This window comes from Methylobacterium tarhaniae (assembly GCF_001043955.1).
GTDB classification, from domain to species: Bacteria; Pseudomonadota; Alphaproteobacteria; order Rhizobiales; family Beijerinckiaceae; genus Methylobacterium; species Methylobacterium tarhaniae.
Genome location: NZ_LABZ01000056.1, coordinates 1 through 40844 on the forward strand (window position 1 = coordinate 1; position 40844 = coordinate 40844).

Consider the following 40844-nt stretch of genomic DNA (forward strand, 5'->3'; position numbering starts at 1 on the left):
CGCCCAGGCCGCCACCGCCTCCGCCGCGAGGCCGGCGGCGGCGGCTGCCGAGGCCGCCTGGCCGGCGAGCACGGCGAGGTTCTGCTGCACGGCCTGGAACTGGCCGATGGCGCGGCCGAACTGCCGGCGCTCGTTGGCATAACCCACCGTCATGGTGCTGACGGCGCCGAGCGCGCCCGCCATCATCAGGGCGCGGGTTGCGGCGCCTGCCGCCCGCAATTCGGCCGCACCGAAGGGAGCCGGAGCGCTTTCCGCCGCGACGGCCTCGAAGCGCACGGCATCGCTCGGATCGCCGGCGATGTCGGTGCCGGGCTCGACCGTGAGGGCGGCCTGCGGCAGCGCGACCAGGACCGGCCCGCCGGGACCGTCCGCCAGGACCACGACCGCCCGGACGTGCCGGCCCCACGGCACGCCCCAGGCGTGGCCGGTCGCGCGGCCGGCATTGTCGAGCCTGACGTCCGACCCTTGCGCGACGGCGAGCGGCCCGGCCGGAACCTGGATCCCGGCGCGCGCCAGAATGAGGCCGGCCAGCATCGTGTCGGCCAGTGGCAGCGGCAGGGCGTGGCTTCCCGCGACCGTCAGGAGCGCCAGGGCGTCGGCGACCGGCACCCCGAAGCCGCCGGCCTCCTCCGGCAGGATGGCGGCCGGCAGGCCGACCTCGTCGAGGGCCGCCCACACGTCGTCGGGCCACTCGCCCTCGGCCGATCGGGCCCGGGCCTGCGGCGTGAGGCGGTCGGCGAGCAGACGGTCGGCGGTCTCGCGCAGCATCGCGCCGGCATCGTCCGCCTGGATGTCGGTGGGAGAATCCATCATGTCAGCGTCCCTGGAAGGCGGGCCGGCGCTTCTCCAGGAAGGCGGTCTTGCCCTCGTGGTGGTCGGCGGTCTGGAACAGGGCGGCCTGCGCGCTGCGCTCCCAGTCGAGCACCTCGTCGATCCCGCGGGCCAGCCACTCCTTGGTCATCGCGGTCGAGAGCGGCGCCAGCCCGTCATAGCCGCGGGCGAGCGCGACCGCCCGATCGAGCGCCGTACCGTCCGGCACGACCTCGTCGACGAGGCCGATCTCGAGGCCGGCCCGGGCCCCGATGGGGCTGGCGTGGAGCAGGATCTGGCGGGCGCGGCCCTGGCCGACCCGCGCCGGCAGGGTGTGGAGCAGGCCGGCATCGGCCACCAGCCCGACCTTCGGGAACGAGGCGACGAAGCGCGCGCCCTCGCCGGCGATGATCGTGTCGCATAGGAGCGCGAAGCTGAAGCCGGCGCCGGCGGCCCAGCCCTCGACGGCGGCGATGTAGGGCTTGCCCGACTTCACGATCGCCCGGACGATGCCGTGAAGCAGCCGGAACCGGTCGCGCCCGCCGGCGAGTCCGTCGGCCTGCATCGCCGTGAGATCGCCACCGGCGCTGAAGACCTGCGGTCCCCCGGTGATCACCACCGCCCGGGTGGCGGGGTCGCGCTCGATGCGGTCGATCGCCTCGGCGAGCGCGACCCGGATCGCCGGCGTGAGGGCGTTCCGCTTGGCGGGCTCGTTGAGCGTCAGGATCGCGACCGCGCCGTCGCGGCGCTCCAGCAGCACGGCCTCGTCGGAAGGGTTCGTCCCGGTCACCGTGCCACTCCTTCCTCAGGCGCGGCGAACACGGCGCGCCCGTTGTTGATCACCACCACGTCGCGCTCTGGCACGAGCGCCCGGAACGATCCGTCGCGCCAGATCTCGACCCGGACGGTCTCGCCCGGGTAGACCGGCGCGGAGAAGCGCATGGCGAGCTCGCGGAAGCGGCCGGACTCGTAGTCCCCGAGCGTCCGCAGCAGGGCGTGGCCGACGATTCCGAGCGTGCAGAGCCCGTGCAGGATCGGGCGCGGGAAGCCGGCCCGCGCCGCGACGTCCGGATCGGCGTGGAGCGGGTTGTCGTCGCCGTTGAGGCGGTAATAGAGCGCCTGCTCGGGCCGGGTCGGCATCTCGACCACGCTGTCGGGCGGGGTCCCGGGCAGGGCGTGCGGCTCCGCCACCGGCCCCGAGGGACCGCCGAAGCCGCCATCGCCGCGCAGGAAGGTGGTGCTGCGCGTCGTCGCGAGCAGCGTGCCGGAGCCGGCGTCCCGCACCTCCTTCTCCGAATACATCAGGGCACCCCGTCCCTCGCCCTTGTCGACGAGCCCGGTGATGCGGGTGGTTCCGATCACCTCGCCCTCGATCGGGAGCGGCCGGTGCATCGCGATGCGCTGCTCGCCGTGGACCACCCGGACCGCGTCGATGCCGGTCGCCGGATCGGCCATCCAGAAGCCCGGATGGGCCAGCACCACCGACATGGTCGGCACCGCTTTGAGCGTCCGGTGGCCGTCGACGAAGTCGAGCTGGCTGGTGTCGAGCGGATCCTGACCGAAGCCGACCGAGAGCGCGTAGAGCACGCTGTCGCGGGCCGTCAGGCGCTGGCGCACCTCCGGGATGCGGTGGCCCATCAGGGAGTCGTACGTGAAGGCCATATCGGGGCGTCCCGTCATCCGAAATCCGATTGATTGCTTCCGGCGATCCCTGCGGGACCGTTTTCGCATTGCGGATTTCTGCTTCGCTCAAGTGTGCGGAGCAAAGCTCCGCCGTCCCGGGCTCGTAAGACGCTGTCCGGAAGAGGCTTCCGGACAGCGTCTCAGAGAGTGTCTCGGCTGCCGAGGATCGCGGTCGCCTGGCTGGAGAGGGTGCCACCATTGCCGTGGCAGAGGGCGAGCCGCGTCGGCACCTGCCGCTCGCCGGCCTCGCCGCGGATCTGGGTCACCGCCTCGACGACGAGGAACAGCCCGTACATCCCGGGATGCACGCAGGAGAGCCCGCCGCCATTGGTGTTGACCGCGAGCGACCCGCCGGGCGCGATGGCGCCGCCCTCGACGAAGCGCCCGCCCTCGCCCTTCGGGCAGTAGCCGAGGTCCTCCAGGAACAGGATCGTGTTGATGGTGAAGGCGTCGTAGAGCATCAGGAGGTCGATCTCCCGGGGATCCACGCCCGCCATCGCGAAGGCGCGCGGCCCGCTCTCGCACGCCGCCGTCGTCGTGAGGTCCGGCATCTGCGCGAAGGACCGGTGCGAGGTCGCCATGCCCGCCCCGAGCAGGTAGGCCGGCGCCTGGCGCAGGTCCCGGGCGCGCTCGGACCGGACCATCACGCAGGCGGCGGCCCCGTCGGTGACCAGGCAGCAATCGAGCACGCTCAGCGGATCGCTGACGACGCGGCTTGCCAGCACGTCCTCAACGGTGAGCGGCCCGCGGGCGAAGGCGGCGGGGTTGCGGTTCGCCCAGGCCCGGGCCGCGACGGCGACGGCGGCGAGCTGTTCGCGCGTCGTGCCGAATTCATGCATGTGCCGGGCCGCAGCCATCGCGTAGCCGGTGATCGGGTGGCGCGGCCGGTAGGGCGCCTCGTGCCATTGCGGCTCGCTCATCGAGACGAGGCGGCCGCCCGCCGTGCGCTGGTTCGATCCGTAGGCGATCAGCGCGACGTCGCAGAGGCCCGCGTCCAAGGCGAGCGCGGCCTGGAGCAGGTGGATCTCGAAGGAGGATCCTCCGACATTGGTGCCCTCGATCACACGCGGCCGGATCCCGAGATATTCCGCCGCCGAGAGCGCCGGGAGTCCGTGCACGCCGGTGGCCGCGAAGATGCCGTCGACCTCATCGAGGCGCAGGCCCGCATCCGCGAGCGCCGCGAGGGCGGCCTCGCCGAGGAGCTCGATGGAGCTGCGGCCGGGCGCCTCGCCGAGTCCCGCCGTGCCGATGCCGACGACCGCCGCGCGGCCGCGAAGACGATGAGCCATGTCAAGCGGCCCCCTGGCTGGCGACGGCGAAGACGATCGCGGGCGCGCCGTCGATCGTGGCGATGCGGGCCGTCACGCGGGTGCCGATCGGCACCGTCTCGGCCCCCTCGATCCGCGACAGCATCCGCGGCCCCTCGGCGAGGTCGACGAGCGCGAGGTTGTAGGCGCCCTCGCGGGTGCGGTTCACCGTGATGCTGTAGACGGTGCCCTCGCCCGAGGCGGGAACCCATTCGAGGTCGGTCTCTCCGGTCCCCGGGACGGCGCCCCGCGGGTAGAAGACGTGGCGGCCCGTCGACCGGCTCCTCTGGAGCATGAACCGTCCCTCGGCGAGGAAGGCCTTGAACCGGGCCTCCGGTCCGGGTCGAGCGTCGGTGGCGTCACGCATGGCGGGTGCTCGCAGCTGGGATCTCGGTCGTCGCGGCGCCGGCCGCGGCTTGAGCTTGGGCTTGGGCTTGGGCGGGGCGGCGCTTGAACCCGCGGACCTTGGGCCACAGGCTCGCCAGTCCCCGCGGGCAGAGACAGAGCACGGCGACGAGAACGACCCCGAGGACGAGCTTGTCGCCGTAGGCGCCCAGCGACGCGAAGCTCTTCTGGGACAGGAGCAGGGCCGTGCCGAGGAGCGGCCCGAGCAGGATGCGCCGCCCGGCGAGGATCACCCCGGTCAGCATCAGGACCAGGAAGTAGGTCTCGAACAGGTCGGTGCCGACATAGGCGCGCTGGAACGCGTAGAGCCAGCCGGCCGCGGCGCTGATCACCGCCGAGAGCAGGAAGACCTGCAGCCGGATGCGGTTGCTGTCGAGGCCACACATCGTGGCCAGCCGCGGGTTCATGTGGACCATCAGCGCCGCCTGGCCGAGGCGCGAGCGCCGGAAGCGGTGGACGACGTAGAGGGTGAGGAGCAGCAGCAGGTAGGCGAAGGGCCAGAATTCGGCGCTGCGCCCGGCAGTCAGTTCGAGCGGTCCGATCGACAGGTCGAGGGGCGGGATGCCGACGATGCCGTCCGAGCCGCCGAGGAAGTCCCAGTTCGACGCCACGTTCATGCACACCACCGCCGCCGCGTAGGTGACGAGCGAGAAGGCGAATTCCCGTGTGCGCAGCGTGATCACCCCGAGCACCAGGGCGAGCGACAAGGCGGCCAGCACCGCGCCCGCGAGCGCGACCCAGGCGCCAAGGCCGTAGGTGACGGTGAGGATCGCCGCCGCGTAGGCGCCGGTGGCGAAGAAGGCGGTGTGGACGAGGCTGATCTCGCCGAGATCCGACAGGATCACGTCGAGGCCGTAGGACATCGCGGCGAAGATCGCGATCGCCACCAGCGTGTCGTAGACGAGCGTCGAGCCGCCGAGCAGCGTCGGGAGGAGGAAGCCCGCGGCGGCAAGCAGTGCCGCGAGGGCGAGGCGGGTGAGGGGATGGGTCATCGGGCAAAGCTCCCGGAGGCCGCGAGCGAGCCGGGCCGCAGCACCATCGCGGCGATGAGCAGGGCGAAGACCGCCGCCGTCGTGTAGGCCGGCGAGACGAGGGCGCCGAACAAGGCGGTGAAGAGGCCGATGCCTAGCCCGGCGACGTAGCTGCCGAGCACGCTGCCGATGCCGCCGAGCACCACCACCACGAAGGTCATCACCACCTGGTCGAAGCCCATCGAGGTGAGGATCGGCGTGCGCGGCGCGACGAGCGCCGCCGCGAAGGCGACCGCCGCACCCTCGAAGGCGAAGATGCCCATGTAGATGCGCGAGACCCGCAAGCCCCCGAGCGTCGTCAGCCGCGGGTCTTCGGCCACCATCCGGACCGCGGCGCCGAGCCAGCTGCGGTGCAGGGCGAGGTAGAGGCCGGCAAAGACCAGGATCGTGGCACCGACGAGGATCGCGTCCTGCACGGTGAACCAGACCGGACCGAGATGGACGCTCATCTCCTGGAACGGGCTCGCCAGGGTCTGGGGCTTCGGCCCGAAGGCGAGGCCGGCCGCGCCCTCGAGCGCCTGGCCGAAGCCGAGGGTGACGATCATCAGGCTGACGAGGTCCTGCGACAGCGTGAGCCGCAGGAACAGGCGCTGCATCACCGCCCCGAGGACGGCGCCGAGCAGGACCGCGGCGACGACCGCGACCGGGTAGGGTAGGCCGGTCGCCGCCATGACCCACCAGGCCACGAAGGCGCCGATCATGTACATCTGGCCGTGACCGAAGTTCACGAGCCGCGCGGCGCCGAGGAGCAGCGTCCAGCCGACCGCGACGAGCGCGTAGGCGTGGCCGATGATGATGCCGTTGACGAGTTGCTGGGCGACGTTCATCCGTGGCTCGCTCCGAGATAGGCCTCGACGATGCGCGGGTCGTTCCGCATCTCCGCCACCGTGCCGGCGGCGACCACGCGGCCGCGCTCCAGGAGGTGCAGCACGTCGGTGACCTCGGCCGCCGCGTGCACGTTCTGCTCGACGAGGAGCACCGTCAGCCCGCCCTCGACCAGCTCGCGGATGGTGGCGAGCAGCGTCGAGACCAGCCGCGGGGCGAGCCCGATCGAGGGCTCGTCGAGGAGCAGGAGCTTCGGCGCCATGCGGAGCGCCCGGCCGACCGCCAGCATCTGGCGCTCGCCGCCGGAGAGCGAGCCGGCGAGGTTCGTCCGCCGCTCGCGCAGGCGCGGGAACAGGGCGTAGACGTCCTCGACCGCATAGGAGCGGCCGCCATGGCTTCCGCCCGGGCGGGCCACCGCCTTCAGGTTCTCCTCGACCGAGAGGCCCATGAACACGCCGCGCCCCTCCGGCACGAGCTGGACGCCGCGGCGCACGTGCTGGTCGGCGGAGAGCCCGGTCAGCTCCTCCCCGTCGAGCCGGACGGAGCCGCTGATCCGCGGCTCGGCCCGCGACCAGTTGGCGACCGCGTTGATCAGCGTCGACTTGCCGGCCCCGTTGGCGCCGATCACCCCGGCGAGCGTGCCGGGCTCGACGACGAGGCTTTCGACCGCGACGGCCTCGGCCTGGCCGTAGGCGACCCGCAGGCCGCCGATCTGGAGCCTCGCGCTCACGCCGCCCTCCCGAGATAAGCTTCGAGCACGCGCGGATCGGCCTGGATGTCGGCGGGCCTGCCCGTCGCGATGACCTGGCCGAGCTCGAGGACGACGACTTCGTCGGCGATGGCCATCACGAGGTCCATGTGATGCTCGATCAGCACCACCGCGAGGCCGTCGTCGCGCATCCGCTCGAGCACGCCCCTGAGCGCGATCATGTCGGGGCCGCCCAACCCCGCCGCCGGCTCGTCGAGGAGCACGACCCGGGCGCCGGGGGCGGCGGCGAGCGCGATCGAGAGCATGCGCTGCGTGCCGTAGGAGAGTTCGCCCGGCAGCCGCCCGTGGGCGCTCTCGGGCACGTGGTAGGCGAGGAGGTGGGTTCTCGCCTCCTCCTCGATCGCGTTCCGGCGCCGCGCCTCGATCCAGGGCAGGAACACCGATTGCGCGAGCGGGCTCGGGCGGCTCTCCATGAGCGCTGCCGCCATGTTCTCCAGCACGGTCATGCCGCCGAAGAACGCGTTCTGCTGGAAAGTGCGGCGCAGGCCCGCCCGCGGCAGATCGTGGGCGGGCTTGCCCGTCACGTCCGCCCCGTCGAGCCGGATGCTGCCGCCATGCGACACCATGTTGGTGGCGGCCATGAAGCAGGTGCTCTTGCCCGCCCCGTTCGGCCCGATGATCCCGAGGATCCGTCCGGCGGAGACGGACCACGACATCTCCTTCAGGGCCTGGAACCCGCCGAAGCGGACCGACAGGTCCTGGACCGCGAGGACCGGCCTCGTATCAGCTCTCGACGACAATCTTGCCATCCTTCACCGTGAACACGAAGTGCCGGTGCTGCATCTGGCCGTTGGGCTCGAAGCGCACGGTGCCGAAGATCGTGCCGGGGATCTCCTGGCCGCGGATCGCGCCCGCGACCGCCTTGCGCTCGAGGGTGCCGGCCTTGGCGACGGCCTTGGCCCAGACCTGGAGCGAGGCGGCGCCGAGCGCCATGAACTTGTCCGGCTCGGTCTTGAACTGCTTCTGCATCTGCGCGACGAAGCGCTTGTTCTCGGGGTTGCTCGCGAACGGCTCGGTCTCGGGGAAGTAGATGTCGGCGCTGTGGAGCCCGTTGGCGGCCTTGCCGGTGGTCTCGATCACGCTCGGACCGACGGTGCCGACGGTGCAGATCACCGGCGCGCCGACATTCCCTTGCGCGTATTGCTGCAGGAAGGCCGGCAGGCCGGCGCCCTCGTTGGCGTTGATGCTGATGACGTAATCGGGTTTCGCGTCCCGGATGCTGGTGATCTCGACCCGGAAATCGGTCTGCGGGAACGGAAACTTGAGGGTCTGGGCGATGGTGTAGTCGAGGTTGGCCTTCTTGAATTCGGCCTCGATGCCCTGCTGGGCGCCGTTGCCGTAGGCGTCGTTCTCGGTGACGAAGACGATGCGAGCCTTTTTCGTCTTGCTGCCGAGATACTGCGCGATGATCGCCGCGTCCTGCACGTTGGCGCTGTTGAGGCGGATCGCCAGCGGGTTCGAGGCGCTGGCCAGGATCGCGTCGGCCTTCGAGATCATCGTGATGTCGAGGATGCCGGCCCGCGCCAGGACCGACTGCATCGCGAGCGTCACCGGGCTGTTCCAGCCCTCCAGCACCACCGCGACGCCGGCCGCCGCGAGTTCGTTCGCCTTGGCGACGCCGATCGCCGGCGTGCTCTCGTCGTCGCGTACCAGGATCTCGATCGGCCGGCCGAGCACGCCGCCGCTCTCGTTGATCAGGGCCGCCATGCCCTGGACGGCGTGGGTGACGTCCTGCCCCTGCCGGCCGGCGCCGCCGCTGAGCGGGATGATGAGCCCGACCTTGATCGGATCCGCCGCCCGCGCGAAGGCCGGCACGAGCGGGGCCGAGGCGAGCCCCGCCAGAACGCTGCGTCTCGATAACACGTTCGTTCCTCCCAGAGTTGAGCAAGTATTTTTTGGCGTTACTTGCTCATTTTTCAAGATATAACATTGTTTTTCGGTGCTGTCTATATGTATATGTTGGCGTTCGCAGCGCGGAGGACGCGATGAGCCAAAAAGGAACGGTGTTGGTTGCGGGTGCTGGCGGCCTGGTCGGGCGGGCAGCGATCGAGCATTACTTGAGCGACGGGTGGGAGGTGATCGCCCTGTCGCGACGCCCGCCCGAGCCGGCAACGGGAGCGGCGCACCTGGCCGTCGACCTTGCGGATGCCGCGCAGTGCCGGGCGCGGCTCTCGGAGGTCCGCACCCTCACCCACGTGGTCTACGCGGCCCTGTTCGAGAAGCCGGACCTGACCGGCGGCTGGCTCGACGACGACCAGATCGCCGTCAACCGGGCGATGCTCGCCAATCTCCTCGATGCGGTGGAGCCGCAGAACCCCGGCCTGCGCCACGTCGCCCTGCTCCAGGGTGCCAAGGCCTACGGGGTTCATCTCGGCCAGATCCCGGTCCCGGCCCGCGAGAGCGCGCCCCGCCACATCCACCCGAACTTCTACTGGGCGCAGGAGGACTTTTTGGCGGACAGGCAGGCCGGGAAGGGATGGAGCTGGACGATCTTCCGGCCGCAGGTGGTGTTCGGCTTCGCGGAGGGGAGCGCCATGAACATGGTCGCGGCGGTGGGCGCCTACGCGGCGATCAGCCGGGAGCTCGGGCTTCCGCTCGTCTATCCGGGCGTCGGCACCCGCGTCACCGAGGCGACGGATGCCCGCCTGCTGGCCCGCGCGATCGCCTGGGCCGGCCGCTCGGAGGCCGCCGCGAACCAGACCTTCAACGTGACCAACGGCGATGTCTTCACCTGGGAGAACCTCTGGCCGGTGATCGCCAGGGCCTTCCGCTTGGAGGTCGGCTTGCCGCACCCGATGCCGCTCTCCCGCATCATGCCGGGCCGAGCCGCGACCTGGCAGGCGATCGTCGCGCGCCACGGATTGCGGCCCCTGTCGCTCGACCGGCTGGTCGGCGCCTCCTGGCAATTCGCCGACTTCGCCTTCTCGCGGACCCACTCGACCTCGTCGCTGCTCAGCACGATCAAGATCCGCCAGGCGGGATTCGGCGAGTGCATCGACACCGAGGCGTCGCTGGCCTGGTGGCTGGCGGACCTGCAGGAGAGGCGGGTGCTGCCGGCCTGAGGCGATCGGCGCCGATCCGAGGCCGGGGAGGGGATCAGCGTCCGTCACGGATGATCCCCTTCTCCCGCAGCGTCGCACGCTCCGCCTCGTCGACTCCGAGCGAGGCCAGCACGTCGGCGGTGGACTCGCCGAGGGTCTGCGGGGCGATCCGGTATGTGGCGGGGGTGCGCGACAGCTGGCTCGGATAGCCGATCACCGTGACGGGCGTGCCGTCGCTGCGCTCCATGCGCTTGAGCAGGCCGCGGGCCGCGACCTGCGGGTCGGCGAGGATCTGGTCGATGCGGTTGATCGGCCCGCCGGGCACCCCGCCCGCCTCCATGGCGGCGAAGAAGTCGGCTGAGGTCCACTGCCGGATCGCGGCGCCTAAGCCCGCCTCGAGTTCCTTGCGGTCGCGCAGGCGTCCGACATTGTCGCGAAAGCGCGGGTCGGCGGCGAGTTCGGGGAGGTTCAGGAGCGCGCACAGGCTGCGGAACTGCCCGTCATTGCCGCAGGCGACGAGCACGTAGCCGTCCGCGGTCTGGAACTCGCGGTAGGGCACCACGTTCGGGTGCGAGTTGCCGAGCCGGCCGGGCGTCAGCCCGCCGACGATGTGGTTCATGCCCTGGTTGACCAGGACCGCGACCTGGCTGTCGAGGAGAGCGCAATCGATGTGCTGGCCCTCGCCGGTCGCGCTGCGGTGGTGGAGCGCGGCGAGGATCGAGGTGGCGGCGTAGAGGCCGGTGAACAGGTCGCTCACCGGCAGGCCGACCTTGATCGGACCGGCACCCGGCTCGTCGTCGGGGCGGCCGGTGACGCTCATCAGGCCGCTCATGCCCTGGATCAGGAAATCGTAGCCGCCCCGCGAGGCGTAGGGCCCGGTCTGGCCGAACCCGGTCACCGAGCAGTAGATCAAGCCCGGGTTGGCGGCCGACAGCGAGGCGTAGTCGAGGCCGTAGCGGGCGAGCGCCCCGGTCTTGAAGTTCTCGACCAGGATGTCGGCCCGCTCGGCCAGCCGCCGCACCAGGGCGGCGCCCTCGGGCATGCCGAAATCGATGGCGATGCTGCGCTTGTTGCGGTTGGCGCAGAGGTAGTAGGCGGCGTCGGACGGCCCGTCCGGCCCCTGCACGAAGGGCGGGCCCCACAGCCGTGTGTCGTCGCCCGTCTCCGGCCGCTCGATCTTCCAGACCTCGGCACCGAGGTCGCCGAGAACTTGCGAGGCCCACGGGCCGGCAAGCACGCGGGAGAGGTCGAGGACCTTCAAGCCTTGCAACGGTCCCGACAGGGCCTCCAGCGGCTCCGCTTCCGGTCCTGTGGCCGCTCGTGTCTGTTCCGCGCCCGCCAAATCCGCGCTCCTCCCGTTCGTGATCTTTTGTATTTCATTAGTTGAAATGCATGTTCAAAACAGTGTAGACCGATCGGCGGCGGATGCAACGCCGACTTCGATCCCCGATGCGTCGACCGAGAGAGTTTTTTGCATGCCGTCCTTCGAGCCCGTCACCGCGGCCCTGCGGGTGCTGGAGGTCCTGTTCGCGCTCAACCGCCTCAAGGAGGCGAGCGTCGGCGACCTCTTCCGCGAGACCGGCCTGAACCGGCCGACGATCGTCAGGATGCTCGAGACGCTGATCCATGCCGGGCTGGTGGCGCGCCACCCGACGAGGGCCGTCTACGTCACCACCGGGCGCACGCTCGAACTGAGCAGCGGCTACCAGAAGCACGAGGAGATGGCGCTCGCCGCCGCCCCGATCCTCGCGCGGCTGCACAATGCGCTGCAATGGCCCTCCGACGTCTCGGTCTTCGACGGCGACGCGATGGTGGTGGCGCGCACCAGCCGCAGCGAGGGCGTGCTGCACTTCAACCGCCGGCCCGGCTACCGGGCGCCGCTCCTCGGCACGTCCCTCGGCATGGCCTTCCTGGCCTTCTGCGACCCGAAGACCCGCGCCCAGGCGCTGGCAGTGCTCGCCGCGTCGGACGACCCGTGGAACGCCGTCGTCCACGATCCCGAGAGGCTCGAGCGGCTGCTCGCGAGCGTGCGGGACAACGGATACGCCAGCATGAACAAGGACTACTCGCGCACGTCCTATAACGGCGTCGCCTCGGCGATCGGCGTGCCGGTGCTGATCGGCGGGGTCGCGGTCGGGAGCCTCAACCTCATGTACCTGCGCAACTCCCTCGGCGAGGCCGACGTGGTCGCCCGCTTCGTCGCGCCGCTGCGGGCGGCGGCGGCCGAGATCGCCGACGCGCTTGCGGCGATGCGCGGGGAGTGACGCTTGTTCCTCCTGACCGAAACAACATCCTCCCTGTCATCCCGAGGCCGCGCAGCGGAATCCAGGATCCATGATTGCTGACGACTCGGAATGAAGCGGAGCGCTCTCCACCTCATCTGGCACGCTCAGCGATGACAAATCCCGGGGTCTCGCCTGCGGCGAGCCCCCGGGATGACGCGGAGGGCATGAAATCGTTGGATGTCACCAAATCATGCCATCGGCCCAGGATGCCGACGCATCGACTCGATCTCGGGCAGGCCCGCGATCGACGGGGCCGATGACCCATCTCGCATTGTCGACGCCAAGACCAGAAGTCCGGGACCTTGGGCTTGACGAAAACTCGAGAACGGAACCGAAGGTCTTTGTCTTTCGACCGTTGGTATGATCTGCGAATATTACGGCGCGAAATTGAGTCTCAACCCCGGCCGCTTCCACGGCACCCGCACCAATTGCCCGGTTCCCGACAGGGTCACGTAGGCCGTCCGCAGATCCGCCCCGCCGAAGCAGATGTTGGTGGTGTAGACGTCTGGCATCGGGACGCTCTCCACCAGCTCCCCCTCGGGCGAGATGACGGTGATCGCCCCCGTCATCAGCGTCGCGACGCAGATGTTGCCGGAGGCTTCGACCGCGAGGCTGTCGTAGCGCTGGTAGCCCGCCTGGTTGAATAGGAAGCGGCCGCCATGCGGCGACGGGAACGGACGGCGCCGGATCTTGCCCGGCTCGGCGAGGTCGAAGCCCCAGAGCCGGCCGCCCTCGGTCTCGGCGACGTAGAGCACCGTCTCGTCCGGCGAGAGCCCGATGCCGTTCGGGGTCAGGATCGGGTGCACCACCTCGGTGATGAACGAGCCGTCGGTCTTGGCGTAGTAGATGCTGCCCTGGTCGCGGTCGCGGTGGCGCGCCTTGCCGAGGTCGGTGAAGTAGAAGCCGCCCGCCCGATCGAAGACGATGTCGTTGGGGCCCTTGAGCTTCGTGTCGCCGCAGCTTTCGTAGAGCACTGTGCAGGCGCCCGTGCGCGGGTCGATCCGCTCGATCCGTCCGCCCGAGTAGGTCTCCGGGGTCCCGATCGGCCGGATCATCCCCGGCTCCTCGTGCCAGGCGAAGCCGCCGTTGTTGCAGACGTAGAGCATCCCGTCCGGCCCGAGCGCGAGGCCGTTCGGACCTCCGCCCGGCTCGGAGATGACCGAGACGGTTCCGTCGAGCGCGACCCGCGAGACCGTCCCGCGGGCGATCTCGACGAGCGCGATGGACCCGTCCTCCAGGACGACCGGCCCTTCCGGGAAGCGCAAACCCGTCGCCATCACCGCGATGTCAGTCATCTCGTTCCTCCGCTTTTTCCCTTGACCAGGCTGTGGTTCAGTCCTCGCCGTAGGGGCGCTCGCGCCACCACGGATAGGCCGCGGGCATGTCGGCCGAGACCCTTCCCGAGAAGGCCGGAGCCCGCTTCTCGAAGAAGGAGGTCACGCCCTCCGTCACGTCGGGGCTGCGGCCCCGCTCGGCGAGGAGGCGGCTCTCGATCCGGTGCGCCTCCATCGGGTGGTCGGCCCCGAGCATCCGCCACATCATCTGCCGGGCGAGCGCGACGGAGACCGGCGAGGCGGCCTCGGCGATCTCGCGCGCGATGGCGCGGGCCGCCGGCAGGAGGTCGTCGGGCGCGTGCAGGCTGCGCACGAGGCCGCTCGCCAGCGCCTCCTCGGCCGGGATCAGCCGGCCGGTCGCGACCCACTCCATCGCCCTTTGCATCCCGACGGCGCGGGGCAGGAACCAGGACGAGCACGCCTCGGGCACGAGCCCGCGCCGGGTGAACGGGAAGGCGAAGCGCGCACCCGTCACGGCGAGCCGGATGTCCATCGGCAGCAGCATCGTGGCGCCGACCCCGACCGCCGCCCCGTTCACCGCCGCGATGACGGGCTTCGTGCAGGCGAAGATGCGCAGCGCCAGCCGCCCGCCGGAGTCGCGCATCGCCTCGCTGTCGGCGGAGGCTTCGGCCCGGCCGGCGACGTCGAAGCGGGAGGCGCCGGCCGACATGTCGGCGCCGGCGCAGAAGCCGCGGCCGCTGCCGGTCACGATCACGGCCCGCACGGCGTCGTCCCGGTCGGCCCGGTCGAGGCAGGCGACCATCGCCTCCCGCATGGTGGCCGTGAAGGCGTTCAGCTTGTCCGGCCGGTTGAGCGTGATCGTCAGCACCCCGTCGTCGAGCCCGGAGAGGACTTCGGTGGTCGTCTCAGCGGCCATAGGCGATCTCCTCCCCGCGGCGGGCGAGCCGGCGGAATTTCTCGCCAGCGACGTCGACGGCCCGCGCGTCCGAGGCGTTGCCGTCGAGGGCGCGCCGGTACACGCCGGCGACGATCGCGGCCCAGCGAAACAGCGAGAACACGACGAAGACGTCGAGGTCGGCCGGCACCGGGCGCCCGGCCGCAGCGGCGTAGGCGGCGACGAACTCCGCCTCGTCCGGGAGCCCCGGCACGTCGAGGCCGACGAGCCCCTGCTCGGCGGGCGTGGTGCGCCAGGGCAGCAGGCAGTAGGCGAGGTCGGCGAGCGGGTGGCCGAGGGTCGAGAGTTCCCAGTCGAGGACCGCGATCACCCGTGGCTCCACCGGGTGGAGCATCAGGTTGCCGAGGCGGTAGTCGCCATGCGCGATGGCGGTCTCGTCGGGAACGTCGGCACGCGCCTCGAGCCAGGCGATCAGGCGGTCCATGGCCGGCTCCGGCGCAAGGTCGGCAGCCCGGTACTGCTTCGTCCAGCGCGCGACCTGCCGCCCGACGTAGTTGCCGGGCCGGCCGTAATCGCCGAGACCCACAGTGGCGGGGTCGAGGCGGTGCAGGCGCCCGAGCACCCGCGCCGCGTCGAGGAAGGCGGCTCGCCGATGGCCCGCATCGACCCCCGGCATGTCGCGCTCCGCGTAGATGCGCCCGACGAGGTAGTCCATCACGTAGAACGGCGTCCCGATGACGCCTGGGTCGTCGCAGTAGAGCCGGACCCGGGGGACCGGCACGTCGGTCGCGCTCAGCGCGCCGAGCACCCGGTACTCGCGGTCGACCGCGTGAGCGGAAGGCAGGAGCGTGCCGCCCGGCTTCTTGCGCAGCACGTAGGCCCCGCCCGGCGTGGCGAGGTGGAAGGTCGGGTTGGACTGACCGCCCTGGAACTGGCGCACCACGAGCCCGTCCGCCGCTCCCGGCAGGAGAGGGGCGAGGGTGCGCCGCAAGCGCTCCTCGTCAAAGCGGTGGTTCGGCAGCACCGGGACCAGGGCCGGCCCGCCGATCACGGGCGCCTCAGCCATCGGCGCGCGCCGGACGGTACTTGGCCAGTTCGAGGCGCCCGATCTGGTGGCGGTGGACCTCGTCCGGCCCGTCGACGATGCGCAGGGTGCGGGCGTACTTGTACATGTAGCCCAGGCCGAAATCCGTCGTGACGCCGGCGCCCCCGAAGGCCTGGATCGCCCGGTCCACCACCGCGCAGGCCATGTTGGCGGCCGCCACCTTGATGCCGGCGATCTCGGCCCGCGCCGCCTTGTTGCCGACCTGGTCCATCTTCCAGGCGGCATGCAGGACGAGCAGGCGCACCTGGTCGATCTCGATCCGGCTCTGGGCGATGCGCTCGATCATCACGCCCTGCTGCGCCAGCGGCTTGCCGAAGGCGGTCCGCGCGCTCAGGCGACGGCACATCATCTCGAGCGCACGCTCCGCCAGCCCGACGGCCCGCATGCAGTGATGGATGCGGCCGGGCCCGAGCCGTCCCTGCGCGATCTCGAAGCCGCGGCCCTCGCCGAGGAGGATGTTGTCGACCGGCACGCGGGCGTTCTCGAACACGATCTCGCCGTGCCCGTGCGGCGCGTCGTCGAAGCCGAAGACCGGCAGCATCCGCTCGATCGTGACGCCGGGGGTGTCGGTCGGTACCAGGATCATCGATTGCTGGCGGTACTTGTCCTCCCCGTGCGGGTCGGTCTTGCCCATGACGATGAGGAGCTTGCAGCGCGGGTCGCCCGAGCCGGACGACCACCACTTGCGCCCGTTGATGACGTACTCGCCGCCGTCGCGGGTGATCGTGCAGGCGATGTTGGTGGCGTCGGACGAGGCGACGTCGGGCTCGGTCATGGCGAAGCAGGAGCGGATCTCGCCGGCGAGCAGCGGCTTCAGCCAGCGCGCCTTCTGGCTTTCCGTCCCGTAGCGCTCCAGGGTCTCCATGTTGCCGGTGTCGGGCGCCGAGCAGTTGAACACCTCGGAGGACCATTGCACCCGGCCCATCATCTCGGCGAGCGGCGCGTATTCGAGGTTGGTGAGCCCGGCGCCCGCGCCGCTCGCGGGCAGGAACAGGTTCCACAGGCCGGCTTCGCGCGCCAGGGGCTTGAGCCGCTCGACGACCGGGACGGGCTGCCAGCGATCCGTCAGCGCGGCCTGCTCGGCCTTGTAGGTCGCCTCGTTGGGATAGATGTGCTCGTCCATGAAGGCCTGCAGCCGCTCCTGCAGGGCGGTCACCTTCGGCGCGTGGTGGAAGTCCATCGCGTGTCCTCGCAAAGATCGGGAAGTGAGTGTCACGGCGTCTGGTGGTCGCGGCGGCGCGGCGTCAGCAGGAGCTTGCCCACGCTCCGCCGGCCGGCGAGTTGCGCCAGCGCTGCCGGCGCCTCGTCGAGCGGCAGGCGGCCGCCGATCAGCGGATCGAGGCGACCTTCCGCCTGGAGCGCCAGGAGGGAGTCCTGGACCTCGCGGAGAAGGGTGGGATCGCGTTTTTTCACCTCGCCCCAGAAGACGCCGAGCACTGTCCCCTCCTTGAGGAGGAGGCGATTCGCGGGCAGCTCGGGCGGGGCGCCGCCGGCGAAGCCCACGACGAGGAGCCGGCCGTGCCAGGCGAGGGCGCGCAGGCTGTCGAGGCCGACCCGGCCGCCGACCGGATCGTAGATCACGTCCGCGCCGACGCCGCCCGTCGCCTCGCGGACCGCCTCGACCCAGCCCGGCTCCTCGTAGGAGACCGCGACCTCGGCACCGAGCCGCCGGCACACGTCCAGCTTCTCCGGCGAGCCGGCGGTGGCGATCACCCGGCAGCCCGCAGCCAGGGCGATCTGCACGGCTGCGCTGCCGACGCCGCCGGCCGCGGCATGGACCAGGACCGTCTCGCCCGGCCGGATTCCCGCCCGGCGGTGCAGGGCGTACCAGGCCGTCGGGTAGTTCACCCCGAGCAGAACCAGGCCCGCATCCGCCGGCACGCCGGTCGGGATCACGGTCGCGGCCGCATCCGGCATCAGCGCCAGCTCCGCGAATCCTCCGGTCGGGATGCTGGCGCAGACCCGCTCGCCGGGCGCGCGGGCGCAGCCGGGGCCGGCCGCCACGACCTCGCCCGACACCTCGATCCCGGGCACGAAGGGCAGGGCGGGCTTCCGCTGGTAGCGGCCGCGCACCATCAGCGTGTCGGCGAAGTTGACCCCGGCGGCCTCGACGAGCACCAGCAGCTCGCCTGGCCCCGGGACCGGGTCCGGGCGCTCGGCCAGGACCATCCGCCCCTCGTCGGTGATCGCCTCGACGACCCAGCAGCGCATCAGCGGGGTCCGCCCTTCACGATCAGGGCGTCGGCGGCGACGATCCGGTCGGCCGTGCAGATGAGCGGGTTGATCTCCATCTCGGCGACCACATCGTCCGCATCGGCCGCGAGTTCGGAGAAGCGGCACACGATCTCGGCGAGCCGCGAGACGTCCACCGCCGGCGCGCCGCGAAAGCCGTCGAGCAGGGCCGCCCCCTTGAGGTCGCGCAGCATCGCCTCGGCCTCCGCGCGCCCGACCGGCGCGAGGGCGAGCGCGGTGTCGCGCAGGATCTCGACGAGGACGCCGCCGAGGCCGACGACAATGAGCGGGCCGAATTGCGCGTCGTGCCGGGCGCCGACCATGACCTCGACCCCCCGCGGGACCATCGGCTGGACGACGACGCCCCGGAAGTTCGGGCGGGGCGTCATAGCGTCGACGGCCGCCAGGATCTCCGCGTAGGCGCGCTCGACCTCGGCGGCGCTCGCCACGTTGAGCTTGACCAGCCCGGCCTCCGTCTTGTGCAGGATGTCAGGGCTCTCGCCCTTGAGCACGACCGGAAAGCCGAGCGCCTTCGCAGCGCCTCGAGCCTCCGCCGCGGACCCGACCGGCCGGTCCTCCACGACCGGGATGCCGTAGTGCGCCATGACGCCCTTGGCTTCCCGTTCGGTCAACGAGGATCCGCCCGTCTGCGCGAGCAGGGTGGCCATCCGCTCCTTCGCGGCCGGATCCGAGATCCGGCCCTCGGCGGTCGGGCCGGCCCGCCGCAGGGCGTCGCGCCGGTGCCAGGCGGCAATGGCCGCGAAGCAGCGGTCCATCGAGTGGAACAGCGCGAGGTGCGGGTCGCTCTCGGTCTCGCGCGCGCCCGGGCCCCCGAGCCATTCCGGCGCCCAGACGTTGCAGACGAGCTTGGCGTTGGCCGCGGCCGCCCGGCTGAACACCGGCAGCCGGACCGTCGCCGAGTCGTAGGCGTAGGCGTGCGAGGTCACCATGACGCCGTAGAGCGGGTCCGCCAGCAGCGCCCCGGCGCAGGCGGCAAGGCTGTCCGCCGAGCCGATGACCTGGGCGGTCACGTCGCACGGGTTGCGGGTCGAGCCGTATTCCGGCACTTGCGCCGCGAGCACGGCGGCGGCCTCGGGCCCGGGCTGGGGCAGCGCCACGCCGTGCGCCTCCGCCTTGTCGGCGGCGATGATGGTCGCACCGCCGGAGGTCGCGATCACGGCGACGCCCTGCGCCCGCGGTGCGCCCGCCTTGGCGAAGAACGCGGCCGCCTCGACCAGCGCCTCGAGCTTGTCGACCTGGATCACGCCGGCGCGCGCGAAGCCCGCCGCGTAGGCCGCGTCGGATCCGGCGAGCGAGCCCGTATGCGACAGGGCCGCCCGGGCGCCCTCCTGCCCGGTCGCGATCTTGTAGAGGACGAGCGGCTTGTCGGCCTCCCAGGCAAGCGCAGCGGCCCGCAGCATCCGGCCCGGATCGGCCATGCCCTCGAACAGGCAGGCGATCGCCCGGCAATGCGGGTCCTGCGCCAGGTAGGCGACGTAATCGGCAACGTCGACGTCGCAGGAATTGCCCGCGGTCAGCACGTGGCTCACCGAGACGCCGCGCTCGATCCCCTGGGCCAAAGAGAAGCCGAGGGAGCCCGACTGGCTCACGATCCCGATCGCGTGCGGGGCGAGCGGCCGGCGCTCGGGCATGGCCGAGAAGGTGAGGCCGGCCCCCCGCGCGTAGTTGACGAGGCCGATCGTGTTCGGCCCGACCAGGCGCATGTTCGCGCCCCGCGCGATCTCCACGAGGCGCCGCTGGTGCGCGACGTGCTCGGGCTTGCCCGTCTCCGCGAATCCGGCCGCCAGCACCAGGACGGCGCCGACGCCCTTCGCCGCACATTCGCGAACGACCGGTTCGACCGCCTCGCGCGGCGTCGCGATCACGACGCAGTCCGGGGTCTCGGGCAGGTCCGCGACGGTCGGGTAGCAGGGCTGGCCGGCCAGCTCGGCGTGCTTGGCGTTGATCTGGTAGAGGCGGCCGTCAAAGGCCTTCAGGTTGGCGACCGTGCGGCTGCCGAAGGCATTCGGCCGCTCGGACACGCCAACGACGGCGACGCTCTCGGGGGCGACGAGCCGCCTCATCTCCTCGCACGCGTAGGGGCTGCGCCTCGAGCTCTCGATCCCCGTCATCGGGAGGCTGCCGGGAGGCGCGGGCCGGAGCCAGTACGGCGGCGCCCTCGTCCGGGATCCGAGAGCCGGCAAGCCGGCCGAGCCCGCCCATCGCCGAAGCGACGAGCACGTGCAGGCGTTTCCTTCATGTTTATTTCATTCTATGAAATGACCTTTCATTCATCTTCGATCATGTAAGGTCCTGTGTAAAGGCGTGATGAGCGCGAATTCGCAGCTCCGCGCCGCAGCGGTCCACCTTCTGCCGGAGCCTCCGCGCTGGACGCCTCCGGATCGTGCGTTTTCGGGCCATCCGGTTCCGCAATTCCGGTCGAGGCGGAGTAGGACGCACCCGATACATCCGACGGAGCGGCTCCAACCGTGACACCGGGCCTGCAGGAAGTTCTTGGTCCGATGCCGTTTGACGAGCCACGCTGCTGACCCGAAGCGGCCCCTCCCAGATCTAACTTCACATGTCCGGTGATCGACATTTTCCGGGCATTTTAATTTCGTCATGCTATTCCGACACCAGCTGTCGCGCCGTAGTCTGGTGTCATACCAACGGTCGATAGAAAACGACCTTCGGTTCCGTTCTCGAATCGTCGCCGAGCCCAAGGTCTCGGACGTCTGGGCTTGGTGTCGAACGTTCGAGATGGTCCAACGGACCCGTCGATCTCGGGAAAGCCCGAGATCGAATGTGATGCGTCAGCATCTGAGACCGTTGGTATCAAAGGGGTCACTCGAGGCTGGTTCGAGCGGCGTGAGGATGGTCGGCAGCGCTGCGATCGGGGCCTGCCGTCTCGACGGGCTACGCCAGCCACCTCCCATCGCCTATGACCCCGGTCTCATATCGCCGCCATGTTCCCTTCGCCGTCGTCACCAGCTAGAACGCCATCAGCGTGGCAGTCAACGGCGAGAGCACTCCCTTCGTGCATCGCCGAACCAGTCCCTCGGCCGAAGAAGCCGACGATGGCAGAAGCCTTGCCGCTCGCGGCTCGACAGGGTCCTGCGGGCCCGACGACCACATCGGCATGTCGCCTTGACCGGCCGCGCGACCTCCTCTCCTGCCTTGCTCGGACTTCCGGCGCAGGATCGACTTACGGCGTTGCATCGGTCGACAAAGCGATGGTCTTCTGCGCCCAAGGCGGCACCGAGGAGCGCGCGGCGGGTGAGGCCGCTGACCGGAAGGCGGCCGGTGGGACGGCCCGGAACTTCAGGCTCACGACGAGGCTGATGGTCCGCTCGCCGACGAAGGCCCGCTCGCCACCGGCGGCGATCCGCACCGGGCAGGCCAGCACCGGCAGGCTCACCGCGCCGCTGCGGGCAAGCTCGTGGTAGCGGGCCATGCCGGCGAAGTCGCGGTCGAGCCGGTTGAAGTTCGCTGTGAAGCTCGCCGGCGCCTCGGCGATGCCCGAACCAGCAAGATCATTCCGGTTGCTGTGAACTTCACACCCGCAGTTCGGTGTCGTATTTACTTTATATGAGGGAGAGTTTATAAAAATTTATGCTTTAATAGATTTTAACGTGCCGTTGTATCCGGGTTTCGCCCTGCATAGGCACGCCTGCGGCCAGGCAGCAATGTGCCGCCGGAATACCTGCCAGCCGAGCATTTGCGCGCCGTTTGTCTCACAAGTCAATAGCCTTCAAGTCTGTGCAATCACGCTTTGCTGAAAAATTAGCGCAGAGGTGTTGCGGCGTGTCCATTGCTGCGGCGCAAAAATTGCGGCGACAGTGCAATTGTCCATCATAAAAACAGTTACTTGATAGAATAATAAGTCTCTTATTTCGATTTTATAAGATATTTATTTTCGCAGCTGCAATAAGAAAAATATCCATCTCGATTGCCGCATCGTCCCGAGCCGCCCGAAAGATAGATGGAAGACATCAAGATCGACGACTGCTAACGTAATTGCGGTGAGCGAAGGTAATAAGTTCCTTATAAGAAAGCGAAGTGAGATTGATCTAAGGTCAAACTAAGAGAGATTGACCATGATCTCGCTCGCTAACCGTTCCTCATCGCGCGAGCACGTTCGGCCTCGCGGCCCGAGCGCCGCAGAGACGTGAAACGCTGACCGGAGACGCAGAGCATGGGCATCGATCGCATGGGCAAGTTTGTGAATTCCGTTTCGGTGGCCGCGCTGCTGGCGCTGGCGCCGCTCGCGGTGCCGCACGCCGCACTCGCCAACGACAAGCTCGACGAGCTGTCGAAGAGCGACGAAAACTGGGTGATGCCGGGGAAGAACTACGACTCCGACAACTACAGCAAGCTGACGCAGATCAACGAGAAGAACGTCAAGAATCTCAAGGTCTCCTGGCAGTTCTCGACCGGCCTGCTCAACGGACATGAGGGCGCGCCTCTGGTCGTCGACGGCAAGATGTTCGTCCACACCTCGTTCCCGAACAACACCTTCGCGCTCGGGCTCGACGATCCGGGCAAGATCCTGTGGCAGGACAAGCCGAAGCAGAACCCGGCCGCGCGCTCGGTGGCCTGCTGCGATCTCGTCAACCGCGGCCTCGCCTATTGGCCGGGCGACGGCAAGACCCCGCCGCTGATCCTCAAGACCCTGCTCGACGGCCACGTCGCGGCGCTCAACGCGCAGACCGGCGAGACGGTGTGGAAGATCGAGAATTCCGACATCAAGGTCGGCTCGACGCTCACCATCGCCCCCTACGTCGTCAAGGACAAGGTCATCATCGGCTCGTCCGGGGCCGAGCTCGGCGTGCGCGGCTATCTCACCGCCTACGACGTCAAGACCGGCGAGCAGAAGTGGCGCGCCTACGCCACCGGCCCGGATTCCGACCTGCTGCTGGCCAAGGACTTCAACATCCACAACGCCCATTACGGCCAGAAGGGCCTAGGCACCTCGACCTGGGAGGGCGACGCCTGGAAGATCGGCGGCGGCACCAACTGGGGCTGGTACGCCTACGATCCCGGCACCAACCTGATCTACTTCGGCACCGGCAACCCGGCGCCGTGGAACGAGACGATGCGGCCGGGCGACAACAAGTGGACGATGACGATCTTCGGCCGCGATGCCGATACCGGTGAAGCCAAGTTCGGCTACCAGAAGACGCCGCACGACGAGTGGGATTATGCCGGCGTCAACGTGATGATGCTGTCGACCCAGAAGGACCTCGCCGGCAAGGAGCGCAAGCTCCTGACCCACCCGGACCGCAACGGCATCGTCTACACGCTCGACCGCACCAACGGCGATCTCGTCTCGGCGCACAAGATCGACGACACCGTCAACGTCTTCAAGACCGTCGACCTGAAATCCGGCCTGCCGGTGCGCGATCCCGAATACGGCACCCGGATGGACCACCTCGCCAAGGACATCTGTCCCTCGGCGATGGGCTACCACAACCAGGGCCACGATTCCTACGATCCGAACCGCAAGCTCTTCTTCATGGGCATCAACCACATCTGCATGGATTGGGAGCCCTTCATGCTGCCCTACCGGGCCGGACAGTTCTTCGTCGGTGCGACGCTGAACATGTATCCGGGTCCGAAGGGCGACCGGCAGAACGCCGAGGGCCTCGGCCAGATCAAGGCCTACGACGCCATCACCGGCAAGTTCAAATGGGAGAAGATGGAGCGCTTCGCGGTCTGGGGCGGCACCATGGCGACGGCCGGCAACCTGGTCTTCTACGGAACGCTCGACGGCTACATCAAGGCGCGCCACTCCGACACCGGTGAACTGCTCTGGAAGTCGAAGCTGCCGTCAGGCGCCATCGGCTACCCGATGACCTATACCCACAAGGGCACGCAATACGTGGCGATCTATTACGGCGTCGGCGGCTGGCCGGGCGTCGGCCTCGTCTTCGACCTGCAGGACCCGACCGCCGGCCTCGGTGCGGTCGGCGCTTTCAAGAAGCTCGCCAACTACACCCAGATGGGCGGCGGCGTGACGGTGTTCTCCCTCGACGGCAAGGGTCCCTACGACGACCCGAATGTCGGCGAGTACTCGGCGAACTGAACCGTCGACTTCCGCTCCTCCCCGTTTCGGGGAGGAGCGACCCGCTGCCTCTCGTGACAACGGATCCGATCATGTTGAGATCGCTCGGACATCTGCGCCGGTTCCTCCTGGGCGCGACGCTCGCCACCGCCGGCCTCGCCACCCCGGCCCTCGCCCAGACGATCACGCAAGCCCCGCCCGCGCAGGCCACGCCCGCTCCCACGCCGCCCGACGGCAGCGTCCTACGAGTCTGCGCCTCCGCCTCGCAGCCGCCGCTCTCGCTCAAGGACGGCAGCGGCCTCGAGAACCGCATCGCGGCTGCCGCCGCCGAGGCGATGGGGCGCAAGGTGCAGTTCGTGTGGTCGGACAAGCCCGCGATCTACCTGGTGCGCGACTTCCTCGACAAGAAACTGTGCGACGTCGTCGTCGGTCTCGATACCGGCGACCCGCGGGTGCTGACGACGAAGCCCTATTACCGCAGCGGCTACGTCTTCGTGACCCGGGCGCAGGACGGGCTCGATCTCACCTCCTGGTCCGACCCGCGCCTCAAGGCGGTGAACCACGTCGCGGTGCCGTTCGGCTCGCCGAGCGAGGCAATGCTGAAGAACATCGGCCGCTACGAGGAGGACATGGCCTACCTCTATTCGCTGGTGAACTTCCGCTCGCCGCGCAACCAGTACACCCAGATCGATCCGGCCCGCCTCGTCGGCGAGGTCGCGAGCGGCAAGGCCGACGTCGCCGCGCCCTTCGCCCCGGACGTCGCCCGCTTCGTCAAGGCGTCGACCGTGCCGTTGCGCATGACCCTGGTGGCGGACGACGCCGCCCGCAGCGACGGCCAGAAGGTCGCGATGCGCTTCGACCAGTCGATGGGCGTGCGCCGCGGCGACGAGGCTCTGCTCGCCGCTCTCGACCAGGCCCTCGTCAAGGCCCGCCCGGCGATCGAGGCGATCCTGAAGGACGAAGGCGTGCCGACGGTGCCGACCGGCTCCTGAGCCTTTCCCCGCATCCCATCCTGCGGACCGCCGGGCGCGGTCCCCCGACTTGAAGCGAGCGTTCATGATCCAGCGTAGGACCGCCCTCGGCGCCAGCCTCGGGCTCGTCATCCTCATTGCCGGCCTCGGCGCCCTGCCGCGCGCCACCACGGCGCAGAGCAGTGCCGTCGACCTGCGCAACGTCGTCACCGGCGAGAAGCTCGACCTCAGCGACGTGCTGCCGGAGGGCAAGGACACGCCCGGGGTGAAGCAGTTCCTGGCCACCGGCCACAACCCCTACATCACCGATGCGAGCTGCCTGAAGAAGGGCGAGCAGACCTTCCTCGCCGCCTGCTCCGGCTGCCACGGCCATATCGGCGAGGGCAAGATCGGCCCCGGCCTCAACGACAATTACTGGACATACCCGCAGAACACGACCGATGCCGGCCTGTTCTCGACGGTGTTCGGCGGCGCCAACGGCCAGATGGGGCCGCACAACGAGAGCCTGACCCTCGACGACATTCTCCAGGTCATCGCCTGGGTCCGTCACCTCTATACGGGGCCGGTCAGCGACGCCGAGTGGCTGAACGACGAGCAGAAGAAGAAATACACCCCTTACAAGCTCGGCGAGACCTTCCCCGACAATCCGCCCGGGATGTGCGCCGGCAACGGCAAGTCCTGACGGTCCCCGATCCCGGGCTGCCGCACGGCCCGGGATGCCATGGCCGGAGGTGCTCTCCGCTCCGGCCCAGAACCGCCCGCCATCAACCATAATCCGACAGGAGGAACACGATGCGCCTGATTCTCGCCGCCGCGACCGTCGCGCTGCTCGCCACGGCCGCTGCGCCCGCGCTCGCCTATGACGGCACCAAGTGCAAGGCGCCGGGCGATTGCTGGGAGCCCAAGCCCGGCTTCCCCGCCAAGATCGCCGGGACGAAGTACGATCCCAAGCACGACTCCAAGGAGCTGAACAAGCAATTCGCCTCCATCCAGGCGATGGAGGAGCGCAACAAGAAGCGCGTCGAGAATTTCAAGAAGACCGGCAAGTGGGAATACGACGTCAACAAGATCGCGGCGCAGTAGATCTCCATCCGCGCGGCGCCGTCGCGCGCCGCGCTCCCCCGTGCCTTGCGACAAACCCGGAATCGTCGATCCGCATGAACTCAATCCGGCCGGCCGATGCGGCCCCGACCGACTGGCGACAAATCGCCGACTGGCGCCAAGTCGCCCTGCGCTTCGAGGCGGAGATCGCCAAGGCGGTGATCGGCCAGGACCGGGTGATCCGGCTCGTCACCATCGCGATCTTCGCCCGCGGCCATGTGCTGCTCGAAGGCGATGTCGGGGTCGGCAAGACCACCCTGCTGCGAGCGGTGGCCCGGGCGCTCGGCGGCGCCTACGAGCGCGTCGAGGGCACGGTCGACATGATGCCGGCCGACCTGATCTACCACACCTACCTCGCCGAGGACGGACGACCGCGGATCGAGCCCGGCCCGGTGCTGCGCCGGTCCGAGGACCTCTCGGTGTTCTTCTTCAACGAGATCAACCGGGCACGGCCCCAGGTCCATTCCCTGCTCCTGCGCCTGATGGCCGAGCGCAGCGTCTCCGCCTTCAACCGCGAGTACCGGTTCCCGCATCTCCAGGTTTTCGCCGACCGCAACCGCGTCGAGCGCGAGGAGACCTTCGAATTGCCGGCCGCGGCCCGCGACCGGTTCCTGATGGAGATCGGCATGGAGGCGCCGACCGACCCGGTCTTGCGCCGGCGCCTCGCCTTCGATCCGCTCTTCCACGACACCGACGCGCTGATCGCCGGGATCGCTCCGGACGTGATCGACCAGGCGTCGGTCGTCGGCATCGCGGCGGCGCTCCAGCACGGAATCCATGCGAGCCCGGCCCTGGAGGACTACGTCGTCCGGTTGTGGGCGGCGATCCGGGATCCGGCGCAGGCCGGCATCGCCCTGCCGGACGTCGCCATGGATGCCCTGGTCCAGGGCGGGGCGAGCCCGCGCGGAATCGCCTTCCTGATCCGTGCCGCCCGGGTCCGGGCCTGGCTCGAGGGCCGCGACATGCTGCTGCCCGAGGACCTGCGCGCCGTCTTCGCCGAGACGATGGCACACCGGATCTTCCTCGAACCGGTCTACGAGATGCGGCGGGAGAGCATCGTGCCGGCCCTGTGCCGGGCGGTTCTGGACACGGTGCCGGCACCGTGACCGGGGACATCCTCTACCGCCTGCGCGGCCCCGCCGCCGGTCCGGGCCCCGGCGCCCACCGCTCGCGCGACACCGGCGGCCTCGGCGTCTTTCGCGATCAGGTGCCGTTCTGGCGCCACCCCGATGCCCGCCGCATCGACCTGCGGGCGACCCTGCGCGACCCGTTCGAGGGAACGGTGGTGCGCCGGTTCGAGCAGCGCCGGGCCCTCGAAGTCTGGGCGCTCGTCGACCTCTCGGCCTCGATGCGCTTTCGCGGCGCGGGCGCGGCCTGGGATCTGGTGACGGAACTCTGCATCGCGCTCGCCCGCTCGGCGACCCGGATCGGGGACGCCTTCGGGCTCGTCGGCTGCGGTGCCGGGCCGGACCTGATGCTGCCGGCCTCGCGTCGGCGCGGCACCGCCGACGTGGTCGCGGAAAGGCTTGCTGCGACCCGGCCTCAGGGGATGAGCGCCGACGGGCTCCTCGCTGCGGCCTCCTCCCTTGCGGGCCGACGCAAGCTCGTGGCGGTGGTCTCGGATTTCCGCCTGCCCGACGCGCTGACCGGCGCCTTGTTCGACCGGCTCCAGGGCCACGACGTCGTCCCGGTCGCGATCGAGGATGGCGCTCTCGACGAGGGCCTGCCGGCCTTCGGCCAGATCGAGCTGGAGGACCTGGAGGGCGGCGGGCGGCGGCGGGTGCTGATGCGACCGTCCTTGCGGACCCGCTGGCTCGCCCGCGAGGCCGAGCGACGGGACTCCCTGCGCCGCCTCGCCCTCCGGCACGGAAGGCCGCCCTATCGCCTCGCCGACCGCTTCGATGGCGACGATTTCTCCCGCCACCTGCTCGGGACCGCCGCATGAGGACGCGCGCGATCAAGCGGCCACGGGTCGCGCGGAAGATCCGAGTCGCGCAGGAGAGCCGGGTCGTGGTGATGGCCGGGATTCTGTCCGCTTGCCTGCCTTTGCCGGCCGAGGCTCAGATCGGGTCGGTGGTGGTGCGCTCTCCGCGGCCGTTCGGGCTCTTCGTCGGCGACCGCTTCGACGCTAAGGTCGAGATCGAGGCCGCGGACGGCTTCGCGCCGCAAGCCGCCTCGCTGCCGAAGCCGGGGCCGCTGACCTACTGGCTCGACCTGACCGCAGTCTCGGTCGCGCCCGGGCCGGCGCGGGACGGTCACCGGCTCTGGCGCCTGTCGCTCACCTACCAGACCTTCTATGCCGCCCTCGACGTGCGGCGCCTCGACTTGCCGGCCTTCACCGTGACCTTCGCCAGCGAGGTTGCGCACGCGACGACCAGCGCCGTCGCCGAGGTGCCGGGCTGGCAAATCAGCGTCTCGCCCTTGCGGGAGATCCAGCCACCGCCGGTCGCCGATCCGGTCGAGTATCTCCGGCCCGAGAGCCCGAATCCCCGCCTTGATCCGGCTTTGCCGCGTGCGCTCGCCTGGGCCTTCGCGTCTTTCGGCCTCGCGGGCCTCTTAGCTCTCGCCCGCGACCGGGCCTGGTGGCCGTTCCGGCACCGGCCGGCCCGGGCCTTCGCGGCGGCGTGGCGGCAGGTGCGCCGGCAGGCCGCCCGCCCTGACGCAGAGGTCGCCTACCGCGAGGCGTTGCTGGCGCTGCATCGCGGCCTCGACCGCACGGACGGTCGGCGGGTGATGGGTGAGGATCTGGCAGCCTTCCTCGCCCGGCATCCCGCCTACGCCGCCCTGGCGCAACCGCTCGACCGCTTCTTCCGGGCCTCCCGGGAGGTCTTCTTCGGACGCGACCCCTCGGTGGCGCAGCGTACTTGTCCGTTCCCCGACCTCATGGCGACCGCACGCCGCCTTGCCGCGGCGGAGCGGGCGGCGAAGGCCGGAGGGCGGTCATGACCGCCGGCCTGATGGCTCTCGTCTCCCGCTTCGGGGTGACGGCCCCGGCCTGGCTGTGGCTGCTCCCCCTGGCGTTGATGCCGCTCGTCGCGTCGAGCCAGAAGCGCATCCCGGTGCCCTCCCTCGCCATGGTCCCGGCCGACGGGCTGTCGCGCCTCGTCGATGCGGTGCTGACGCTCGCCGGCATGGCGGCGATCGGGTTCCTGATCCTCGCCCTCGCCGGGCCGCACCTCGTCGGCGAAAGCCTGATGCGGACGGGGGAGGGGGCTCAGATCTCGCTCCTCATCGACCGCAGCGGCAGCATGAACGAGACCTTCGCGGGCAGGCAGCCGTCAGGGCCCGAGGAATCGAAGGCCGCCGCCTCGCGGCGGATCCTCGAAGGGTTCGTCGGCCGCCGGGCGCACGACCTCGTCGCGGTCTCGGCCTTCTCGACCTCGCCGATGGCGGTCTTGCCGATGACCGACCGCCACGACGCCGTGCGGGCGGCGATCCGGGCGATCGACCGGCCGGGCCTGGAGGCGACCAACGTCGCCCGCGGCCTCGGCCTGGCGCTGGCGCAGTTCGGCCCGGGCGCGCCGCAGGCCTCCCGGGTGCTGCTCCTGGTCTCGGACGGCGCCGCAATCATCGATCGGCGCGTCCAGCCGACCCTGCGAGAGGAATTCGCGAAGATCCGCCCGACCCTGTACTGGCTCTTCCTGCGCACGGCCGGCTCGCCGGGCCTCGGCGACCGGCCGGCCGGCGAGGACACGCCGCAGGCGGCACCCGAGCGCCATCTCGACCTGTTCTTCAAGAGCCTCGGCGTGCCCTACCGCGCCTTCGAGGCCGAGAGCGCGCAGGCGGTCGAGGAGGCAATCCGCGAGATCGACCGCCAGGAGCGCAAGCCTATCTCCTATACCGAGCGGCGTCCGCAGCGCGATCTCACCGGGTTCGCTTACGGCCTTGCCGCCCTGGCCATGGCACTGCTCCTCGCGGCCAAGCTCGCCGAGACCGACCTGGCGGTCCGAGCGTCCGCGTCCCGCCCGGCGGCCTCCCGCGAGACCAGGCGTGCCGCATGACCACCACTCGTCCCTCCCTCGCGCGCGTCCTGCAGCGGGCCTGGGGGCCCGTTCGCCCGGTGATGATCGTCACCCTGCCGCTCGCCGGCGCGGCGGGGGCGCTCGCCTGCGCCGGCCTTAGCTGGCGCGATGGGAACGCCAACCGCACCATCGCGGCGCTCGAGGCCGGCCAGGACCGCCCGGTCGCCGCCGATGCCGTGCCGGAAGTACTGCTGGCCCGCATCCGCTTCCTCGCCGCCCGCGAGCGCCTCGACGAGGCCGAGCCGCTGATCGCCGCCCTCGACGGCAGCGGCTCGCCGGCCTTGCGTGCGCTGGCGCAGATCGCGCTGGGCAACGCACGGCTGCGGCAGGCCTTCGGCAAGCTGGAAGCGGGCGACCTGGAGCCGGCCACGCCGCTCGTCGGACTCGCCCGGCAGGCCTATCGCCGCGCGCTGACGCTCCGCCCCGAGGCCTGGGATGCCAAGTTCAACCTCGACGTCGCCTCGCGCCTCGTGCGCGACTTCCCCGAGCGCGGGCGCGAGCAGGGCGAGGAGATGCCCGCCGACCCGAAAAAGATCTGGACCGACATCCCGGGCCAGCCGCGGGGGCTGCCGTGATCCCCGCTCCCCTCGCGCGGCTCCTCGGCCACACTCGCGGGCGGCTCCTTGCCGGGGCGCTCGTCCTCACGGCGCTGACCGGCGTCGCGCCCCACCTCGCCGTCACGGGGCAGCGCGTCGAGGCGCTGGTGGTGATCGACATCACCGGCAGCATGAACACCCGCGACGAGCGCCTCGACGGCAAGCCGGCGAGCCGGCTGGACAAGGCCAAAGCCGTCCTGCGGGGCCTCGCGGCGTCTCTCCCTTGCGGCTCGCGCCTCGGCCTCGGGCTGTTCGCCGAGCGGCGCACCTTCCTGCTGTTCGAGCCGATCGAGACCTGCGCCGATTTCGCCGCCCTCGACGGGGCCCTCGCGAATCTCGACTGGCGCATGGGCTGGGAGGGGGACAGCCGGGTCGCCGCGGGCCTGTTCCGGGCGATCGGGCTGGCCGGGGATCTCGGCAGCGACCTCGTCTTCGTCACCGACGGTCACGAGGCGCCGCCCCTGCCGGCCCGCGGCGGCCCCGCCTTCGAGGGCAAGCCGGGCGCAGTGCGCGGGCTGATCGTCGGCGCCGGCGGCCATACCCCGTCGCCGATCCCCCGCTACGACGATCGCGGCCGCGAGATCGGCTTCTACGGGGCGGAGGACGTGCCGCACGAGAACCGGTTCGGCCCGCCGCCGCCGGACGCGGACAAGCGCGAGGGCTACAACCCGCGCAACGCCCCCTTCGGGGCCGCCGCCGCTCCCGGCCAGGAGCACCTGTCCTCGGTCCGCGAAACCTATCTGCGCGGGCTCGCGGCCGAGACCGGCCTCGCCTATGCGCCCCTCGATGCGCCGGGGGGCCTCGCGGGCCCCCTCACGGCGGCGGCGACGCCGCGGACACGCCCGGTCCGGCTCGACCTGCGTCCTGTCCTCGGCGGAACGGCGCTCGCTGCCCTCCTGGTCCTGTTCGGTCTCCTGCCCTGGCACGTCCGCCTGCGCGAGACCGTCTCCCGCCTTGGTCACGGAGCGTAAAGCATGCGTCGGTTCCACGATTCCCTGTTCGGCGGCCTCCTCCCGGCGGCGCTGGGCATCGCCATGACGTTCGGTGCCGGGCCGAGTGCCCTTGCCCATGGGCCGACCCCGCAGAAGATCGAGGCCACGGTCACCATCGCGGCCCCGCCCGACAAGGTCTGGGCCGTCGCCGGCAAGTTCGCGGGGATCGCCGGCTGGAACCCCCTCGTCGCGAGCGGCAAGAGCCAGGGTGACGGCACGAAGAACGGCGACACCCGGACCCTGACGCTCAAGAACGGGGGCGTCCTGCACGAGAGCCTCGACGAGTACGACGCGGCCCGGCGAAGCTACTCCTACCGCCTCGACGATCCCGACCTGAAGGCCCTGCCGGTCTCGTCCTACTCGGCGACCTTGACGGTGACGCCCGAGGGGGCGGGCAGCAAGGTGGCGTGGTTCGGGCGCTTCTACCGCGGCGATACCGGCAACGAGCCGCCGGAGGAGTTGAGCGACGAGGCCGGCCGGGCGGCCATGAAGGCCTATTTCGAGGCGGGGCTCGCCGGGCTCAAGGCCAAGGTGGAGGGCGGCCCGTGAGGGCGCGTCTCCTCGCCGTCCTCCTCTCGCTGCCGGCCTTCGGGCCGGCCGGCCTCGCGGCCGAGATCTACGTCGCGAGCCAGGATGGCGGGGTGGTGTCGCGCATCGATCCCACGTCCCCTCGGGTGATCGCGACCATCCCGGTCGGTCCCGGTCCGGCGGGGCTCGCGGCGGGGCCGGGGGGACGGATCTACGTCACCCATCCCGACCACAAGGCGATCTCGGTGATCGACGGGCCTGCCGGGCGGGTGATCGCCCGCCTGGACCATCCCGGCTCTCCCTTCGGCATCGCCGCCGCGCCCGATGGATCCGCGCTCTATGTCGGCGACTGGCGGCGGGGCGAGGTGGTGCGGCGCGATCCCCGGACCGGCGAGGCCGCCGGCCCGGCCGTGCCGGTCCCCGATCCCGCCGGCCTCGTCCTCGATCCCCGGGGGGGCCGCCTCTACGTCGCCGACCGCGAGCACCGCCGGATCGTCGCGATTGACACGGCCGGGATGCGGATGATCGGCACCGCGCCTGCTGGCGAGGGTCCTTTCGCCGTGGCGCTGAGCCCCGACGGGAGCCGGCTCTACGTGGCGAACGTGCGCAGCAACGACCTCACGGTGATCGATGCCCGGACGCTTGCCCCGGTTGCCACCGTCCCGGTCGGAGCGATGCCCTACGGCGTCGCCGTGACGGTGGACGGGCGCACGGTCGTGGTGAGCCGCCAGCATGCCGGCAGCGTCGCCCTTTTGTCGGCCGACCGACTGGCGCCGGACGGCGAAGTCCCGGTCGGCCGCTATCCCGAGGGCGTGCTGGCTCTGGAGGATGGCCGCGTCGCCGTCGCCAACTGGTTCTCGGGCGATCTCTCCGTCGTCGATCCGCGGTCGCGCCGGGAGCTGGCGCGGCTGCCCCTGGCGGACGGCCCCCGCGGCCTCGCGGTCTCCCTCCGATGAGCCTCGGGTCGGCCGCCGTCAGGGGAGCCGCTTCCCTCGTCCTCGCGGTGCTGGCGGCGTGCGGCGACGAGCCGGCCCGGGACGAGGCCCATCACGAGGCTCCTGCCGCCATCGTCGCGCGCCGCGACGAAGGGGCCCGGTCCGACTGGCTGACACCGGACGACCGCACCGATCCCGCCCGCTGGCTCGCCGCCCGCACCACCGGGCGGACCCTGCCTCCGGGCGATGCGGCCGGGGCGAGCCTGCAGGCGGCCTTGCAGGAGGCCTTGCAAGAGGCCTTGGCGCGGGCCCGGTCGCACTTCATCGAGGATCCGCGCATGATCGCCAATCGCACGGCGCAGGTGGCCGGCATGATGCCGAACGCGCCGGCGCCGGACACGCTGATCGCCGGGCTGACGGCGGTCGCAGCCTCCACGGGGCGGCGGCAACTCTACGGCAGCCTATGTCAGCAATACGTGACCCTGCGGGCCGGCGGAGCCGACCATGACGCGGCCCTCGATCGCCTTCGGGAGAGTTACGCAGCGCAAAGCCCGAATGCGCCGACGGCCCGGTGAAGGCCCGGCCTGCCGGATGTCCGCCCGTCGCGCGCGCGGGAATGGTCGCGATCGGCCATCGTCTCGCCGTCGCGCGACGAGAAGCGGTGCCGCATCGGCTCCGCCAAGGTATCCGCCAAGACTTCCGCCAAGATATTTGCCACCACGCAAGGAGCCTGCCTTGATCCTCCATGCCATCTCGCTGTTCGCCCTTTTGCTCACGGCGGCCGAGGCCGCCGAGGGCCCGGGTCCAGCCGACAAGGCCGCGGTCAGCAACGACGCCGTCAAGCTCGCCGGTCTGGTCCGGTTCGTGGCCGAGTCCTGTCCCGGCACGAAGCCCGACTACGCTCGGTTCCGCGAGGTCGTGGAACGGCTCGGCACCGATCTCGCGGCTTTGTCCCACGGCGAGCCGCTGATCCGCTCTGCCGCCTACACCCAAGCCTACCAGAAGGATCCGGAGGCGAGCTGCCGCCGGGCGCAGGAGAGTTTCGGTCCGAACGGGACGGTGGTGCCGGGCCTGCTCGGTCCCGGCTGATCGGGCCGATCGGTCAGCGGGTGCGGCGGACCGCGTCGCGCAGGGCGTCCACGAGGGCGCCCTCGAGCAGCAGGGCCGCGCCGTAATGGAACTCGCCGTCGTAGGAACGGCGGGAATTCATCGACAGGGACGCGCTCTGCATCGCGATCAGGCTGCCTCCGGCATCGAATAGCCCGGAGCCGGATCCGCCATAGCCGTTGTTGCAATCGTGCCGGGCCTGCCGGATGCCGTCCTCGCCCGGCGGGTCGATCTGCCGGATGGTGCAGGCCTCGAGGCTGGTCGCGCTGCCGAAATTCTCGTGGCCGGCCGGGGAGACCATCGTCACCGCGATGGCCTCGTTTCCGGTTCGCAGCCCGGCCGGTGCCTCCGGGACCGGTTGCGCGGCCGCCGCCGTGACCGGCTCCTTGAGGTGGAGCAGCGCCCAATCGTCCGTGATGTGAAGCGCCTCCGCACCGGGCCGGACGCCGAGTTGCAGGCTATCCGGTTCGAAATCGTAGTTGCGGCCGGCGATCTGGAAGAAGCAATCGGCCACCGCGCGGGTGACCTCGAGCCGCCGGCTGCGAAAATTGTGGGCGTTGAGCATGACGACCCGCGGCCCGGCGATCAGCCAGGCGGCGGCGGCCCGCTTCGGCACGCCCGCGGCATCGCGGCAGAAGAGGACACCTGCACCCGGGAACTTGTCGAAATCCGCGCCGGTCATGGCCCGACGGCCATCCTGCGGATAGAGGGCGGCCAGCCGTCCATCGCCGGCCGCCGCCGTGCCGCATAGGGCAGTGCCGACGGCGACCGCCGCCAGGATGCGTCGTCCCGAGTGGGTCATGGCCGCGATCACCCCGAAATCCTGTGCCAAGAAATCCTGTGCCAAGATGCCTCGGCCCCGCTCATGCCTATGAAGAATGCGCGATGCCGATGCGTCAACCGGGAGCAGACTCCACGAAGGCCCAGCAAGCTTCTGGCCATCGTCGCGAGCCGTTTTCCTGATGGCCACACGTACAGCAGCAAACCTGATCCCGCCGCCGAGTGTTTTTCTCGGATCGCAGAGTTTCCTCTGGGCGGGCTACCGGCCGGCAAGCTGGGCACGATGGTCGTTCGAGGCACCTTGGGATGACGCCTTGCGTATGGTTGCCAGGGCAACAAAATGGTTGCCATAGCAACATAACCGTGCGAGCGTCAGGCATGAGAGCGTTCAATCGCCCACCACGGAGGAAACGATGCGCGGGGCTTGGCAATGAATGGGGGCCGCGACATCATCGTCGTCGGAGCCGGTCAGGCAGGTTTTCAGGCCGCCGCCTCGCTGCGTGAGGCTGGCTTCGACGGATCGCTCACGATCATCGGTGACGAGCCCGTCGCGCCCTACCAGCGTCCGCCCCTGTCGAAAGCCTACCTGGCGGGCAAGGCAACGGCCGGGACCCTGGCGCTGAGACCGGCGAGTTTCTACGCCGACCATCGCATCACGCTCAGGCTCGGCGAACAGGCCGCCCTTATCGATCGGCCCGTCCAGCAGCTCGAACTCACGTCGGGCGAGCGGCTTTGTTATGACCATCTCATCCTGGCGACGGGAGCCCGCAATCGTTCCCTGCCGGTTCCTGGGGCCGATCTCGCCGGTGTGCTCCAGCTTCGCACGCTGGCGGATGCCGAGGATGTCCAGCGGTATCTGGCTGGCGTCGAGAGCGTCGTCGTGGTGGGTGCCGGCTTCATCGGACTCGAATTCGCCGCGGTGGCCGCGGCGCGCGGGATTGCCGTCACGGTCGTCGAGTTCGCCGACCGGGTCATGTCGCGGGCGGTCTCCCGGCCGACCTCAGCCTTTTTTCGGGCTGCGCACGAGGCCGCCGGGATCCGGTTCGCCTTCGGCGTGGGCGTGGGGCGCATCACGGGGGCGGACGGGCACGTCACCGCGGTCGAGACGACCGACGGCCGCGCGTTCGCGGCGGATCTCGTGCTCGTCGGCATCGGTGTCGTGCCGAACGTGGAGCTCGCAGCGGAAGCGGGTTTGGCCGTCGCCGACGGCATCCTGGTCGACCAGGCCCTTCTCACGTCGGACCCGTCCATCTCGGCGATCGGCGACTGCGCCACGTTCCCGAACTCCTTCGCCGGGAATGCACCGACACGCATCGAATCGGTTCAGAACGCCGTCGACCAGGCTCGGTGTGTCGCTGCCCGTCTCACCGGACGGGCGGCATCCTACGCGGCCCTGCCCTGGTTCTGGAGCGACCAGGGCGGCTGGAAGCTGCAGATCGCCGGTCTGGCGAACCCGCACGATCTGACCGTGACGCGCGGCGACCCGGCACAGGGAGCGTTCTCGGTCTTCTGCTACCGGCAAGACCGCCTCGTCGGGGTCGAGTCGGTGAACAGGCCTGCCGACCACATGATCGCCCGGCGGCTCATCGCCGAGCGCCTGCCGCTGGTGCCCGATCAGGCGGCCGACCTCGCCCTCGACTTGCGGGCGCTGATCAGAACCGCCGCGGCTGCCTGAGCGGCCCGTCCCATCTCGCTCAGTCCCGACGCTCGCGCCGGGATGTCCCGGACACCGTCACGGCTGGCAGGTTCGCGTGCAGGCGGTTGAGAAGATCGATCAGGGTGTCCCGCTGCTCGGGCGTCAGGCAGGCCGTCAGACGTCGCTCGCGCTCCAGCGCCACGACGATGATCTCGTCGTGCAGCGATTCGCCCTGCGCTGTCAGGCGGATCAGGCGTCGGCGCGCGTCGGTCGGGTCCTCGTCGATGGCGACGAGATTCCGCTTCTCCATCGAGGCGATGGTCCGGCTCACCGGCCCCTTGTCGAACCCGATGACTTGGCAGATCCGCGCGGCCGAGATGCCGGGCTCGATGGCGAGCAGGGACATGATCCGCCACTCGGTGACGTTGACCCCGAAGCGGCTCTGGTAGGTGGTGCTGGCGCTGTGCGACAGCTTGTTGGCGACGAAGGTGAGGAGCGCCGGCACGTACCGCTCGAGGTCGAGCCGCAGCCCAGGCGTCACGTCTGCGGCCGGTGCCTGGTCGATCGCTCGACCAGCGGCGTGTCTTGCTCGACCCGATGGCATCGTCTCTCCGGCGCGCTGTCGATGCTCCATCTTATGTCTCGACGGATCGGCCGCGTCCAGGCGCACATCACCGTTCAATGGGGAGATTCGGGCCAATCTTTCGCGTTCTCTACATAGCAAAACAGCAATAAGACATGGAGGATCGTTCATGATCGAGCCGTCGCATATATCGAAATCTGCTGCTCCGCCGGCCGTCCTGCCGGTCGATGTCCATGGTACAGGCGCGGCAATCGTCGACGTCGACCCGTTCTCGATCGAGTTCTTCGAGGATCCGCACCGCATCCATGAGGCGTTGCGGGAGGCCGGACCGGTGGTGTGGCTGCCGCGCTGGGGCGTGCACGCAGTCGCGCGCTACGAGGAGGTGCGGGCCGTGCTGCACGATCCGGCGACCTTCTGCTCCGGCCGCGGCGTGGGCCTGAGCGACTTCGCGAAGGAGAAGCCCTGGCGGCCCCAAAGCCTGATCCTGGAGGCCGATCCGCCGGCCCATGGACGCACGCGCGCGGTGCTGAGCCGGGTCCTGTCGCCGGCGGTCATGAAGACCCTGCGCGAGCGGTTCCAGGCGGCCGCAAACCAGCTCGTCGACGAGCTCCTGGTACGCCGCGAGATCGATGCGGTCGCCGATCTCGCCGAGGCCTTCCCGCTCTCGGTCTTCCCGGAGGCGGTCGGCCTTCGCGAGGACGGGCGCGAGCACCTGCTGCCCTATGCGGGTCTCGCCTTCAACGCCTTCGGGCCGCCCAACGCATTGCGCCAACGAGCCTTCGAGACCGCGGCGCCCCACGTCGCATGGGTCATGGAGCAGTGCCAGCGCGAGAACCTGAAGCCCGGCGGCTTCGGCGCGGCGATCCACGCGGCCGCGGATACAGGTGCCATCACGCACGATGAGGCACCGCTCCTCGTGCGCTCGCTGTTGACGGCGGGCCTCGACACGACGGTGAACAGCATCGGTGCCGCGATCTACTGCCTGGCTCGCTTCCCCGATGCCTGGGCCGCGTTGCGGGCCGATCCGACCCTCGCCCGCGCGGCCTTCGAGGAGGCCGTGCGGTTCGAGAGCCCGGTCCAGACCTTCTTCCGCACCACGACCCGGCCGGTCGAGATCGGCGGAGTGCATCTCGACGAGGGCTCCAAGGTCCTGATGTTCCTGGGTGCCGCCAACCGCGACCCGCGCCGCTGGAGCGACCCCGGCCGCTACGACCCGACCCGCTCGACGGTCGGCCATGTCGGCTTCGGGTCCGGCATCCACATGTGCGTCGGCCAGCTGCTCGGCCGCCTCGAAGGCGAGGTGATCCTGTCGGCGCTCGCCGCGAAGGTCGGCGCGATCGCGATCACCGGACCGGTCGTGCGCCGGTACAACAACACCCTGCGCGGGCTCGAGCGCCTGCCCGTCACCCTGACGGCCGCCTGAAGGACGACCATGCCATGCCGACCATCACCTTCATCCGCCCGGACGGCGCGCAGCGGGAGCTTACCATAGCAGAGGGCACGAGCCTGATGCAGGCCGCGACCCATCACGGCCTCGACGGGATCGTGGCCGAGTGCGGCGGCAACGCGATGTGCGCCACCTGCCACGTCTACGTCGAGGATGCCTGGTCCGAGCGCCTGCCGCCCCTGTCCGAGGACGAGGACGCCCTGCTCGACGGCGCTGCCGCCGAGCGCCTGCCGACGAGCCGGCTGTCCTGCCAGATCATCGCAACCGCCGCCCTCGACGGACTGGTGGTCCGTCTGCCCGACCGGCAGGTCTGAGCGGCGGGAAACATCAATGTCAAAGGGAGGACAACGATGCGTATGATGATGCGGGCCATGCTGCTCGCGACGACATTGCTCGCAGGGGGGGCAGCAAAGGCGGAGGTCTCCGACGGGGTAGTCCGGATCGGCGTGCTGACCGACATGTCGGGGCCGTTCCAGGACACCAACGGCCAGGGCTCGGTCGAGGCCGCCCGCATGGCGGCCGAGGACTTCGCCGGCGGGGGCAAGGGGATCCGGGTCGAGATCGTCGGGGCGGATCACCAGAACAAGGCGGATGTCGGTTCGTCCATCACCCGCAAGTGGCTCGACGTCGAGAAGGTCGACGCGGTGGTCGACGTGCCGAACTCCTCGGTGGGATTGGCCGTCAACGCGCTCCTGCGCGACACCCGGATGGCGTTCCTGGCTTCGGCCACCGCCACCTCGGACCTCACCGGCAAGGCCTGCTCGCCCAACACCGTGCAGTGGGTCAACGATGCCTGGGCGACCGGCAACACCACCGCCGCCGCCATGATGAAGCGCGGCGGCACGTCTTGGTACTTCCTGACCGTGAACTACGCGCTCGGCCAGGGTATCGAGGCGGAAGCGAGCGCGTATGTCACCCGCCATGGCGGCACCGTGAAGGGGGCCAGTCGTCACCCGCTCGGCACGGCGGACTTCTCGTCCCTGCTGCTGCAGGCGCAGAGTTCGGGCGCAAAGGTCGTCGGGCTCGCCAATGCGGGTGCTGATGCGATCAATATCGTCAAGCAGGCCAATGAGTTCGGTCTGACGCAGAGCGGTCAGTCGCTGGTAGCGTTCCTTGTTTTCATCAACGACGTGCACGCCATGGGTCTGAAGGACGCACAGGGCCTTCTGCTGACCGAGTCGTTCTACTGGGATATGAGCGACGAGACCCGAACCTTCGCCAAGCGTTTTGCCGCGCGGCCAGGTCAGGCCGGCAAGGTACCGAGCGGCAACCAGGCCGGCGTTTACTCGGCCACACTCGCCTATCTCGACGCTGTGGCGCGCACCGACAGCGACGACGCGCGAACCGTGGTAGCGGAGATGAAGCGCAAAGGCCCGCGCGACCGGCTGTTCGGCGATCTCACCGTGCGTCCGGACGGGCGGGCGATCCACCCGATCTACCTGTTCGAGGTCAAGAAGCCGGCAGAGTCGAGGGGGCCATATGACTACTACAAGCTCGTCGACACGATCCCAGCGGAGCAAGCGTTCCGGCCACTTGCCGATGGCGGATGCCTCCTGGTGAAGTGATCAATTAAATTATCCGCCGATTTGAGTCATGATCGGCGGATTCCATTAAAATGAATGATTGTTTATAACTAAGATATGAAATCTAAATTTTATTAAAAATAGGAAGACTCCCGGCTTTGCCGGGGTGGCAGTAGCAGCTTGACGTTTCCTGGAGTGTCCATCGAAGAAGCTTCCCTTTGTGAGCCGCCAAGCACACAACGGAAATTTCAACGATGACCGAGTCCCAATTTCTAAACCACTCAAAGTGCGATTGCAAATATCACGTCGTTTTCATGCCCAAACGACGGCGAAAGGTGCTCTACGGGCAGTTGCGCCAGCATCTCGGGGCTGTCTTTCGCACTCTGGTTCAACAAAAAGAAAGCCGGATCGCGGAAGGGCACCTGATGCGCGACCACGTGCATATGATGACCGCGATCCCACCCAAATATGCCGCCCCCCAGGTCGTCGGCTTCATCAAAGGCAAGAGTGCCATCCGCGTCGCCAGGGTGTATGGCGAGCGCAGACGGAATTTCATAGTTCAGCACTTCTGGGCCAGAAGCTTCTATGTTCCCATAGTCGGTCGTGATGAGGCAACGATCCGGGCCGACATCAGGCAGCAGGAGCAGGAAGAGGAGTGCTTGGAGCAGTTGAACCTCTGGCGCTGAACGCCACCAACAGGTGACTTATTATACCGGGGCCGCGTTAGCGTTCCCTCCTGCCGCTTTGAGCGGCTCACATCATAAGGACCCCGACCTTGCCGGGGATATTTACTATAGTATTGTAACTATGATTGATGCCCGTGTCTCAGAATCATCGAACGTCCGGGAATTGGAATAAGAGCGCCTAACAGAACGG

The 40844-nt window shown here is 69.9% G+C and carries 41 protein-coding genes; 21 read left to right on the forward strand and 20 right to left on the reverse strand.

Annotation, left to right across the window (positions count from 1 at the left end; all coding sequences use genetic code 11):
• The 10 genes from VQ03_RS09070 to VQ03_RS09115 form a co-directional block, all read right to left on the reverse strand.
• Positions 1-813, reverse strand: an 813-nt coding sequence (locus tag VQ03_RS09070) for an acyl-CoA dehydrogenase family protein (protein WP_053078467.1), incomplete at its 3' end; no start/stop codon positions are given.
• Between the two features lies 1 nt (position 814).
• Positions 815-1600, reverse strand: a complete 786-nt coding sequence (locus tag VQ03_RS09075; protein ID WP_048450556.1) for an enoyl-CoA hydratase/isomerase family protein — start codon at positions 1598-1600, stop codon at positions 815-817.
• On the reverse strand, positions 1597-2472 hold the full coding sequence (locus VQ03_RS09080; protein ID WP_048450557.1) for a MaoC/PaaZ C-terminal domain-containing protein: 876 nt from the start codon (positions 2470-2472) through the stop codon (positions 1597-1599). Before VQ03_RS09080 ends, VQ03_RS09075 begins: the two co-directional genes overlap by 4 nt.
• Positions 2473-2633: 161 nt before the next feature.
• Complete coding sequence (locus VQ03_RS09085; protein ID WP_048450558.1) at positions 2634-3782, reverse strand: acetyl-CoA acetyltransferase; 1149 nt, start codon at positions 3780-3782, stop codon at positions 2634-2636.
• 1 nt (position 3783) lies between these two features.
• Positions 3784-4167 carry a Zn-ribbon domain-containing OB-fold protein gene (locus tag VQ03_RS09090; RefSeq protein WP_083467874.1) on the reverse strand — a complete coding sequence of 128 codons (384 nt, stop codon included), beginning with the start codon at positions 4165-4167 and terminating at the stop codon, positions 3784-3786.
• Positions 4160-5197, reverse strand: a complete 1038-nt coding sequence (locus VQ03_RS09095; RefSeq protein WP_053078468.1) for a branched-chain amino acid ABC transporter permease — start codon at positions 5195-5197, stop codon at positions 4160-4162. The genes VQ03_RS09090 and VQ03_RS09095 overlap by 8 nt, the downstream gene beginning before the upstream one ends.
• Positions 5194-6063 carry a branched-chain amino acid ABC transporter permease gene (locus VQ03_RS09100; protein ID WP_048450559.1) on the reverse strand — a complete coding sequence of 290 codons (870 nt, stop codon included), beginning with the start codon at positions 6061-6063 and terminating at the stop codon, positions 5194-5196. The genes VQ03_RS09095 and VQ03_RS09100 overlap by 4 nt, the downstream gene beginning before the upstream one ends.
• Positions 6060-6791: an ABC transporter ATP-binding protein gene (locus VQ03_RS09105; RefSeq protein WP_048450560.1), complete on the reverse strand. Its 732-nt coding sequence runs from the start codon at positions 6789-6791 to the stop codon at positions 6060-6062. The genes VQ03_RS09100 and VQ03_RS09105 overlap by 4 nt, the downstream gene beginning before the upstream one ends.
• Positions 6788-7579, reverse strand: coding sequence for an ABC transporter ATP-binding protein (locus VQ03_RS09110; protein ID WP_048450561.1), 792 nt, complete (start codon positions 7577-7579; stop codon positions 6788-6790). Before VQ03_RS09110 ends, VQ03_RS09105 begins: the two co-directional genes overlap by 4 nt.
• A complete protein-coding gene (locus VQ03_RS09115; RefSeq protein ID WP_053078469.1) occupies positions 7554-8693 on the reverse strand; it encodes an ABC transporter substrate-binding protein in 1140 nt (379 codons plus the stop codon). The genes VQ03_RS09110 and VQ03_RS09115 overlap by 26 nt, the downstream gene beginning before the upstream one ends.
• 122 nt (positions 8694-8815) lie before the next feature.
• Here VQ03_RS09115 and VQ03_RS09120 point away from each other — a divergent pair, with 122 nt between their 5' ends.
• On the forward strand, positions 8816-9892 hold the full coding sequence (locus VQ03_RS09120; RefSeq protein WP_048450562.1) for an SDR family oxidoreductase: 1077 nt from the start codon (positions 8816-8818) through the stop codon (positions 9890-9892).
• Between the two features lie 34 nt (positions 9893-9926).
• Here the strand turns inward: VQ03_RS09120 and VQ03_RS09125 are convergent, their stop codons facing one another.
• A complete protein-coding gene (locus VQ03_RS09125) occupies positions 9927-11132 on the reverse strand; it encodes a CaiB/BaiF CoA transferase family protein (protein WP_083467875.1) in 1206 nt (401 codons plus the stop codon).
• 214 nt (positions 11133-11346) lie between these two features.
• Between VQ03_RS09125 and VQ03_RS09130 the strand changes: the two genes are divergently transcribed.
• Positions 11347-12135 carry an IclR family transcriptional regulator domain-containing protein gene (locus tag VQ03_RS09130; protein ID WP_048450563.1) on the forward strand — a complete coding sequence of 263 codons (789 nt, stop codon included), beginning with the start codon at positions 11347-11349 and terminating at the stop codon, positions 12133-12135.
• A gap of 395 nt (positions 12136-12530) precedes the next feature.
• On the opposite strand, the gene VQ03_RS09135 is transcribed toward VQ03_RS09130, so the two are convergent.
• From VQ03_RS09135 to VQ03_RS32880, 7 genes are all read right to left on the reverse strand, one after another.
• Entirely contained in the window at positions 12531-13451 is a 921-nt protein-coding gene (locus tag VQ03_RS09135; RefSeq protein ID WP_048450564.1) for an SMP-30/gluconolactonase/LRE family protein, read from the reverse strand.
• Between the two features lie 37 nt (positions 13452-13488).
• Positions 13489-14367, reverse strand: a complete 879-nt coding sequence (locus VQ03_RS09140; RefSeq protein WP_048450565.1) for a crotonase/enoyl-CoA hydratase family protein — start codon at positions 14365-14367, stop codon at positions 13489-13491.
• On the reverse strand, positions 14357-15412 hold the full coding sequence (locus VQ03_RS09145) for a phosphotransferase (protein WP_048450566.1): 1056 nt from the start codon (positions 15410-15412) through the stop codon (positions 14357-14359). The genes VQ03_RS09140 and VQ03_RS09145 overlap by 11 nt, the downstream gene beginning before the upstream one ends.
• On the reverse strand, positions 15405-16631 hold the full coding sequence (locus VQ03_RS09150; protein ID WP_048450567.1) for an acyl-CoA dehydrogenase family protein: 1227 nt from the start codon (positions 16629-16631) through the stop codon (positions 15405-15407). The genes VQ03_RS09145 and VQ03_RS09150 overlap by 8 nt, the downstream gene beginning before the upstream one ends.
• Before the next feature lie 32 nt (positions 16632-16663).
• On the reverse strand, positions 16664-17662 hold the full coding sequence (locus tag VQ03_RS09155; RefSeq protein WP_048450568.1) for an NADPH:quinone oxidoreductase family protein: 999 nt from the start codon (positions 17660-17662) through the stop codon (positions 16664-16666).
• Positions 17662-19767, reverse strand: a complete 2106-nt coding sequence (locus VQ03_RS09160) for an acetate--CoA ligase family protein (RefSeq protein ID WP_208605490.1) — start codon at positions 19765-19767, stop codon at positions 17662-17664. The genes VQ03_RS09155 and VQ03_RS09160 overlap by 1 nt, the downstream gene beginning before the upstream one ends.
• A gap of 1121 nt (positions 19768-20888) precedes the next feature.
• Positions 20889-21293 carry a type IV secretory system conjugative DNA transfer family protein gene (locus VQ03_RS32880; protein ID WP_157064031.1) on the reverse strand — a complete coding sequence of 135 codons (405 nt, stop codon included), beginning with the start codon at positions 21291-21293 and terminating at the stop codon, positions 20889-20891.
• 600 nt (positions 21294-21893) lie between these two features.
• Here VQ03_RS32880 and VQ03_RS09170 point away from each other — a divergent pair.
• The 14 genes from VQ03_RS09170 to VQ03_RS09235 all read left to right on the forward strand — a co-directional run bounded on the left by VQ03_RS09170 (position 21894) and on the right by VQ03_RS09235 (position 33981).
• The gene (locus tag VQ03_RS09170; protein ID WP_048450590.1) at positions 21894-23768 is read left to right on the forward strand and encodes a methanol/ethanol family PQQ-dependent dehydrogenase; all 1875 of its coding nucleotides are present in this window, start codon (positions 21894-21896) and stop codon (positions 23766-23768) included.
• Positions 23769-23839: 71 nt separating this feature from the next.
• Complete coding sequence (moxJ, locus tag VQ03_RS09175) at positions 23840-24739, forward strand: methanol oxidation system protein MoxJ (RefSeq protein ID WP_048450571.1); 900 nt, start codon at positions 23840-23842, stop codon at positions 24737-24739.
• A gap of 64 nt (positions 24740-24803) precedes the next feature.
• Positions 24804-25400 carry a cytochrome c(L), periplasmic gene (gene moxG / locus VQ03_RS09180; protein ID WP_048450572.1) on the forward strand — a complete coding sequence of 199 codons (597 nt, stop codon included), beginning with the start codon at positions 24804-24806 and terminating at the stop codon, positions 25398-25400.
• A gap of 110 nt (positions 25401-25510) precedes the next feature.
• A complete protein-coding gene (locus VQ03_RS09185) occupies positions 25511-25801 on the forward strand; it encodes a methanol dehydrogenase [cytochrome c] subunit (protein WP_048450573.1) in 291 nt (96 codons plus the stop codon).
• A gap of 74 nt (positions 25802-25875) precedes the next feature.
• The gene (locus VQ03_RS09190) at positions 25876-26925 is read left to right on the forward strand and encodes an AAA family ATPase (protein ID WP_048450574.1); all 1050 of its coding nucleotides are present in this window, start codon (positions 25876-25878) and stop codon (positions 26923-26925) included.
• Positions 26922-27764: a DUF58 domain-containing protein gene (locus VQ03_RS09195; protein WP_048450575.1), complete on the forward strand. Its 843-nt coding sequence runs from the start codon at positions 26922-26924 to the stop codon at positions 27762-27764. Before VQ03_RS09190 ends, VQ03_RS09195 begins: the two co-directional genes overlap by 4 nt.
• Entirely contained in the window at positions 27761-28765 is a 1005-nt protein-coding gene (locus VQ03_RS09200; RefSeq protein WP_245292015.1) for a nonribosomal peptide synthetase MxaA, read from the forward strand. The genes VQ03_RS09195 and VQ03_RS09200 overlap by 4 nt, the downstream gene beginning before the upstream one ends.
• A complete protein-coding gene (locus VQ03_RS09205) occupies positions 28762-29820 on the forward strand; it encodes a vWA domain-containing protein (RefSeq protein ID WP_245292016.1) in 1059 nt (352 codons plus the stop codon). The genes VQ03_RS09200 and VQ03_RS09205 overlap by 4 nt, the downstream gene beginning before the upstream one ends.
• Positions 29817-30416 (forward strand): hypothetical protein, encoded by a 600-nt coding sequence (locus tag VQ03_RS09210; RefSeq protein WP_048450576.1) that lies wholly within the window; start codon positions 29817-29819, stop codon positions 30414-30416. The genes VQ03_RS09205 and VQ03_RS09210 overlap by 4 nt, the downstream gene beginning before the upstream one ends.
• The gene (locus tag VQ03_RS09215; RefSeq protein WP_048450577.1) at positions 30413-31408 is read left to right on the forward strand and encodes a vWA domain-containing protein; all 996 of its coding nucleotides are present in this window, start codon (positions 30413-30415) and stop codon (positions 31406-31408) included. The genes VQ03_RS09210 and VQ03_RS09215 overlap by 4 nt, the downstream gene beginning before the upstream one ends.
• 63 nt (positions 31409-31471) lie before the next feature.
• Positions 31472-31978, forward strand: a complete 507-nt coding sequence (locus VQ03_RS09220) for an SRPBCC family protein (RefSeq protein ID WP_048450593.1) — start codon at positions 31472-31474, stop codon at positions 31976-31978.
• Positions 31975-32913, forward strand: coding sequence for a YncE family protein (locus VQ03_RS09225; RefSeq protein ID WP_048450578.1), 939 nt, complete (start codon positions 31975-31977; stop codon positions 32911-32913). Before VQ03_RS09220 ends, VQ03_RS09225 begins: the two co-directional genes overlap by 4 nt.
• Complete coding sequence (locus VQ03_RS09230) at positions 32910-33467, forward strand: hypothetical protein (protein WP_048450579.1); 558 nt, start codon at positions 32910-32912, stop codon at positions 33465-33467. The genes VQ03_RS09225 and VQ03_RS09230 overlap by 4 nt, the downstream gene beginning before the upstream one ends.
• A gap of 160 nt (positions 33468-33627) precedes the next feature.
• Positions 33628-33981: a hypothetical protein gene (locus VQ03_RS09235; RefSeq protein WP_053078470.1), complete on the forward strand. Its 354-nt coding sequence runs from the start codon at positions 33628-33630 to the stop codon at positions 33979-33981.
• A 13-nt stretch (positions 33982-33994) separates the two neighbouring features.
• Here VQ03_RS09235 and VQ03_RS09240 read toward each other — a convergent pair whose 3' ends face one another.
• Positions 33995-34801: a trypsin-like peptidase domain-containing protein gene (locus VQ03_RS09240; protein ID WP_048450595.1), complete on the reverse strand. Its 807-nt coding sequence runs from the start codon at positions 34799-34801 to the stop codon at positions 33995-33997.
• 408 nt (positions 34802-35209) lie between these two features.
• On the opposite strand from VQ03_RS09240, the gene VQ03_RS09245 reads away from it, so the two are divergent.
• Positions 35210-36454: an NAD(P)/FAD-dependent oxidoreductase gene (locus VQ03_RS09245; RefSeq protein WP_048450580.1), complete on the forward strand. Its 1245-nt coding sequence runs from the start codon at positions 35210-35212 to the stop codon at positions 36452-36454.
• 19 nt (positions 36455-36473) lie between these two features.
• On the opposite strand, the gene VQ03_RS09250 is transcribed toward VQ03_RS09245, so the two are convergent.
• On the reverse strand, positions 36474-37019 hold the full coding sequence (locus VQ03_RS09250) for a MarR family winged helix-turn-helix transcriptional regulator (protein ID WP_048450581.1): 546 nt from the start codon (positions 37017-37019) through the stop codon (positions 36474-36476).
• A 148-nt stretch (positions 37020-37167) separates the two neighbouring features.
• Between VQ03_RS09250 and VQ03_RS09255 the strand changes: the two genes are divergently transcribed.
• The 4 genes from VQ03_RS09255 (at position 37168) to tnpA (ending at position 40654) form a co-directional block, all read left to right on the forward strand.
• Positions 37168-38421, forward strand: coding sequence for a cytochrome P450 (locus VQ03_RS09255; RefSeq protein ID WP_083467878.1), 1254 nt, complete (start codon positions 37168-37170; stop codon positions 38419-38421).
• A 14-nt stretch (positions 38422-38435) separates the two neighbouring features.
• Positions 38436-38759 carry a 2Fe-2S iron-sulfur cluster-binding protein gene (locus VQ03_RS09260; protein ID WP_048450582.1) on the forward strand — a complete coding sequence of 108 codons (324 nt, stop codon included), beginning with the start codon at positions 38436-38438 and terminating at the stop codon, positions 38757-38759.
• 42 nt (positions 38760-38801) lie between these two features.
• Positions 38802-40010, forward strand: coding sequence for an ABC transporter substrate-binding protein (locus VQ03_RS09265; protein ID WP_425350045.1), 1209 nt, complete (start codon positions 38802-38804; stop codon positions 40008-40010).
• A 212-nt stretch (positions 40011-40222) separates the two neighbouring features.
• Complete coding sequence (gene tnpA / locus VQ03_RS09270; protein WP_048450584.1) at positions 40223-40654, forward strand: IS200/IS605 family transposase; 432 nt, start codon at positions 40223-40225, stop codon at positions 40652-40654.
• The last annotated feature ends 190 nt before the right edge of the window (positions 40655-40844 follow it).

What these genes read in the sequence shown, in the direction of transcription:
- VQ03_RS09080 (WP_048450557.1), bottom strand. Translation starts at nt 2,472, where the DNA reads ATGGCCTTCACGTACGACTCCCTGATGGGCCACCGCATCCCGGAGGTG.
- VQ03_RS09085 (WP_048450558.1), bottom strand. Translation starts at nt 3,782, where the DNA reads ATGGCTCATCGTCTTCGCGGCCGCGCGGCGGTCGTCGGCATCGGCACG.
- VQ03_RS09090 (WP_083467874.1), bottom strand. Translation starts at nt 4,167, where the DNA reads ATGCGTGACGCCACCGACGCTCGACCCGGACCGGAGGCCCGGTTCAAG.
- VQ03_RS09095 (WP_053078468.1), bottom strand. Translation starts at nt 5,197, where the DNA reads ATGACCCATCCCCTCACCCGCCTCGCCCTCGCGGCACTGCTTGCCGCC.
- VQ03_RS09100 (WP_048450559.1), bottom strand. Translation starts at nt 6,063, where the DNA reads ATGAACGTCGCCCAGCAACTCGTCAACGGCATCATCATCGGCCACGCC.
- VQ03_RS09110 (WP_048450561.1), bottom strand. Translation starts at nt 7,579, where the DNA reads ATGGCAAGATTGTCGTCGAGAGCTGATACGAGGCCGGTCCTCGCGGTC.
- VQ03_RS09120 (WP_048450562.1), top strand. Translation starts at nt 8,816, where the DNA reads ATGAGCCAAAAAGGAACGGTGTTGGTTGCGGGTGCTGGCGGCCTGGTC.
- VQ03_RS09130 (WP_048450563.1), top strand. Translation starts at nt 11,347, where the DNA reads ATGCCGTCCTTCGAGCCCGTCACCGCGGCCCTGCGGGTGCTGGAGGTC.
- VQ03_RS09135 (WP_048450564.1), bottom strand. Translation starts at nt 13,451, where the DNA reads ATGACTGACATCGCGGTGATGGCGACGGGTTTGCGCTTCCCGGAAGGG.
- VQ03_RS09140 (WP_048450565.1), bottom strand. Translation starts at nt 14,367, where the DNA reads ATGGCCGCTGAGACGACCACCGAAGTCCTCTCCGGGCTCGACGACGGG.
- VQ03_RS09145 (WP_048450566.1), bottom strand. Translation starts at nt 15,412, where the DNA reads ATGGCTGAGGCGCCCGTGATCGGCGGGCCGGCCCTGGTCCCGGTGCTG.
- VQ03_RS09150 (WP_048450567.1), bottom strand. Translation starts at nt 16,631, where the DNA reads ATGGACTTCCACCACGCGCCGAAGGTGACCGCCCTGCAGGAGCGGCTG.
- VQ03_RS09155 (WP_048450568.1), bottom strand. Translation starts at nt 17,662, where the DNA reads ATGCGCTGCTGGGTCGTCGAGGCGATCACCGACGAGGGGCGGATGGTC.
- VQ03_RS09160 (WP_208605490.1), bottom strand. Translation starts at nt 19,767, where the DNA reads ATGAGGCGGCTCGTCGCCCCCGAGAGCGTCGCCGTCGTTGGCGTGTCC.
- VQ03_RS09170 (WP_048450590.1), top strand. Translation starts at nt 21,894, where the DNA reads ATGGGCAAGTTTGTGAATTCCGTTTCGGTGGCCGCGCTGCTGGCGCTG.
- moxJ (WP_048450571.1), top strand. Translation starts at nt 23,840, where the DNA reads ATGTTGAGATCGCTCGGACATCTGCGCCGGTTCCTCCTGGGCGCGACG.
- moxG (WP_048450572.1), top strand. Translation starts at nt 24,804, where the DNA reads ATGATCCAGCGTAGGACCGCCCTCGGCGCCAGCCTCGGGCTCGTCATC.
- VQ03_RS09185 (WP_048450573.1), top strand. Translation starts at nt 25,511, where the DNA reads ATGCGCCTGATTCTCGCCGCCGCGACCGTCGCGCTGCTCGCCACGGCC.
- VQ03_RS09190 (WP_048450574.1), top strand. Translation starts at nt 25,876, where the DNA reads ATGAACTCAATCCGGCCGGCCGATGCGGCCCCGACCGACTGGCGACAA.
- VQ03_RS09200 (WP_245292015.1), top strand. Translation starts at nt 27,761, where the DNA reads ATGAGGACGCGCGCGATCAAGCGGCCACGGGTCGCGCGGAAGATCCGA.
- VQ03_RS09205 (WP_245292016.1), top strand. Translation starts at nt 28,762, where the DNA reads ATGACCGCCGGCCTGATGGCTCTCGTCTCCCGCTTCGGGGTGACGGCC.
- VQ03_RS09210 (WP_048450576.1), top strand. Translation starts at nt 29,817, where the DNA reads ATGACCACCACTCGTCCCTCCCTCGCGCGCGTCCTGCAGCGGGCCTGG.
- VQ03_RS09220 (WP_048450593.1), top strand. Translation starts at nt 31,472, where the DNA reads ATGACGTTCGGTGCCGGGCCGAGTGCCCTTGCCCATGGGCCGACCCCG.
- VQ03_RS09230 (WP_048450579.1), top strand. Translation starts at nt 32,910, where the DNA reads ATGAGCCTCGGGTCGGCCGCCGTCAGGGGAGCCGCTTCCCTCGTCCTC.
- VQ03_RS09240 (WP_048450595.1), bottom strand. Translation starts at nt 34,801, where the DNA reads ATGACCCACTCGGGACGACGCATCCTGGCGGCGGTCGCCGTCGGCACT.
- VQ03_RS09245 (WP_048450580.1), top strand. Translation starts at nt 35,210, where the DNA reads ATGAATGGGGGCCGCGACATCATCGTCGTCGGAGCCGGTCAGGCAGGT.
- VQ03_RS09250 (WP_048450581.1), bottom strand. Translation starts at nt 37,019, where the DNA reads ATGCCATCGGGTCGAGCAAGACACGCCGCTGGTCGAGCGATCGACCAG.
- VQ03_RS09255 (WP_083467878.1), top strand. Translation starts at nt 37,168, where the DNA reads ATGATCGAGCCGTCGCATATATCGAAATCTGCTGCTCCGCCGGCCGTC.
- VQ03_RS09260 (WP_048450582.1), top strand. Translation starts at nt 38,436, where the DNA reads ATGCCGACCATCACCTTCATCCGCCCGGACGGCGCGCAGCGGGAGCTT.
- VQ03_RS09265 (WP_425350045.1), top strand. Translation starts at nt 38,802, where the DNA reads ATGATGATGCGGGCCATGCTGCTCGCGACGACATTGCTCGCAGGGGGG.
- tnpA (WP_048450584.1), top strand. Translation starts at nt 40,223, where the DNA reads ATGACCGAGTCCCAATTTCTAAACCACTCAAAGTGCGATTGCAAATAT.